Source organism: Mesorhizobium sp. M0239, assembly GCF_040321815.1.
Classification (GTDB): Bacteria; Pseudomonadota; Alphaproteobacteria; order Rhizobiales; family Rhizobiaceae; genus Mesorhizobium.
Genome location: NZ_JAMYSG010000012.1, coordinates 1 through 56,798 on the forward strand (window position 1 = coordinate 1; position 56,798 = coordinate 56,798).

The following is a 56,798-nucleotide window of genomic DNA, read 5'->3' on the forward strand; positions in this document are numbered from 1 at the left end:
AACTCTCGCTGTATTTGGACATGCAAAACCCCCGAAGGTTGTGTCCAACTTTCGGGGGTCAGTTCAAAACGGGGCTTTTTTCATTTGTTTTGGTTGCTTATTCCGCCGGTGCCTCGGCAACCTCGCGCGAGCGGCCGAGCGTGATCTTGGCCAGCGTGAAGGAAATCACCGCACACAGCGTGATCCCGGCCACCATCGGCAGCGGCGTACCGTCGAAGAACACGCCGGCGACACCCATGGCGAGTGCGCCGATGGCGAAATGCAGCGTGCCCATCAGCGCTGAAGCGGTGCCGGCAATCTCGCCATGTTCTTCCATGGCCAGCACCGAGGTGGTCGGAATGACTAGGCCGAGAAAGCCGTAGCCGACGAACAGCAGCGCCGCCATCATATCGAGCCGGTCGATGCCCGTCGCCATCACCGCGAACAGCACCACCATCGTCGTCGCATAGCCGGTCACCGCGACGCGCACCACGCGCCTCAGGCCGAAGCGCTCGGCCAGCAGCCCCGTCATCTGCGACATGCCGATGAAGGCGACCGCGTTGATCGAGAAGAACACGCTGTAGACCGAAGGCGACAGCCCGTAATGGTCGATCAGGATGAACGACGAACTCGACAGATAGACGAAGAAGCTGGCAATGCCGAAGCCGGCGATCGCCGTCAGACCGAGGAAGTTGCGATCACCCATCAGGAAGCGGTAGGCCGACAGCGCGGTGCCGAAGGAGGACCCGGCGCGATCTTCCACCGGCCGCGTCTCCTTGAGCGAAGTCGCCAGAAGGATGGTGGCCAGCAGAGCCGCGCCCGTCACCGTCCAGAACACGGCGCGCCAGCCGAAATTCTCGATGATCACGCTGCCGGTCAGCGGCGCCAGGATCGGCGACACCGAGAACACCAGCATCAGCAAGGACATCAGCTTGGCGGCCTCATTACCGGTGTGCAGGTCGCGCACGATGGCGCGCGGAACGGCCATGCCGGCGCTGGCGCCAAGCCCTTGCAGGAAACGGAAAGCGATCAGCCATTCGATGGTCGGCGCCATTGCCGAACCGATGCCGCCAACCATGAACAGCGCAAGACCGCCATAAAGCGGCAGCTTGCGGCCGATCATGTCGGAAATCGGCCCGACGACGATCTGGCCAAACCCCATCGACAGGAAGAAGATCAACAGGCTCATCTGCACCGCAGCGGTGCTGGCATGCAGATCCGCGCCGATCGACGGCAGCGCGGGCAGATACATGTCGATGGCGAACGGGCCGATGGCGGACAACAAGCCGAGCACGACCGCGATGCGGAGGAATTTGGGACTCATGATAAAGGCTCTTTCAAATCTGGTTGCCGCCGCTAGGCGACGTCTAACCTAGGACGTTCCATCCCGTGAGCTTCCGACAGCTCGAGAGCGAATTCTATCCGTCTCTCTCACGCGAAATCTCTTTATCTTGTGTCCACAAATTTAGACACTCTTGTCTAAATCGTCAATCACCTCTATATAGTTTTTTATGAAGCTGCACGTTTCTCCTGACATTTTCCCGCCACGCGGCCATGAGGCCAAGCGCCTCTCGATCGTCGATTCCGCGGCTGCCGTGTTTTGCCGCGAAGGTTTCGCCGGCGCCAACATCGATCTGATCGCGGCCGAAGCCGGCGTTTCGCGCCAGACGATCTACAACCATCATGGCGACAAGCAGAAACTGTTCGTCGCCGTGGTCCGCGACCTCACCGAACGCTGCAATGCCGGCATCTTCGCCACCATTGCCACCTTCCCCGACCAGCCCAAGGATCTCGAAGCCGATCTGATCGGCTTTGCCGTGCGCTTGAACCAGAATTGCATCTGCAACCGCGACGGAAAATTCCTGCGCAAGCTGATCCAGACCGAAGGCGAGCGCTATCCCGAACTGTTTGCCGAATGGCGCGAACAGGGACCGGGCAGAACATGGCCGGCAATCGCCGCCCGCTTGGCCCGCCTCGCCTATGGCGGCTATCTCACGATCGAGGACCCGGATGTGGCGGCACGCCAGTTCCTTGGCCTCGTCAATGCCGAACTGCAGACCACCTTCATGCTTGGCGGCTCGCCGCGCGAGGACGAGGTGCTGCAATCCGCGACCAATGGCGTGCGCACATTCCTGCGCGCCTTCGGCAAGCGCCGGTCCGCGGCATCGTCCGAAAAGCAAAGCGCGCTCGCCAGCGCCTGAGCGATCAAATCGCTGGCAATAGTCTTCGCTTCCGCGCGAGGGTGATCTATATGCGGTTTACGCCGCCCTCAAGCTTGATTACAGCTATGCGGACGATTCAACGGAACCCGACCGCCACATGGCCGACGACCACATCCGCTACGACATTCTGGCCCAGGAGGCGTTGCGCGGCGTCATGCGCAAGGTCCTGGCCGAGGTCGCGCGCACCGGCCTCCCCGGCAACCACCACTTCTTCATCACCTTCCTGACCGGCGCGCCGGGCGTACGCGTGTCTTCGCGGCTGCGCGAGCGCTATCCCGAGCAGATGACCATCGTCATTCAGTTCCAGTATTGGGACCTGAAGGTGACCGATACCGGCTTCGAGGTTGGCCTGTCCTTCTCCGATGTGCCGGAAAAGCTCGAAATCCCGTTTTCGGCCGTACGCGGCTTCTATGATCCGTCGGTCAATTTCGAACTCGAATTCGACGTCAAGACGGATGGCGCGGCAGCCGAGGAACCAGCCGCTCCAGCCTCGCCTGAGCCGTTGACCATCGTCTCCGAGAAAAAGCCGAAGGCGGAGAAGAAGGCAGCTGCCGCCGAGGCGGAGAAGAAGCCCGCAGCGGCGGACGCCAGCACCAAGGGCGCCGAAGTGGTCTCGCTCGACGCCTTCCGCAAGAAATAGGCCTGCGGTTCACGCCATGGCTGACATCGTCAATCTCCGCCAGGCTCGCAAGCAGAAGGCGCGGGACGAGAAAGTGCGCGTCGCCGAACAGAACCGGGCACTGTACGGTCGCTCCAAGGCAGAGAAGCAACGCGACCGCATAGTCGCCGACAAGGCCGAAAACTTCGTCGCTGGGCACCGCCGCGAGCCATCCGGCGCCGAAGACGACCAGTGAGCTGTCACCAGTGAGCGCGGTCGAAAAGCGCTCGGTGACCATTCGTGGTCACCGCACCAGCTACTCGCTTGAAAAGCCCTTCTATGAGGACCTCGTCGCGATCGCGGCGACCAGGGAGCTGACGCTCGCTGCGCTTGTCGCCGAAGTCGACGAGACGCGGCCCCGCGACACCAACCTGTCCTCGGCGCTGAGGCTCTATGTGCTGGAGTGGGCGAAGCACGCAGAGAGAATCTAAAGGCTTTCGACGGCGTCGTTCTTTTTCGTGTGTCTGGTGCCGAAGCCAAGCAAGGTCGAACGCTCGCGCTCCTCGGCCTGTTTCCTGGACCGCACGCGCATCAAATCCTTCCAGCCGACATAGCCGACCAGCAACGAGCCTTCGCGAGTGACGACGGGCAGATGAGAGACGTTGGCCAGCAGCAGTTTGTCGGAGAGGCCTTCGAGATATTCGTCCGGATAGGCCAGCGTCACCTTGCTGCCGGCCAGCAGTTCGCCAAGCGTGGTGGTGCGGTGCGTGCCGGCGCGTCTCCAGCGCAATATCGCCGGCGGATCGATGAGGCCCAGCACATGGCCGCGCTCATCGACCACCGGGAAACTCGGATGCCGTGTTTCCGGCGCTGTCAGGAACGCTGCCGCGCCATGCAGCGTCATCGTCGCCGGCACGCTTTCGACTTGTGACGTCATCACCTCGCGCACCCTGGTCAGGGCGAAAGGGTCGACGCGGTATTCGCGAACCAGATGATGTCCCCTTCTGGCGATCTTTTCGGTCAGGATCGATCGCTTCATCAGAAGCACGGTGACGGCGTGCGCCGCAGCGCAGGCAGCAATCAGCGGCACCAGCATATGCGTGTTGCCGGTCAGTTCGACGGCGAAGAACGTGGCGGTCAGCGGCGCACGCATCGTGCCGCCCATGGTGGCGGCCATCGCCAGCAGCGCCCAGAAACCCGGATCCGCGGCAGGCAGAACGCCGGCGAGCACAGCGCCCATGGCCCCGCCCATGATCAACAGCGGCGCCAGCACACCTCCCGACGTTCCCGAGCCGAGCGCTACCGACCAGATGATCGCCTTCACCACCAGCAGGAGGAGTGCTGCCGTCGCGACGGTGCGGCCGTCCAGCATGTCAGTGATGTTGTCATAGCCGACGCCGAGCGCGTGCGGCTCGATCAGCCCGCCGATGCCGACCACCAGTCCGCCAAGCATCGGCCACCACATCCAGTGGATCGGCAGCTTCTGAAAACCGTCCTCGCAGGCATAGACCATCTGCGTCAGCAGCCCCGACAAAAGTCCTGCACAAACGCCGATCGCCACCCAGCCGGCAAGGCCGACAAAGGACACCTCCATGCCGCCCTGAAACGGAAAGATCGGTCCGGGCAGATGCAGCATGGTGCGCTCCACCTCGGCGATAACAGCCGCGACCGCCACCGGGATGAAGCTGCGCGGAGTCCATTCGAAAAGCAGCAGTTCGACCGCAAGCATGATGGCGGCGATCGGGGTTCCGAACACCGTGGTCATGCCCGCCGCAGCACCGGCCACCAGCAGCGTCTTGCGTTCGTTGTCGCTGACCGGCAGCATCTGCGCGATCAGCGAACCGATCGCGCCGCCGGTCATGATGATCGGGCCCTCGGCGCCGAACGGTCCGCCGGAGCCGATCGAGATCGCCGACGACAGCGGCTTCAGGATCGCCACCTTGGCGTCGAGTCTGGAACGCCCGAGCAGGATGGCCTCTATGGCTTCGGGAATGCCGTGACCGCGGATCTTCTCGCTGCCGAAGCGCGCCATCAGGCCGATGATCAGCGCACCGATCACAGGGACGATGACGGAGGCATAGCCCAGCGGCGTGTCCTCGAGCTTCAGATCGGCGAGCGTGAACTGGCCAAAATAGGCGATGTTGGTGGCCAGCCGGATCAGCTTCAAAAGCGCGATGCCGGCAACCAGTCCAGCTGTCGCCACCACCACGGCAATGGCGGCGACGAACAGCACCCTGGCATCCGTGGTGAAATCGCGCAGATGCTCCGGGTTCGAGTGAGGGGTCTTCATGGCAGTTTGCTTCCTGGCGGCGCGCCGTACGTCTGAGATGCGGCACGGTCGAAGCGGCCAGCCGGGCTTGTTGGTGGATATGTATCGTAACACGATATAAATATTCAAGCCGGTTTCGCCCGAAATCCGTTTGAGCTTTCGCCGGAAAACGAACACATGTCTGATATGTCGCAGCCACAAAAATCACGCCCCGCCATCAGCCAAGCCGATTACCAGCGGCTATCGGAGTTTCGCTACCTGATCCGCCGCTTCCTCGAATTCAGCCAGGTCCAGGCGGAAGACGCCGGCCTGACCCCGCGCCAGCATCAGGCGCTGCTGGCGATCAAGGGATTCCCCGGCGGCGGCCCGGTGACGGTTGGCGATCTCGCGGAACGCCTGCGCATCCGCCACCACAGCGCCGTCGAACTGGTCAACCGCCTTTGCGAAACAGGGCTGGTCGCCAGAAATCAGGACAAGGACGACCACCGCCGCGTGCTGCTGCAACTGACCGAGCGCGCCGACGATTGCCTGGCCGAGCTGTCGGCGGCACATCTCGACGAGCTTTCACGCATCGAACCGATGCTGCGCCGGCTGCTCGATCGGGACCATGCGTAAGGCTCCAGACCTTGCACGAAAACGGCACCGAACTATTTTCCCGGCCTCCCGAATCCTTTGGCTTCGCCACAACGTCTCGGACGTAAGCGGCCCGCAAAGCGCAGGGCACGAAGAGGAAAAAACGCGATGAAACGCCACCTGATACGCTACAAGACGAAACCGGAACGGACCGATGAGAATGAACGGCTGGTCAAGGCCGTGTTCCAGGAGCTGCGGGAAAAGTCGCCGGAAGGTGTTCGCTACATGACATGGCGGTCCGACGACGGGACCTTTGTCCATCTGGTCGAGACGGAAACCGAGGCCCATGCCGACATCATCACCGGGCTGGCGGCATTCGAGGCCTTCCAGAGCGGCATCAGGGATCGCTTGATCGAGCGTCCGCAGCGCGAGGAAATGACCGTGGTGGGCCACTACCGGATGCTGGACCAGTAACGGCAAACAGAGGTGCATGAACATTCCTGGCGAGATCCGCGAGCCTTTTGACCGCCTGTTCGGCGAAATGCGTCCCAAACTGCACCGCTACTGCGCCCGCATGGCCGGCTCGGTCATCGACGGCGAGGACGTGCTGCAGGAAGCCCTGGCCAAGGCGTTCGAGGCGCTGCCGGATGCCGGCCCGATCGCCAACCCGGAGGGCTGGCTGTTTCGCATTGCCCACAATGCTGCGCTCGACTTTCTGCGCCGGCGAGCCCGCGAAAAGGCCTTTTCCGATGAGGACCCGGATATGATCGTCGACCCGGCCAATCCCACCGCCGATCGTCAGGCCGCCGCGGCCAGCCTGCACACTTTCATGCGCCTTCCCGTCACGCAGCGAAGCAGCGTCATCATGATGGACGTTCTGGGCTATTCGCTGCAGGAAATCAGCGCCACGCTCGATACCAGCATCCCCGCCATCAAGGCGGCGCTGCATCGTGGCCGCCACCGACTGCGCAATCTTGCGGACGAACCGGACGACCGTCCTGTTCCGAGACTGAGCGCCGCGCAACGTCTGCTGCTCGACGCTTACATCGACCGCTTCAACGCCCGCGACTTCGATGCGGTGCGCGACATGCTGGCCGATGAGGTGCGGCTGGAACTGGTGGCCAGGGCGCGGCTGAATGGCCGCAAGGAGGTCGCCACCTACTTCAGCAACTATTCCCGCGTGCAGGATTGGCATCTTATGCTCGGCTTCGTCGAAGACAGGCCAGCAGTCCTCGTCCGCGATCCCAATGACCCAACAGGGCGCCCCACCTATTTCATCCTGCTGGCCTGGCAGGACGGCAGGCTTGCCGCCATCCGCGATTTTCGCCACGCCCGCTACACCACCGACGGTGCCGAACTGTTCGTTCTTTGAAACGGTCTCGGGGCGGAAAGGCCTCCCCTACTGCCTACTGCAGCGACTTCAGCAGATTGTCGATCGTGAACGGATTGGACTTCGGCTTGGCCGGCGGCGGATTGTCATTGGCTTCCGGTGGCGGGGCACGCTCCACCTTGGGAGCCTGCTGCGCGGCCTTGCGCTCGGCCTCGAGCCTTGCCTTTTCCTGCGCCGCGATGCGCACCGCCTCTTCCGCCTTCTGCCGCTCCTGCTCGGCCTGCGCTTTGGCCGCCTCGTCGGCGGCCTGCTTTTCGGCAGCCGCCTTCGCATCGGCATCGGCCTTGGCCTTTGCGTCCGCCTCAGCCTTGGCCTGGGCATCCGCTTCCGCCTTTGCCTTGGCGTCCGCCTCGGCTTTCAGCCGCGCCGCTTCCTGCTGCTTGCGCAGTTCTTCGGCCGCCTTGTCGCGAGCATCCTGCAGCGCCGCGTAGTAGCGGACCTCGCGCCGAAGCCGCTGCTTTTCGAGCAGCGCGGCCTGCATCGCCTCGACGCGCTGCTGTTCCTTTTCCAGCGCGCGTTGGGTCAGGAACTGCGCCAGCGGCTCACTGTCGAATGCTCGTTTCACCGCGCCGAACGGCCCCTCGGCGGTGAAATTCACGACCGGCTCGGAGCCGACCAGCGCCTCGTCGCCCGGCCGATAGGTGATCGCACCCTTGGCCGACACCGTGACCGCGTTGAGATCCGCCGTGACGTCGGCGGACAAGGTCGCCGCCGGATTTTCCAGGCTGACCGGCGGCGCCCGCAGCGTGCCGCCGGCAACCGTGAAGGCTATGTCGGTGTCCTTGGCGGCTAGACTGCCATCAGCGGCGATGTCAGGCGCGAAGCCGGCAGTCTTGGCCGCATCGATGTCACGCCCGATCGCATCCGCCTTGACGAGGAACGCACTGAACGCATCTGGATTGACGCCAGCAACTTTCACGCCCTTCAACGCCGCAGTGCCGGAGCCTGATAAGGCGGCCACCATCCCTTCGACCGATTTGCCGCTGCTTGACAGCGCTGTCGAGAAGTCGCCGATGCCGTTGATGCCGGCATCCGGCAGCACGGTCGCCAGATCGGCGCCCGCCAGTTTCATCTGGCCAGAGAACAGGCCGGTGCCGTCATTGTTCTTCAGTTCGAACAGGCCGGTGAGCGCCCCGCCCAGCAATTTCGCCTTCAAATCCGAAACGCGGATGCCTTCCTGGTCCAGCTTGAGCGAAAAGGCGGCATCATACGCGGTGGCGAACCGACCGGCGGCGAGCGCTGCCGTCGTCAGGTCTAGGTCGGCGGTGAACGGCAGGTTGGACTTCTGGCTGAACGGTGTCGCCGGCCACACGCCACCCTTGCCTGCCCCTTCCTTGTCGGCCCCGTCTTTGTCGGCAAGAAAGGCGGAATCGCCGAACAGCGCCACCGCCATCGGATCGAGGTCGAGTTCGTCGAGCGCCAGCGCCCCGGCCAGATGCGGCACGCCGGCCTTTCCGTCGACCCCCTCCTTTACATCGATATTGACGTCGCCGGACACCGCCGCTTCGTTGATAGCGCCGTTGAGTTCGTCCAGCACCAGCAGACCGTTGCCATAATCGCCCTGCGCCGAGAGCGACGTCGACATGCCCGCCCCCATGCCCGGCAGGCCGATACCTGTCGTCATCAGCCATGGCTCGATGTCGGCGGCGTCGAGGCTGAGCTTGCCCTTGGCGGCGAAGCCTTGCGGCGTATCGGCGATCGTTCCCTCGAAACCAGCCTTGAAGTCGTTGCCGGCAAGGCTGAAATTCGTCGTCAGGCCGCCACCAAGCGTTCCCTTGGCCTGAATATCGGTGCTTGCCTCGCCCAGCATGCCGAGCGGCAGCGCCGGCAGGCCGTAGAGGGCCAGCAGCGTGGTGGCGTCAGGGTTTTTGGCATTGAAGGTAAGCGCCACCGGCGCTTCAAGAAGCTTGTCCACCGCCCCCTTCCCCGACAGCGATGCGGAAAAGGCCGAGCCGCCCGCCTTGCCTTGCCCGCTCACCGCCAGCCCCGTGGTGCCGTCGCCATTGTCGGCCGCACTCGCCACCAGGTCGATGCGCGCATCCTGGAACAGCTCGGGATAGGCAGCGGCACGGCTCGCCAGCCCTTTCAGCACGGCACTGTCGGGATAGTGCTGGGCGGCGACGTCGACCAGCGGCTTCAGGTCGACGGCAACCACCGATGCATCGAGCTTGCCGGTCGGGCTCGCCGGGAAATCCTTGACCCGGCCGGTGGCGCTGATCGAGGCGCCGGCCAGTCCGCCCACCGACAGCCGGTCGATTTCGAGCAGCCCATCGCGCAGCCTGAGCGCCGTGTCGATCGTATCGGCGGTCAACCCTCCGGCATTGACCGGCCCGGCCTTGATCTGGAAATCGAGGTCGCGGTCGGCAAAGCGATTGGCCCCCTTGTCGCTGACGAAGATCGAGGCGAAGGCCGCCAGCCCGTCGATATCGAGGTCGCCCCCTTCGAGACGCATCAGCACTGAGGGCTTGGCATCGTCGGGCTGGGTGGAATCGATGCGGCCGGAAAACCTAGCCTTGCCCAGGATCAATTCGAGATCGCTGAAGGCCTGGCGCTTCTGCGAGAGGTCGACCTTGGCCTTGAAGCCGGCGGCAGGCAGACGGCGGATCGCCTCGTCGACATCCTTCGACAGCCAGGCGGCAAAGCCGGAGGGTTGCGCCACGGCCAGCAGCAGCGAGCCGTTGAAGCCGAAATGACCCTCCAAATTGAGCACGAGCATGCCATCGGCTTCCAGCGTGGTGCGGCCGGGCAAGGTCGCGGCAAGCGATTTCACCGACCAGCCGCCATCGACCGGCTCGGCGGAAAGATGCACGTCGCGCACCGTGGTGTCGCCGGCCACCACCGCCGGCAGCTTGACCTCGACGGTGCCGGGGATAGTCGGCTTCGGCATGTCGAGCAGCGCCTGCTCAAACGCCGCGATGCGCTGGTCCAGCGTCAGGCCGGCGCCGGCCTCGGCGCCCACCGCCTCGTCGAACTGCACCTGCGCGCCATTGGCCTCGATGGCGAAACTCGGTTTCAGCCCGAGATCGACAGAAGCCTCGCCATCGGCGGTGTAGGGGTTGTCGAGCGGCCCGGTCTCGAAGCGGAATTCGTCGACGCCCAACTTCTGGTGGTCGAGCGAAAACTTGCCGTTCAGCCGAAAGCCCGGATCGGGCTTGCCGGCGGAAACCTTCACCGTCTCACCGTCGGTGCTGCGCAGCTCGGCGCTGTTCTTGTCCGCACCGGAGATTTTGAATTGGCCGGAATAGACGGCAGCGCCATTGACAATGCCAGCATTGCCGTCGGCTTCGATGACCAGCGGATAGGCGTCCGGATCGGCCTTCAGCCGCAGCCGCATCTGCCCGTTGCCTTCAGCCTTGCCGGTGGACGCGGTGACCGCGGTGCGCAACCCGTCCAGCCGCAGCGTGCCGTCCATGCGCCATGGCCCGGCCAGCGACTTGGCCGAGATGGTCGAATTGATCTCGGAAAACAAATGGCTGCGCCCGCCGGCGGCATGGCGCAGTTCGATCTGCCCTTCCGTCACCGTCAGCTTCTCGATCGAGATCTGATCGAGGTCGAAGGGCGAGGACGGCCGCATCGCCCAGTCGACCGTGCCATTGTTGGCGATGTCGATGGTCGCTTTCGGCCGCACCAGCCGCATGTCGAAGATCAGCACTTCGCCGCGCAGGAAGGGCGCCAGTTCCGCATCCATCGAAAACGTCTCGACGGTCATGGCCGGCTGGCCATTGGGGCCGCCGGCGACAGCGACGTTCGAGAAGGTCACCGAGGGGAACGGCAACAACCTTGCCGTGGCGTCGCCCTGCACGGTCACCTTGCGGCCGAGAATGGCGCTCGCCTCGCGCTCGAATTGGGCGCGGTAGCCGGTCCAGTCGACAAAATACGGCACCACCAGCGCCGCACATAGCACCAGCACGAACAGGCCACCAAAGATCACGAACAGGCGTGCGAGCATCAGCTCCGAATGGGTTGATTGAAATTCTGCCGCACTCTACCCGCATCCGCGTGTCGATAAAGAGGCAATTCATCCAGTGTTGCGCGATCCCGGATGATCTGAAACAAATCCTCGCAAAGCGGAGAATTCGGATGTCTGGGAAGAACTGGGATCGCGTGCCGATCGACGCGCAAAGCGTCGACGCTCCGCTGTCGCTTTCGGCGGTCTTTCTTGTCGTCACCGTCGCCGGCGAGCAGACCGCGCTCGCCAAGGTGGCCTCCGTGCTTGGTGGGCTCGACGATCTCGTCAAAACCGTCGGGTTCCGCGATCTTTCCGGGCGGCTTTCGTGCATTGCCGGCATCGGCCGCGATCTCTGGGATCGTCTTTCTCCAGATCGGCGGCCGCTGGAACTGAAACCGTTTGCGCCGATCAAGGGATCCGTTCATTCGGCGCCCTCGACCGCTGGCGATCTTCTCTTCCACATCCGCTCCGAACGCCCCGACATGTGCTTCGAGTTCGAGCGCATTCTGCTCGACAATCTCGGCGACGGCGTGAGCGTCGTCGACGAGGTTTCCGGCTTTCGCTATTTCGATGCGCGCGACCTGCTCGGCTTCATCGACGGCACCGCCAACCCGACCGGCCTCGATTTGCCCGCCTCTGCGCTCGTCGGCGATGAAGACGCCGACTTCGCTGGCGGCAGCTATGTCGTCGTCCAGAAATATCTGCACGACATGCAGGCCTGGGCGCGCATTCCGACGCCCGAGCAGGAAGCGATCATCGGCCGCACCAAGATCGACAACATCGAAATCGACGATGACGACGCGCCGCGCAAATCACACAAGTCGCTGGCCACCATCGAGGATGCCGATGGCAACGAGTACGACATATTGCGCGACAACATGCCGTTCGGCAGGCCCGGACAAAACGAGTTCGGGACCTACTTCATCGGCTATTCCAGATATCTTTGGGTCATCGAAAAAATGCTGCAGCGCATGTATATCGGCGACCCGCCGGGCGCCTACGACCGCCTGCTCGATTTCTCGACGCCGCAGACCGGCACAACGTTCTTCGCGCCAACCCGCCCCATGCTGCAGGCGCTTGTCGAGGGCGCGCAGGAGAAGGTTCCCGCCGCCCGGTAAAGAACGGCTGACGGCCTCTATCGGCGAAGATCAGCGTGCGTCGCGCTTCGCTTGTGCCACCTTGCCCGCCTTGCGCTGCCGGCCGAATTCCGCTGGCCGGACCAGCTTCGGCGCCCGCTTGCTAGCCACGGCGCGCATGCCCTTGTGAGCCGTCCGCGAATTGAGCGCGGGACCGTCCGCCGGCGCATTTTGCTTCATGGCCAGCACCTTGCGCGCATTCCCAACCAGCGAAACGCTGGCCGCCAGTTGCCGGCGCCGCTCGGCCTCGCCATTCAGCCGCCGCATCGCCATGGCTAGCACCGCCAGCTTTACCTGCGAACCGCCATCGGACTTTGAGGGCGAAGCACCTTTCGGCGCTCCCTTGCCCCGCATTTCGCGGCGGCGCCGATGCGCCTCGGTCTGCGCCTTGTCGCGCCGGTCCCGCAACAGCTTGACCAGACCGGCAACATCGGCGTCGGAAAGCTCCTGCACCGAAGGATGGTGCGATTTCTCCACCAGTTCCTGTTCGTCGGCGCTCAGCGCACGCGCCTCTTCCTTGCGTGAAATCGCCATGACACTTTTCCTCCGCTGGCACGCCTGTCTGTTTCAGGCCTCGCTGCTCGCCGAAGTCTCGGCCCGAAAATGGTGGCATGGTCAAGACGAGCCGCCTGCGGCCTTGCGCTGGAGGACTCGCCTAGTCCCCCGGCAAAATCTTGCCCGGGTTCATGATATCAAGCGGATCCAGGGCCTGCTTGATCGTGCGCATGATGTCGACGCCGTGGCCGAGTTCATGGCGCAGGAAGCCGATCTTTCCCTGGCCTATGCCGTGCTCGCCGGTGCAGGTGCCGTCCATGGCGATCGCCCGCATGTTGAGCCGCGAGACGAACTTTTCCGACAATGCGATCTCCTTGGGATCGTTGACATCCATCAGCACCAGCACGTGAAAATTGCCGTCGCCGGCGTGGCCGACGATCGGCGCGATCAGACCCATCTCCGCTATGTCGGCTTCGGTTTCCATGACGCATTCGGCAAAGCGCGAGATCGGCACGCAGACATCGGTCGACAGCCCCTTGGCGCCCGGCCGCAACGTCAGCGACGACCAGTAGGCGTCGTGCCTGGCCTTCCACAGTTTTGTGCGCTCCTCGGCGACGCTGGTCCACAGGAACGGCCCGCCGCCATTCTCTTCCGCGATCATGCCAAAGGTCTCGGCCTGTTCGGCAACGCCGGCATCGCTGCCGTGAAACTCGACGAACAGGCACGGGCTTTCGGGATAGTCGAGCTTCGAATAGTTCTTCATCGCCCGCATCTGCAACGCGTTGACCAGTTCGATGCGCGCCACGGGGATGCCCATCTGGATCGTCGCGATGACAGCATTGCAGGCCGCCTCGACGCTCGGAAACGGGCAGACGCCGCCGGAGATCGCCTGCGGGATGCCTTGCAGCTTCAAGGTCAGCGAGGTGATGATGCCGAGCGTGCCTTCCGAGCCGACCAGCAGCCGCGTCAGATCATAGCCGGCCGAACTCTTTTTCGCCCGCTTGCCGGTGGTCACCGTTTCGCCATCGGCCATGACGGCGGTCAGTGACAGCACGTTCTCGCGCATCGTGCCGTAGCGCACGGCATTGGTGCCGGACGCCCGCGTCGCCGCCATGCCGCCGAGCGAGGCGTTGGCGCCCGGATCAATTGGGAAGAACAGGCCGGTGTCGCGCAGGTGCCGGTTCAGATCCTCGCGCGTCACACCAGGTTCGACCGTGCAGTCGAGATCCTGCGGATTGACCGCCAGGATGCGGTTCATGCGCGAGGTGTCGACCGATATGCCGCCGCCCGGTGCGTTGGTGTGACCCTCCAGCGAGGAGCCGACGCCAAAGGCGATCACCGGCACATGATGCGCGGCACAGGCGCGCACGATGTCCTGCACCTCCGCGGTCGTCTCCGGAAACGCGACGCCGTCAGGCGCCTGCGTCGGGATGTAGGTGGTGGTGTGGGCGTGCTGGGAGCGGATGGCCTGGCCGGTCTGGAATCGCTCGCCAAGCTGCTGCTTGAGGATGCCGAGCACCGCTGCGATGCCTTCCTCGTTGCGTTCGACCGGGTTGAGGTCGCTCAGAGCCATATTTTTCTATCCCAACTTTTCTGCAGGAGGTCTAAGCCACTTGCCGCATAGATGTCCATTCGGCTAGTCAAATGGTTGCCGTGACCTCGGGTCGGAAATGAAAAATTCGGTACTGGCAGGATACATACTTTTTTTCCTGGCGCTCTTGCCTGGATGGGCGGTGCATACAGCGGCCACCCAAAGTCGCGTCGGCTGGTTTGGTGCGGTCATCTTCTTTGGCTTCATAGGGCTATTCGCTGTGTTAAGCACTCGAGCATACCCGGGCACTGATCGAAAGCCCGGTCCTTTCGCTCGGCGTTATGGCGGATATCTTTGTGTCTTTATCTTTGCCACTTTCTTGTCCGGCGAGTCGCTTGCCATCGCGCTTACCTACGGCGAGCCCGATCAAGGCTTCATAGGCGAGATAGGTTCGATATTATCTGCCCTGGGATCATATCTTTTCCCCGTTGTTGCCAAATACGCGAATTCCATTCAACCGCCTCTTTCCGATAAATCGATCTTCAGAGCTCAATCCATAATAACTTGCTTTCTTTTTGCAGGTTTCATATCTTCTATTTCGATTTTTATATACTATGTCGCTATGCCAAAAAATGAGATAACCGAAAGACTCAATGCTGGCGGGCGCAAAAGACCAAATACTTTGACCGCTTTCGCTGGTGTTATTTTCGGCATTCTTACGAGTCTGAGCGCCTATTTTGGTATCGACGAATTTCAAACAAAAACTGAACACTGCTGGCTAAATGCTGCTTGCTATACCGCAGGTGATGATTTGACACTCTTCTGGGCTGCGGTTGGAAAAATAGTGATGATGTTTTTCTTCCCGCTGGGCGGTCTTGCGATGTTGGTTGCTCGTCGCACTCTGCCAGAAAATTAACAAGCCGGTCCGAGCGTTCGACCGGGTTGAGGTCGCTCAGAGCCATGAATTCCTCGGCGAATGGACCAGTGTCCACGCTTGTTATGCGATTATGGATGCGTAGTCTTACCCGCCACGCTCGGTCCAACAAGGAAGTTTCGATGCCCATCCCCACTCCCTTCGTCTCAAAACCCATGGACATCGAGAAGGACTGGATCGACTACAACGGCCATCTCAACATGGCCTATTACAACGTGCTGTTCGACCGCTGCTCGGACGATGCCTTCGAGGCAATGGGCATTGGACCGAACTATGCCAGGGATCGTCGCCTCACCATCTACACGGCCGAAGTCCATGTCTGCTACGTGCAGGAGCTGCACCTCGAGCATAAGGTCACGGTCTCATTCCAGCTCATCGACCACGACGACAAGCGGCTGCGGGCCTATCAGGAAATCCGCCATGTCGACGGCTGGCTGGCCGCGACGTCCGAATCGCTGTCGCTGCATGTCGACATGTCCGGGCCGAAGGTGGCGCCCTTCCCCGCCGATGTGCTGGCCAGGGTCGAAGCCATGCGCGCCGCCCATTCGGCACTGCCGATGCCGGAACGGGCCGGCCGCTCGATCGGCATCAAACGCAAATAGGGCGAAGCCGATACTTCTCGTTTCCGGCTTCAAAGCCACACCGGCAATCTAAAATCGCGGAACCCTCCCATCGGCCGGCGGCGACGCTTGAAGCGGCGCCGTGGCCACGTTAACCTTACCAAGGTTTTAACGGGAACAAGCCATTTGAGCCGTTGCGCGACTCAGCGGGTCGGTCGAAAACGATCCGCATCGAGGTAGCGACACGGGCGGCGCGGCGCCGGTTCGAGGAAAGTGCATGAAAACCGACATCAAGGTCGAGGTGGACAGGCTGGCCGCCGATCCGCGCATCACCGACTATGATTTCTGGCGCTCGCTCAAGAACGTCAACAACGAGATCTTCCACATCGCCAACAACAACGAGCCGATCCCGTTCGACATGATCCGCTGGCGCGCCATCCTGAAGCAGGCGCGCATGAAGCGCGGCCACGCATAGGTCTCTCCCTGTACGTCAAGCCTGGCGCCGCAACGCCGCCAGAGCCGAGCGCGCCACCACCGGCGACGACTGGATAATCGCCGTGTTGGTAATCGCGTAGGGGATGATGCGGTCGATCACCCGCTCAAGTTCAACCACCGAGCCGACATGCGCCAGCGCGACGAAACAATCCTCTCCGGTCACCCGGTCGCATTGCACGATCTCCGGCAGTTCGCGGATGATCTCGGCCACGACGGCCAGTTGCCCCGGCACCGGCCGGATGCGCAGCCATGCCGACAGCGGCAGGCCGAGTGCCGCCGGGTTGATCCTGACCGAATAGGCCTCGATGACGCCACTTTCCTGCAGCCGCTTGATGCGCTCTGCCACGCTCGGCGCCGACAGGCCAACCGAGCGTGCCAGCTCCGCCGTGCTGGTGCGCGCGTCCTTCTCCAGCAGACGCAGGATCTTCATGTCCGCGACATCGAGGTCGGCACTTTCAGTTCGAAGGCGCTTCATAGGAAATTCCTTGCTTCCGAGGGAGATCTCGCCAGACCAGCCCATCATCACTCATATAAACCGGCAAATATGCCTGCGATACTGATCCGATGGATGATCAAACGCAAGCTCTTACAGCAGACCCTGCCCCTGCCAACTCCACCGTCGGCAGGCTGACGGAAAAATTGCCGCCGCATGTCTGGTTCGGCGTCAGCGCCGTCTTCCACTATCTCGGGCCGGCATTCGCCGTCCTGCTTTTCCCGCATGTCGGCGTGCTCGGCATGGCGTGGCTGCGCATCGCCACGGCAGCACTCATCTTCGCACCCCTGACCCGCCCATGGCGAACCTTCGCCCGCGCCGATCGCTCGACAAGGCTGCTTTTGCTGGCCTTCGGGGCCTGTCTGGCGGTGATGAACTGTTCGTTCTACCTGGCGCTCGACCGCCTGCCGATCTCGCTGGTGGCGGCGATCGAATTCGTCGGCACCATCGGCGTCGCGGCGATCGGCCTCAGGAGCCCGCGCAATCTCGCCGCCCTTGCCGTTGCCGTGACCGGCACCTTGCTGCTCATCGACGTCAAGTGGTCCGATGATCGCATCGGGTTGTTCTGGGCCTTCCTCAACGGCGCGCTGTTTGTCGGCTACATCGTGCTCGGCCACCGCGTCGCCGCTTCGGGCGCAGGCAGCGGCATTGCCGGCCTGGGTGCCGCCATGGCGATCGCTTTCGTGGTCGTGCTGCCGATCGGCTTCACCGATGCGCTGCCGGCCTTTTTCTCGCCGCCGCTGCTGCTCGCCGCCATCGGCGTCGGCATCTGCTCGTCGGTTATCCCCTACATCTGCGACCAGCTCGCCATGTCGCGGCTGCCACGCGCGAGCTTCGCGCTGATGCTGTCGCTGCTGCCCGTCACCGCGACGCTGATCGGCGTCGTCGTGCTGCGCCAGATTCCAAGCTTTACCGATTGCCTCGGCATTGCGCTTGTGGCCGCCGGCGTCGCCTTCCACAAGCCGGCGAACACGGATTAGACGGACGCCCCTATGCCAGTTTCTGCTTGAGGAAGGCGATCGTTCTGCCCCAGGCCAGGTCGGCCGCCTTCTTGTCGTAGCGCGCTGCCGACGTGTCGTTGTTGAAGGCATGGTTGGCGCCTTCATAGACATAGACCGTGTATTCGACATGCGCCGCGTCGAGTTCCTTCTTGAAGGCGTCGATGCCGGCATTGATGCGCTCGTCCAGTCCGCCATAGTGCAGCAGCAAGGCCGCCTTGATCTTGGACATATCGGCGGCCTTCGGCTGCATGCCGTAATAGGCAACGCCGGCACTGAGATCGGGCGCGTTGACGGCCAGCATATTGACCGTGCCGCCACCCCAGCAGAAGCCGATGGCGCCGACCTTGCCGTTGCCGTCCTTGTCGCTCTTGAGGAAAGCGACGGTCGCAACACCGTCGGCGATGGTCTGCGCCGGATCGAGCTTGGCGAACATGTCGCGCGCCTTGTCTTCATCGGTTGGCGTTCCGCCGAGCGGCGACAGAAAATCCGGCGCCAGCGCCACGAACCCCTCCAGCGCCACGCGTCGCGTCACATCGCGGATATGCGGGTTGAGCCCCCTGTTCTCATGCACGACGATCACCGCGCCGAGCTTGCCCGCCTTGTCCACCGGCTTGACCAGATAGCCCTTCATTTCGCCGCTGCCGCCGGGATAGCTGATGTCCTCGCCCTTCACCCGCGGATCGTTGTCGGCGACAACAGCCGCTTGCGCCGAATTTGCCGCCAGAAGCGGCGCGATCGCGGCCGCCGCCGCACCCGATCCGGCAAGCCGGGTCAACTGCTCCATGAACCGGCGGCGATCGAGCGTCAGATGCGTATATTCGTCATAGGCATCGATCATCGCCTGGGTGATGGCGGGTTTGGCGTCGGGTTTCGTCATGGAAGAGTTCCTCTGCTTCGGGCTTCAATTCCCCAGCTACATAGGGACCAAGCCGGCATGATCCAGTCGACCACTCATCGCGGCCGTCGATCGCTTCAGGGTATGCAGCCAGCCGCGGCCGGGCAGTAAAGCCGGTGCCATGCGCGGCCGTGTCATCACTTTTTGGTCATTGGCGACAAATCCTGCTGGCGCTGCCACAATCGTGAGGGAAGGTGGCTATCGACGGTATCTTGACCGCGTGCCTACACGTCAAACCCAGAAGGAAGCGATGACCATGACCATGCCTTCCCCGATCCTCGCCAGCGCGCTCGTCCTTGCGGCGGCCGTCGCTTTGGCCCTGTGCTCGATGGTTCTGAACGCAGGCAGACGATCGTTGATCAGGGTCCGCGCTGAGCGGAACCGCAACACGAAAAACCAGGGTTGAGGTGACGCTATGAACGTCCAGGACATCGTCAACACCGTTTCGCAGAAGGCCGGCCTCGACCAGGCGACGACGGAGAAAGTCGTCGGCACCATTTTCTCGGTGCTCGAACACGAGGCGGAAGGCACAAGCGCCTCGGCGTTCTTCGCCAAGATCCCCGGCGCCGACGACCTCGCCCATCAATATGACGTCATGGCCGCCGCTCCGGCCGGCGGTGGCGGTTTTCTGTCGTCGTTGCAGGGCGCGCTTGGCGGCGTTCTCGGCGAGAAGGTCGGCGCGCTGATCAACGGCATCGCCGCGCTCAAAGCATCCGGGCTCGATATGGCGCAAATCCAGAAGGCCGGCGCGACGCTGATCCAGCAGGCCGAAGCCGCCGCCGGCCCCGACCTGACCAACAAGGTGCTCGGCTCGGTGCCCAGCCTGAAGGGTCATCTGGGGATCGGCTGATCGAGAACGGGCCGATCGGAAGATTTGCCGCCCCTCATCGCCCAGTCGGGCACTTTTCCCCGTCACTATACGGGGAATAGATACCGGCACAGACGAGGGGCGGCGCGACCTCTGAAAGATCGCGTTACCCCTTCGGCAGCGCGTAGGCCATCACATAGTCCCCAGGCTTGGTGCCGACCGAACCGTGGCCGCCGGCGACGATGACCACGAACTGGCGGCCGTCGGCGACCGTATAGGTCATCGGCGTCGATTGCCCGCCGGCCGGCAGCCGCGCCTGCCACAGCTGCTTGCCCGATGTCAGGTCGTAGGCGCGCAGGTAGTCGTCGACTGCGGCCCCCAGGAAGGCGACGCCGCCAGCGGTGATCATCGGCCCGCCGATGCCGGGCACGCCGACCTTCAGCGGCAGCGGCAGCGGCGTCATGTCGTAGACGGTGCCGTTGCGGTGCTTGTAGGCGATCTTGCCGGTCCTGAGATCGGCGCCGGCGACATAGCCCCAGGGCGGCGCCTGGCAAGGAATGCCGAGCGGCGACAGGAACGGCCCCATCACCACCGCATAGGGCGCGCCCTCGTTGCGGTTCAGCCCCTGCTCGCTGCCGCGCCCTTCGTCCGGCGGCGGCACCTGATCGCGCGGGATCAACTGCGACTTGAACGCCAGATAGGTCGGCATGCCGAACAGCACCTGCCGGACCGGATCGACGGCGACGCCGCCCCAGTTGAAGGTGCCGAAGTTGCCGGGGTAGATCAGCGACCCCTGGACGGAAGGCGGCGTATAGCGACCCTCATAGCGCAGGCCCTGGAATTCGATCCGGCAGGCCAACTGGTCGAACATGGTTAGGCCCCACATGTCGGCGCCGGTCAGCGGCTTCGGCATGAAGGTGAGATCGGAGACCGGCTGCGTCGGTGATGTGTGGTCGCCTTCGATCGCGCCGCCGGGCGCCGGCACTTCGTTGACCGCAATGACCGGCTCGCCGGTGCGGCGGTCGAGCACATAGAGGTCGCCCTGCTTGGTCGGTCCGACCAGCGCCGGCACCACCGTGCCGTCGGGTTTGGTGATGTCGATCAGGCTCGGCTGTGCCGGTACGTCCATGTCCCAGAGATCGTGGTGCACGGTCTGCCGCACCCATCGCACCTGACCGGTGTTGAGGTCGAGCGCGGTGATCGACGACGAGAACTTCTCGACATTGGCACTGCGCCCGGCGCCGAGCTGGTCCGGCGTCTGGTTGCCGAGCGGCACGTAGAGCAGGCCGAGCTTCTCGTCGGCGCTCGGCGTCGACCACATGTTGGGCGAGTTGGCGGTATAGGTCTGGCCGGCCGGCAGCGGCGTCGTCTGGTCCGGATTGCCGGAATCCCAGTTCCACACCAGCGCGCCGGTGGCAGCGTCGTAGGCGCGGATGACACCGGACGGCTCCTGCGTCGAATAATTGTCGTTGACCGCGCCGCCGACAATGATCTTGCCGCCTGATATCAGCGGGGCCGAGGTCGAGTAGTAATAGCCCGACTTCGGATAGGGCATGTTGGTCAGAAGGTTCAGCGTGCCGCCCTCGGCGAAAGCCGGGCAGACCTGCCCGTTGGCGGCGTCGAGCGCGATCAGCCGCGCGTCCGAGGTCGGCAGGTAGACGCGGGTCGCACAGGGCTGCCCGGCGGCGCCGGCGGCATCGGCATAATAGGCCACGCCGCGGCAGGTCTGGTGCTGGCGGTCCTTGTCGAGCTTGACCTTGGGATCGAAGCGCCATTTCTCCTTGCCGCTCGCGGCATCGATGGCGATGGCGAAATTGTGCGGCGTGCAGATGTAGAGCGTGTCGCCGATCTTCAGCGGCGTCACCTGATAGGTGGTCTCGCCGACATCGTCCGGACCCTTCACGTCGCCGGTCTGGTAGGTCCACGCCGGCTGCAGCTTGGCGACATTGTCAGGCGTGATCTGGTCGAGCGGCGAATAGCGCTGGCCGAACTGCGTGCGGCCGTAATAGTGCCACTCGCCGGCCGGCACATCATTGCCGAGATTGGCGTTGGCGACCACCTTGTCGGTGCCGAGTTCACCGGCAATGTCCTTCGGGTCCGATGTCATCGAATAACCGGCGACGGCCAGCGAGGCCAGCACGGCAAGGATCAGCGGTGCGCGCCCGTCAGGGCCGGCAAGACCCCGCCTCGCCCACGGCGTCAGCAGCCACAAAGCGAGAAGCACGATGATGCCGCCGCGCGGTCCAAGTTCCCACCAGTCGAAGCCGGTTTCCCAGACCGCCCAGGCCAACGTGCCGAGCACGATCACCGCGTAGAGCCACAGTGCGGTGGACCGGCGCCGGTAGAGCAGCCAGGCGGCGATCAGGAAGGCAAGGCCGGCGACGACATAGTACCAGCTGCCGCCCAGCATCGCCAGGCGGATGCCGCCGCCGCCGAGTGCCAGGCCGATGAGGAAAAGAATGAGGGATGTGATGGTGACAGCCAAGATGATACTCCTTCGACTGTTGCGCTTCGCGGCGCGGCCATGGCAACCCGGCATTGCGTCGCTGCCCGAAGCACAACTTTCTCCTGACGGTCCCGCCTGTCAAGCACGGGCCTCAAGCGCAGGCGGTAATGGTCCATCGCAATTGGAATAACATCGACCGCAGTGGGAGCGCGGGGCAGCAATCGGGCACTTTAGCGGAACAAAACGTAGACAGTTCTGGTCTTTCCCCACCGAATCACTACATTCGGGGCAATGTCCGGCTTTTCCGAAGACATGCCCTTTTTCGACGAACCCAATGCGCGGCCCACGGCCCCGTCGGGCATCGCCGCGCGCGCCATGGCTGCCCGCAGCGGCCACAACAACGCGCCCGACTATCTCAAGGGGCTGAACCCCGAGCAACGGCTGGCGGTGGAAACCACCGAAGGCCCGGTTCTGGTGCTGGCCGGAGCCGGCACCGGCAAGACCCGCGTGCTCACCACGCGCATCGCTCACATCCTCGCCACCGGCAAGGCGTTCCCGTCGCAGATCCTCGCGGTGACCTTTACCAACAAGGCCGCGCGCGAGATGAAGATCCGCATCGGCGTGCTGATCGGCGAAGGCAATGTCGAGGGCATGCCATGGCTCGGCACCTTCCACTCGATTGGAGTGAAGCTGCTTCGCCGCCATGCTGAACTCGCCGGTTTGCGCTCCGATTTCACCATCCTCGACACCGACGACGTCGTGCGGCTGATCAAGCAGCTGATCCAGGCCGAAGGTCTGGACGACAAGCGCTGGCCGGCCAAGCAGTTCGCCCAGATGATCGACGGCTGGAAGAACAAGGGGCAAGGCCCGGCCGACATCGCCGAGGGCGATGCGCGCGCCTTCGCCAACGGCAAGGGCCGCGAGCTCTACAAGGCCTATCAGGAGCGGCTGAAGACGCTGAACGCATGCGATTTCGGCGACCTGCTCTGCCACCCGATCCGCATCTTCCGCGCCAATCCGGACGTGCTCAAGGAATACCATAAGCGCTTCAAATACATCCTCGTCGACGAGTACCAGGACACCAACACCGCCCAGTACATGTGGCTGCGGCTCCTGGCGCAAAGGCCGGATGCCGGGCGCAAGCCTTCGGCGACTAATCTCCAATCGGCCGAAGGCCGCAAGGACGACCGTCCGTCCGAGCCGTTGCGAGGCCCCCGCGGAGGGCCCGCGCCGGCAGGCGCGGAACAGCCCGTGAGCGTGAATATATGCTGCGTCGGCGATGACGACCAATCCATCTATGGCTGGCGCGGCGCCGAGGTCGACAACATCCTGCGCTTCGACAAGGATTTTCCCGGCGCCACCATCATCCGGCTGGAGCGCAACTACCGCTCGACCGCGCACATACTGGGGGCCGCCTCCCACCTCATAGCCCACAATGAGGGCCGCTTCGGCAAGACGCTGTTCACCGACCGCAACGAGCCGGAGGACGGCAAGGTGCATGTCCACGCCGCCTGGGATTCCGAGGAAGAAGCGCGCGCCGTCGGCGAGACCATCGAGACCTACCAGCGGCAAAAGCACAATCTCAACGACATGGCGATCCTGGTCCGCGCGTCCTTCCAGATGCGCGAATTCGAGGATCGTTTCGTCACGCTCGGTCTCAACTACCGCGTCATCGGCGGCCCGCGTTTCTACGAGCGCATGGAGATCCGCGATGCGCTGGCCTTCTTCCGCGTGGTGGCGCAAGGCGCCGACGACCTCGCCTTCGAGCGCATCGTCAATGTGCCCAAGCGCGGCCTTGGTGAAGCCACCATCCGCCAGATCCACGACACGGCCCGCGCGCTGCGCATCCCAATGCTGGAAGCCGCCGCCAAGCTCGCCGAAAGCGACGAGTTGAAGCCGAAGCCGCGCGCCGCCTTGCGCGAAGTCGCGGCCAATTTCGAACGCTGGCAGAAGGCGCTGGAAACCACGCCGCACACCGAACTCGCCGAGACCATTCTCGAAGAGAGCGGCTACACCGACATGTGGAAGAACGACCGCTCGGTTGAAGCCCCCGGCCGGCTGGAGAACCTGAAAGAGCTGATCCGCTCGATGGAGGAGTATGAATCGCTGCGCTCCTTCCTCGAGCATGTCGCACTGGTCATGGACGCTGAGCAGAACGCCGGGCTCGACGCCGTCTCGATCATGACGCTGCATTCGGCCAAGGGCCTCGAATTCGAGACCGTCTTCCTGCCCGGCTGGGAAGAAGGTCTGTTCCCGCACCAGCGAGCGCTGGACGAAGGCGGCCGCTCCGGGCTGGAGGAAGAGCGCCGGCTTGCCTATGTCGGCCTGACTCGCGCCAAGAAGAACCTGCATCTGTGGTTCGTCTCCAACCGCCGCATCCACGGCCTGTGGCAGTCGACCATCCCGTCGCGCTTTCTCGACGAACTGCCGGAAGCCCATGTCGAGGTCGCCGAAAGCGGCAACTCCTATGGCGGCTACGGCAACTCCTACGGCGGCGGTTCTTTTGCCTCCGGCCGCGGCGGCCAGGGCGCAGGACGGCAGAACCCCTATGGCGCCTCGCGCTTCGACAATGTCGGCGCCGACACCGAAAAATCCGGCGCCTTCTCCAACACCTATGCGACGCCGGGCTGGCAGCGCGCGCAGGCCAACCGCACCGAAGCCACCGACCGCAACTGGGGCTCGCGCTCCGGCCACCAGGTCGAGCGCATCGGCTATGGCGAGACCGATTCCGGCTACGGCGCCGGCCGCACCTCGGTCAAAGGCCGCACCATCGACGGCGAACTGGTCGCCAAATCCGTGGCCGACACGCCATCGCCCTTCAATGTCGGCGACCGCGTCTTCCACCAGAAATTCGGCAACGGCAACATTTCCGCGATCGAAGGCAACAAGCTGACCATCGACTTCGACAAGGCCGGCCAGAAGCGCGTGCTGGACGGGTTCGTCGCGGCGGTGTGAGCGCCCGCTTGCCCTACAAGCGACCATTCTCTGGCGGAAGCCCCACCTTCGTCATCCACGGGCGGAGCAGGAGCGTAGCGACGCGGCGCAGACCCGAGGATCCATGCCGGGACTCAAACGCGTCACCACGGTGCAGAATTCTGCTCCGCTGCATTCCTGGGCGAAGGTCGCGGCATGGATCCTCGGGTCTTCGCGACGGAGCTGCGCTCCTGCTTCGCCCGTGGATGACGAAGTGATTGATGTGTCCGCCAATCGTCAAGGCATGCGGTTCGCCAACGAAACAGCCCTCACCGATACCTTGCCTGGTTCCACTTATGCCCGAGCAGCGACAGGATGATGATCAGGCCGTTGAAGAACTGGACGTAGAAACCGCTGAGGCCCGCCGCGACGACGCCGGTCTGGATGAACGACACGGTGACGGCGCCGATGGCGCCGCCGACCACGGTGCCGATGCCGCCCCAGGTCGGCGTGCCGCCGACGAACACCGAGGCCAGCACCGGCAAGAGATAGCCATCGCCGGCGGTCGGCCACCAGGTGAAGTTGATCATCACCGAGAAGGTGCCGGCGAGCGCCGCACCGATGCCGACGAAGACGAACACTTTCACCCGCACGCGCTTGACGTCGATGCCCATTTGCTGGGCGCTGTCGGGATTGTCGCCCACCACCCTCACCTGCGCGCCGAAGCGATGCCTGTTATAGAGCATCGCCGACAGTACGACGAAGCCGATGGCCCAGAAGATCTGCACCGGAATGCCCAGGAGCTGGCTTGAGAAGATCGTGTAGGCCCAGCTGTCGCTGAGGCTGGTCAGCGCCATCGACTTGCCTTCGTTGATGATCTGGATCAGGCCGCGCAGCAGGAAATTCATGCCGAGCGTGGCGATCAGCGATGACAGTCCGCCATAGACGACCAGCGAGCCTACCAGGAAGCCGAGCAGCATGCCGGTGACGAGCGCCGCGGCGATGCCGAGAAACGGATCGTAGCCGGCCTGCACGACCAGCGCGAAGACCCATGAGGCAAAACCCATCGTCGCCGGAAACGACAGGTCGATCTCGCCGCAGGTGACGACGAACACCAGCGGCACCACCACGAACAGCGCCACCGGCAGCGTCGTCAGCACCGAGCGGTAGAGATACCAGGTGGTGAAGACGGTCGGGTTCGCGATCATGAACACCGCCATCATGACGATGAACACGGCGAGCGTGCCGAGCGCGGCACGGTTGTCGAGGATGAAGCCGCGCATCCAGTGATCGGATGGGTGTTTCCACTCTTTCTGGGCACTGGGGCGGGGAATGCCGGCGGACGGCTCGTGCAGATCGGGCTCCATGGTCTTGCTCATCGTGCTCTCTGCTCCGCGTCGCCGGCATCGTGCAGCCCGGCCAATCCGCCGGGATGCGCGACCTCTTCCATGAAGTTGATGAGATCTTCGGCCGACTTGACCTCGCTGCGGTCGGTCGTCAGTGCGACCTTGCCGCGGTCGAGCACGACGAAGCGGTCGGCGATGTCGAAGACATGATGGATGTTGTGGCCGATGAACAGGATCGAGCGGCCGCTCGCCCGCACCTGGCGCACGAAATGGAACACCTTGGCGGTTTCGGTCAGCGACAAGGCCGTCGTCGGTTCGTCGAGGACGATCAACTCCGCCTGCTTGTAGATGGCGCGGGCGATCGCCACGCCCTGGCGCTCGCCGCCGGACAGCTGGCCGACGATCGACTGCGGCGTGAACACTTTCGAGGTGAAGCCGATCTCGCGCATCAAACGGCTCGCCTCCTCGATCTCCTTGTTGACCCTGAGAAAGCCCATGAAGCCGGTCAGCTCGCGGCCCATGAAGATGTTGCGAACGATGGTCTGCTGCACGGCCAGCGCCCGGTCCTGGAACACCGTCTCGATGCCGGCCTCGCGGGAACGCGCGGCGCTCCATGCGGTGACCGGCTTGCCGCGCACGAGGATTTCGCCGCTGGTCGGCTTGACCACGCCGGACAGGATCTTGATCAGTGTCGACTTGCCGGCGCCATTGTCGCCGAGCAGGCCGACGACCTCGCCGCGGTCGACGCTGAGATTGACCCCGCCCAGTGCATAGACCTGGCCATAGGATTTGCTGATGTCGCGCAGTTCGATGAGGCGTTCTGCCATCGGATCCTCGCTTTGATTGTCTCGTGCCGGCTTCGTCGCCAGCGGTCCCGCCGCCGGGGCCTGAGATCCCGGCCGGCGGCTTGGGAGGTCAGCGCAGCGCCTGCTTGGCGAGCTCAGCGACGATCTCGTAATTTTCGGGCGTGACGAAGCCGGCGCCGGTGTCGACATTCATCGGCGCCAGCCCCAGCACCACCTGCTGGCAGAGGCTGAGGATCGGCAGGTAGCCCTGCAGGAACGGCTGCTGGTCGGCGGTCAATTGCACCCAGCCGCCCTTGAAGCCCTCGACGATCTGCGGGCTGGTGTCGAAGCCGAAGTTGAAGATCTCGCCCGCCTTGCGTCCGGCCGCCTGCATGTAGGTCGAGACATTGCCGAGCATCTGCCCGCCGGGATAGCCGACCGCCTTGACGTCGGGATTGTTGAGCAGCGCCGCGGTGATCACCGGAATGGCCAGATTGGGATCGGACGCCCATTCGCCGCTCGGCGGTGAGGACAACTGGATGACCTCGACGCCGGCTTCCTTGAGCGCTGCCACCGTGCCGCGCTCGCGCGCGCCGCGACTTTCGTTTTCGAACGGGCCGATCATGATCGCCTTGTCACCGGCCTTCAGCTTGCCCAGCTTGAACGCCTCGGCGCCGAGCGCGCGGCCCTGCTGTTCCTGCTGGGCGCCGATATAGCCGCCGCCGAATGCCGCCATCACCTTCGGCACCGGCACGTTCTGATACATCATCTTGATGCCGTCCTTGTGCGCCTGTTCGGCGAGCGGCATGATCGACGCGTCGCCCGGATGGCCCATCATGGCGATGCCGTTGGGCTTGACCGCGACGGCCTCGCGCAGTTGCTGCACCATCTTTTCGATGTCCCACTGGGAGAAGATGTAGTCGACCTTCGGCCCGAGATCGGCCTCTGCCTGCTTGGCGCCATTGTAGACGATGGTGCCGAAAGCGTCGCCCTCGGCGCCGCCGACGAAGAAGCGGATGTGGACGTCCTTGCACCATTTGGCGTCGAGCGCCTGCGCAGGCAAGGTGGAGATCGCGGCGGCAAGCACCGTGGCGGCGGCCACGACGGTCGAGCGCAGAACTGTCCTTCTCATCGTCATGCTCATGCACTTATCCTCCCTTTTTGTCCTCGCAAGCGAGGGGTTTCGACATTCGCTTCGTCAATGTGCGTTGCAGACATCCCGGCCGGCTCCTCCCGCCGGCCGATCCTCACATCGGGTTCGGCAGGTAGCTGGCCCCTCCCCGGCATTGCTTGAGATATTCCAGCGCCCGCACCTGGCCGGTGATCTCGAGGTCGCCGCGATAGACCGGGTCGTGCCAGCCTTCGATGTCGATGGCGCCCTTGTAGCCGGCCAGTCGCAATTCGCTGATCACCCGCGTCCAGTCGCTGTCGCCGAAACCGGGCGTGCGCATCTGCACGAAGGGCAGTCGGCCGAACACGCCATGCTCGCGGATCACGTCCCAACGCACCGTCGCGTCCTTGCCGTGGACGTGGAAGATGCGCGGCGCCCATTTGCGGATCTGCGGCATCGGGTCGATCAGATAGACGAGCTGGTGGCAGGGCTCCCATTCCAGTCCGAGATTGTCGTCGGGCACTTCGTTGAACATCAGCTCCCAGGCGTCCGGATTGTGGGCAATGTTCCAGTCGCCGGCGGCCCAGTTGCCGTCCATGGCGCAGTTCTCGAACGCGATGCGCACGCCCTTGTCGGCGGCACGCCTGGCCAACGGTCCCCAGACCTCCTTGAAGCGCGGCAGGCTGTCCGTCAGCTTCTTGCCGCGCAGGCGGCCGGTGAAGCCGCTGACCATCGAGGTGCCGAACAGATGCGCATTGTCGATCACCGTCTCCCAGGCCTTGAGCACGCCGCGGTCGACCTCGCCGTCTTCCAGCGGATTGCCGAACACGCCCAGCGAGGACACGATGACGTCGGCATCGCCGATCGCCTCGCGGATCTGGCCGGCGAGAAGCGGCAGGTCCTTGCCGCCAAGCGTCTGCCAGAAGAAGGGTTGGATGCTCTCGAAGCCGAGCGGCAGGATCTGTTTGACGTAAGCCGCCGGGTCGTCGAGATTGGCCCGCACCATGGTGCCGATCCGGATGTCGAGAAGCGGGTTCGGCGTCATTGTGCGTCCTCTGCGATCGCCACGCGGCGGCCGGTATCGGCGCTTTCGATGGCGCCAAAAACCATGGCCAGGCTCTTGATGTTGTCGGCGCCGCGCGTTTCCGGCTCGGTGCCGGTCTCGATGGCGTGCACGAAATCCTGGAGAATGCCGAGATGGCCGCCGACGCGATCGGACGCATCAAGCGGCGGCACCGTGATCGGCTGGGTTTTGTCGAACATTCCGTCGCGGCCCGGCATCACTGCTTCTGCCCTCAGCTCGTCATGACCGTCCCAGATGAGGCTGCCGCGCTCGGCGACGATGCGCCAGCTGCCTTCCCAGCTGGTGCGGAAGCCGGCGGCGCACCAGCTGCCGGCATAGGTGAAGACCTTGCCGCGGCCGAGATCGAAGACGGCGCTGGCCGACGATCCCTGCCGGTACCAGGAATTGGCCGGCTCCCATTCCTGGCAATGGACATTGGCCGGCTCGCCGGCGACCATGTAGCGGGCGGCGTCGAAGGTGTGGATCGCCATGTCGAGCAGCAGCACATGCGCCATCTCCTCGCGAAAGCCGCCGAAATGCGGCGCGACGAAGAAGTCGGCGTGGATGCTGGTCGGCGTACCAATGGCGCCGGAATCCAGGAATCTGCGGATGCGCCTGACATTGGCGACATAGCGGCGGTTCTGCACGACGGCGTGAATGCGCCCGGCGCGGCGCGCGGCCTCGACGATGGCGCGCGCATTTTCCGGACTGTCGGCGAGCGGCTTTTCCGTCAGCAGATGGCAATTGTGGGCAAAAGCGGAAAAAGCGACTTCGCGCCGGGCGGCTGGAACCACCACGTCGAACACCGCTTGCGGTTTGGTCTGGTCGAGCACGGCGTCGAGATTGCTGCCGATGACAGCATTGGTGAGGTCGTATTCGCGCGCCCTCGCCCGTGCCCTGTCGGCATCGAGATCCACGAGGCCGACAAGGGTGAGCCCGTGGATCTGCCTGATGGCATCGAGCCAGGCCTTGCTCATCGCTCCGCAGCCGACCAGGACGACATCGATCATCCAGCGCTCCTCCTCCGCTCGGTCCCTCCAGGCCGATCGTCACGGCATCTACGGCAGGACCGTAAACGTTTTTCCGTAAACGTTTACGAGAACACACCCGGAGGCGTAGAATGTCAATTGGCCCTTGGCGAAATTCGTCTTGCCGCCTTGGCCTGAGCGGCTACCGGTGCTAGCCAAGCAAGGGGGAGAACAGTCTCTTGGCGTCCAGCATTCACGACCTTGCCCGTCACTTGAACATATCGATCGGCACGGTGTCGCGAGCGCTGAACGGCCGCGCCGATGTAAATGCCGACACGCGCCAGCGCGTGCTCGAGGCGGCCAGGACGCTCAACTATTCGCCGAACCAGTCCGGCCGCAGCCTGAGGCAAGGCGCCACCCATTCGATCGCGTTCATGCTGCAGCCGCATCCCGGTGACCAGCAATATGGCGAGCCGTTCTTCATTCCATTCCTGATCGGGCTGCAGGCCAGGCTTGCCGAAAGCGGGCTCGACCTGACCGTGGTCATGGGGGCGCCGGGCGACTACCAGCAGGAGCGCCTGCGCCGTGTCGTCGAAACGCGCCGCGCCGACGCGGTGCTGCTGGCCTGGACGCGGCGCGAGGACGAGCGCATCGACTATCTCACGCAAGCCGGCTTTCCCTTCGCCACGCTCGGCCGCAGTCGCTCCGGGGCCAAGTCCTATCCTTCCCTCGACCTCGATTTCGAGAAGGCCGGCGCCGACGCCGTCGACCGCCTGGTGGCGCGCGGCCACCGCCGCATCGCCGCCGTCCGTCCGTCGCTCGACCTCAACTTCGGCTATTTGTTCCTGGCCGGCTACCGCAAGGCCCTGAAGCGGCACGGCATCGAGATCGACCCCGAGCTGATCGCCTCCGGCTTCATCAACGAGGCCGGCGGCTACGAGGTGACGCCTCAGGTGATGCGCTCCAAGGCCCCGCCGACCGCCATCATCTTCAACAATGATGCAATGGCGCTGGGCGGCTGCAAGGCGCTGGCCGAGATGGGCATCAGGCCGGGTCAAGACATGGCGGTGACCGTCATCGTCGACACGCCGCTCTGCCGCTATTTTTCCCCGGCGCTGACCGCCTTCCGCCCGGCGCTGGAGCCAATGGGACAACGCCTCGCCGAAATGCTGCTGGCGTCGCTTCCCGCCTTCGCCGGCCCGGAGGGGCCGCGGATCATCCGCGAGGTCTGGCCGCTGGAGCTGGTCGCACGCGACAGCGATTGATGGTGGCAGCAGGACCGCCGATGTCGTCCTCCCCTCAAACAGCACATCGGTGCCGCAGTGCACCGGCCGCAACCTTGAATGCGCGGGAGGCGCTGTAGGCTCCGGATCGCGCCACAACCAGGGCGATCAGCGAGAGCGGCCTTAAGACACCGGCGCCGCTCCGCCCTCTGCCGTGCGCCGCGCGATAAACTCATCCAGCACGCCGGCGGTGGCGGCAGCCGTTGCCGGCGGCGCGAAATCGGCAAGCACCCGCCTCCAGACACCGGTGGCGCGCTCGCTCGCCGTCTTCGAGCCGCTCTGCGTCCAGTTGCCGAAATTCGACCAGTCGGCCACCAGCGGTTCGTAGAAGGCGGTGCGGTAGCGCGCCATGGTGTGGCCGGCCGAGAAGAAGTGGCCGCCCGGCTGCACCTCGGCGATCGCCTCGAAGCCGATCGTATCGGTGTCGCCGGGCGTCGCGGCACAAAGTTCAGCCACCGTCTGCAGCGCCTCGATGTCGGTGATCAGCTTCTCGAAGGAGACACTGAGGCCGCCCTCCAGCCAGCCGGCGGCATGGATGCACATCGTCGCCCCAGCCAGCACCGAACCCCACAGCGCGAACTGCGTTTCGTGCGCGGCCTGCGCATCCGAGATGTTTGCGGCACTGCCGCCGCCGGACCGCCACGGCAGCCCGGTGAAGCGCGCCAGCTGACCGGCGCCCAGCGTCGCCTTGACATGCTCGGGCGTACCGAAGGCTGGCGCGCCGGATTTCATGTCGACATTGGAGGAGAACGAGCCATAGACGACCGGCGCACCCGGCCGCACGATCTGCGCCAGCGTCAGCCCGGCCAGCGCTTCGGCGTGCTGCAGCGTCAACGCGCCGGCCACCGTGATCGGCGCCATGGCGCCTGCCAGGCAGAACGGCGTGATGACGGAGATTTGGCCCGCGCGGGCGAAATCGATGATGCCTTGCGCCATCGGGATGTCGAGCTGGCGCGGCGAGTTGGTGTTGATGACGGTGTAGCAATATGCATTTGCCAGAAACTCGTCCTGCGACAGGCCGCGCGCCAGACGAAGCATCTCGAACCCGTCCTCGACTTGCGGCGTGCCGCGCGCGAAGACGAACGGGAGCTTGTCCGACAGCGTCAGCTGCGCGCGGTTGACGGCATAGTGCCGAAAGCGGTTGTCGACATCCTGCGGTTCGATGCAGGGCCCCAGCATATGCAGCACGTCGAAATGCTGCACCAGCCGCATGAGATCCTCGAAATCCGCCAGTGTTCCCGGCCGCCGGCCGCGCTCGAGATCGGTGACGTTCGGCGCCCCGCACCCGGCCAGGAAGGTCATCGAGCCGAGCTCCAGCATCAGATCGCGGGCGCGCGAACCGGCATGAGCGTGGATCGATCTCGGCGCCGAGGCGAGTGCCGCCGTCACCATGTCGCGCCCGATGCGCACCATGTCGGTGTCCGGATCGACCAGGGCGCCGGCGCTGGCGAAAAGCTCACGCGCCTGCGGCAGCAGCACCTTGATGCCGAGCTCTTCCAGCACCCGCAGCGCGGTGTCGTGAATCGCGGCCACCTGATCGTCCGAAAAGATCGGCTGCGGCAGGAACGGGTTCTTCAGCGAATGGTAATTCGGCCGGCGGCTGCTTTCGCTGCCGGCCTCGCCCGTGCGTCCACGCCGGCGTTCGCGCCTGCCATCCCGTGCCGCGTCATCGACCATCGGAAATCCTCCTCATTGCCGCATTGCCTTGCCCTCGGGATCGTAGGGCGAGGCCGCGATGACGCGTGCCGGCCGCTCGACGCCCACAATGTGCACCGAAAGCGCCGTCCCCTCCTCGGCAAAATCGTCGTCCACCAACGCCAGTGCGACGCTCTTGCCGATCGTGTAACCAAATCCGCCCGAGGTGACGAAACCGACGCGCCGACTGTCATGCCAGACTGGCTCGAAACCGCTGGCATCGGCATCAATAGCGTCGATCTCCAGCGTCACGATCCGTTGCGAGGCACCGGCGTCGCGCTCCTTCAACGCCGCTTCGCGACCGGTGAAGTCACCCTTGCCGAAAGCGATGAAGCGGTCGAGACCGGTCTGGCCTGGGGTATAGCCCTGCGTGAATTCCCGCGACCAGATGCCGAAGCTTTTTTCCAGTCGCAATGCGTTGAGCGCGTAATAGCCGATTTCGGCCAAGCCGAGATCCTCGCCAGCGCCCAGCAGCGTGTCGCGCAGAGTGGCATGCATGGTCACGGGGCAACTGATTTCGAAGCCGAGTTCGCCTGATATCGACAGCCGCGCAACACGTGCCTGCACCATGCCGATATCAAATGCGCCGCAGGCCATGAACGGCAGCGCTGCGCCGGAAACATCCTGATGCGTCGTTCGCTCCAGTATTTTGCGCGCGTTCGGCCCGGTCAGCAGAAAGCCGCTCATCGTGTCGGACAGGTCGGCGACGGTGACGCCTTCAGCCGCATGGCTCTCGAACCAGCGCATGTGGAATTCCCGGAGATAGTAGGAGCCCATCAGCCAATAGCTGCCGCCGCCCCAGTTGAAGACGGTGAGGTCGCCCTTCAGCCGTCCGTCAAGACCGAGCATTGGCGCCAGGCCGGCCCGTCCGGGTTTCGGCAGCTTGCAGGCGAGCAGCCGGTCGAGCCAGGCTTCCGCACCTGGCCCCGCCACCGCATAGCGCGAATAGGCCGAGATATCGACGAGACCGGCGGCGCGCCGCACCTGCAGCGCCTCGTCGCCGACGATGTCGAAGGCGTTGGAGCGCCGCAGCGTCGTGTTCTCGGCAAATCCCATCGGCGCGAAATAGGCCGGGATTTCCAGCCCCCAGGAAGCCGTCCATTCGCATCCCGCGGCCGTCATGCCGTCATAGGCGCCGGGGCGTTTCAGCGGCCGGCCGGCGGGCAGCCGTTCATTGGGAAAGGTCATGACGAAGCGGCGCGAATAGAACTGGCGCGTGGTCTGCTTGAGATATTCCCGGTTGGCGGCGAAGGCGCCGTAGCGGGCGATGTCCATGCCAAAAATGTCGGCCTGCGGTTCGCCGTAAATCATCCATTCGGCCAGCGACTTGCCGACGCCGCCGCCCTGGCTGAAACCGGCCATGACGCCGCAGGCGACCCAGTAATTCTTCAGCCCCCGCACCGGCCCGACAATCGGATTGCCGTCCGGGGTGAAGGTGAAGGCACCGTTGACCCATTTGCGGATGCCGGCAGTCGCCAGGCAAGGGAAGCGCTCATGCGCCTTGGCGAGTTCCGGGCTGATGCGATCGATGTCTTCCGGGATCAGCTCGATGCCGTAGTCCCATGGCGCACCATCCATGTTCCAGTGCTTCGGATTCTGCTCGTAAACGCCCAGCAGCACGCCCTTGCGCTCCTGCCGGAGATACGAAAAGCCATCGAGATCGACGGCGATGCCGATTTCCCTGTCCAGCGCCGCGATCTCGGGAATGTCCTCAGTGATGAAATAATGGTGCTCCATCGGCGTCACCGGCAGGTCGACGCCGGCCATGCGGCCGAGCTGCTTTGCCCACAGCCCGCCGGCATTGACGACATGCTCGGCGATGATGGTGCCCTGCTCCGTGATGACATCCCAGCGACCGTCGGCGCGCGGCTTCAACTCGACGACCCGGTTGCGCAGGATGATGTCGGCGCCGCGCTTCTTCGCAGCACCCGCATAGGCATGCGTCGTGCCGTACGGGTCGAGATGGCCTTCGTTGGAATCATGCAGCCCGCCAAGCACACCGGTGACGTCGACGATCGGGCAGATCGTCTTGATCTCATCGGGCGTTACCAACCTAGCGGTCTCGATGCCGACCGACTGGAACACCGCCCAGGCCGATTTCAGCCACTCCCAGCGCGCGGGATCGCTGGCGATGTTGACGCCGCCCTTCATGTGCAGGCCGATATCCCAGCCGGATTCGGCCTCGATCTCCCGGTAGAGATTGATGGTGTAGTCCTGCAGCGCCGCCACGTTGGGATCCGCGTTGAGCGAATGGAAGCCTGCCGCCGCGTGCCACGTCGAACCGGCCGTCAGTTCGGCGCGCTCGATCAGCGCCACATCCCTCCAGCCGAACCGCGTCAGGTGATAGAGCACCGAGGCTCCAACCACGCCACCTCCGATGACGACTGCGCGGTAGTGCGACTTCAAGGCTTCCCCTCCACGGTTAGTCCGAAGGCTGGAGCATATATTCACTGGACATAAGTGTCTAGTGCCGCGCGCGCGCATCGTTTTTCGTCGACCGCCGGCATGCACCGCGCGCTGTCACGTAAGCATCATGTTCGCGCCGTAGACCGCGTTTCGGGGAGGCCTGCGCGGCATCATCGATGTCGCGCCTCGCGGCACATCCGTCACAAAGAGGATTATCCATGAAACACCTGTACCGAACCGCGTCGCTCGGCGTCGCGCTGGCCTTGTTCACCGCCTTGACGCCGGCGCTCGCCGACAGCACCGCGACCGTCGGCGGCCTCGTCAACAAGGGGCTGGTCGGTGTCGGCCGCATCCCGGCCGCTCAGCGCGACAAGTTCGGCGAGACCTTCGGCTCGGGCTCCGGCATGGCGATCGACACATCAGGCTGGACGCACGGCGCCGATGGTTACAAGGGTTCGCTCTGGCTGCTGCCCGACCGCGGCTACAATGTCGTCGGCACCACCGACTACCGGCCGCGCCTCAACACCATCGGCATAGAATTCATGCCGACCGCATTGGGTGCCGCACCCGCTGCCGGCCAGGAGCAGACGGGCGTCAAGGCGACGCTCGCCGACACCATGCTGCTCACCGACGACAAGGGCGCTGATGCCACCGGCCTCGACCCGCTCAACGGCGTGCGCGCGGCAAGCGGCGACATGCCGATCCTGCCGCAAGCCGACAATGGCAAGCTGGCGCTCGACAACGAGGCGATCGTGCGGCTGCCCGACGGTTCGATGTTCATCTCCGACGAATACGGCCCGAACATCTATCGGTTTTCCGCCGACGGGCATCTGCTGTCGGCAACCCAGCCACCGGCCGCCCTCGTGCCGATGCGCCACGGCACGCCGAACTTCGCCTCGGACAATCCGGGACCCGGTGCCGCCGAGCCCGATCCGAAGGATCCCGAAACCGGCCGCCAGAACAACCAAGGCCTCGAAGGCATGGCAATGACGCCAGACGGCAAGTTCCTGATCGCCGTGCTGCAGTCGGCGCCCCGGCAGGACGGCGGCGATTCGCCCGCCACGCGCCAGAACACCCGCGCCCTGGTCTACGACGCATCCGACCTCGGCCATCTCAAGCTGGCGCATGAGTATGTCGTGCCGCTGCCGGTGTTCAAGGATGCCAAGGGCAAGACCAAGGTCGCCGCGCAGAGCGAGATCGTGGCACTGTCGGATCAGACCTTCCTGATGCTGGCGCGCGACAGCGGCAACGGCCAGGGGCTGAAGGGCCACACCTCGCTCTATCGCCAGGTCAACGTCGTCGACCTATCCACCGCGACCGACATCGCCGGCGGCGCCTTCGACGCCGCTGACAAGCCGGTCGCCCCCAAGGGCGTCGTCGACCCATCGGTGACACCGGCCAAGCTGACGCCATTCATCGACATCAACGACAGTGCCGAGCTCGGCCGCTTCGGCCTGCACAATGGCGCGCCCAACGACCAGGATAACCTGTCCGAGAAGTGGGAGGCGATGTCAGTGGTCAGCGTTCTGGATCCGAAGCTGCCCGACGACTACTTCCTGTTCGTCGCCAACGACAACGACTTCCTCGCCCAGGACGGTTTTCAGGTCGGCGCGCCCTACAAGGCCGAAGACGGCGCCAATGTCGACACCATGTTCCTGGTCTATCAGGTCACGCTGCCGGGTCTGGCCAAGAAGTAACCACCACTGCCCGGGCGGGCGCGCTTGGCGCGTCCGCTGGGGCTCGCGGCTGGGCATGAACGGGGCAGCGGCCTTTCAACCGTGCGGCGCGTTCGCAAGGGTGCATCTCGGTCCCGCCTGCGATATCATCGTGGACTGGATCCCAAATCACCATCTGCCGAGCTGCCCGCCATGGACGAAAAAATGCCCGCGCGCCGGCGCACCGGCGACCTGACCAGCGGCCCGATCCCGCGCACGCTTCTGCTGTTCGCCTTGCCGGTGCTCGGCTCCAACGTGCTGCAGTCGCTCAACGGATCGATCAACGCCGTCTGGGTCGGCCGTTTCCTCGGCGAATCGGCGCTGACCGCCACCTCCAACGCCAACCTCGTCCTGTTCCTGATCCTCGGCACTGTGTTTGGCATCGGCATGGCGGCCACCATTCTGGTGGCCCAGTCGGTCGGTGCCCGCGACCTGCCCGAGGCGCGCCGCATCGTCGGCACCAGCGCGACGTTCTTCTTCCTCGTCTCGGTTATCTTCGCGGTCTGCGGCTGGATCTGGGTCGACGCCATTCTCAACACGCTCGGCACACCGGCCGATGCCTTGCCGCTGGCCCGGTCCTATCTGCGCATCATCTTCGTCGCCGTGCCGATGATGAACCTTCTGTCCTTCGTCATGACCGTGCTGCGCGGTGCCGGCGATTCACGCACGCCCTTCTTCTTCATGGCTCTGGCCGTCGTCCTCGACATCGTGCTCAACCCATTGCTCATCCGCGGCATCGGGCCGTTTCCCGAGCTCGGTATCGCAGGCTCCGCCACGTCGACGCTGATCGGCCAGACGGTAAGCGTGATCGCCATCCTGATCGTGCTCTATGTGCGCAAGCATCCGCTGCGGCTGGCCGGCGCCAACCTCGCTCTGTTGCGGCCCGATCCCACCTTGCTTCGCATCGTCGTCTTCAAGGGCGTGCCGATGGGTCTGCAGATGATTGTCATCTCCGCGGCTGCATTGACAGTGATGGGCATGGTCAACTCCAACGGCTCGCAGGTCGCCGCCGCTTACGGCCATCGCCGCCCAGCTGTGGACCTATATCCAGATGCCGGCGCTCGCCATCGGCGCCGCGGTGTCCTCGATGGCGGCGCAAAATGTCGGCGCCGGGCGCTGGGACCGGATCGGCCGCATCGCCGCCTCCGGTGTAGGCTTCAACCTGGTCCTGACCGGCGCGCTGGTTGCCGTGCTGTCGGTTTTCGACCGTTCGGTGCTGAGCCTGTTCCTGAGCAGCGACAGCGCGGCGATCGACATCGCCGTCCACATCAACAATGTCGCCTCGTGGTCGTTCATTCTGTTCGGCATAACCATCGTGCTGTTTGCCACCGTAAGAGCCACGGGTGCCGTGATGCCGCCGCTGATCATCCTGGTCATTTCGGTGCTGATCGTGCGCACCGGCTTTGCCTATTTCATGCGTGGCGTGATCGGCGAGGAAGCGCTGTGGTGGAGTTTCCCGGCCGGTTCAATCAGCTCGCTTATACTGGCCTCTGCCTACTACCGTTTCGGCCGCTGGCGCACCACGCACATGATCGAGAACAGGCCGGCCGCCGGCGAGCCGCCGGACACCGGTCTTGGCGTGCCGCGCGGACGCGCGCATCTTTCGCCTGAAACACCGAACGGCTGAAGCCAACCCGGTTCCGCTGGACAGCTCCAGGGCTCAACGCCCGTGTTGTTTCAGCTCAAAAGCCAGTGCCACCAACGCAAACGCCACGATCACGCAGGCGAACGCCAGGCTGGCGGCGATGGGACTGGCATAGGTCGAAACGATGCCGATGCCGATGACGGGCAAGGCGTTGCCGACAAAGCAGCAGATGAAGAAGCTGGACACCACTTCGGCGCGACGAGCCTTCGGCGCGATCTCGTTCACCACTTGCAGCCCGCCACGGTAACCAAGCGCCGCCGCAACGCCGCAACAGGCCGTCGCAGCAACCATCAGTGCCATCGAGGCCAGTGTCTGCGCCGCCACCACCAACGAGACGCTTGGGATCATCAATGCCAGCGCAGCCAGCATCGCTTTGTTGCTCTTCATGTGCATCAGAACGACAATGCTGATCGCGGTGACGATCGCCAGTTCGAAGAACAGCGCGCCGGCGACGGCGTGGTTGGTCACATGCAGCTGCTGCGCCAGGATGCTCGGCGCCAACGCGGCGTAGAACCCGACCAGCGCCATCGCGCCGAAGCCGGTCACCGCCGGCGCGACGAAGCGCGCACGGATTTCCTCCGGGACGGAAAGTTGCGGCCGCAAGGAAAGCCGCCGCAGGCCGCCCGGCTTCGCCACCGTTTCGCGAGTGCGCCAGACCAGGATCGTTACCACCAAAAGTGCTGCCAGATAGACGATGAAGATCAGCCGCAACGGCCATGGCTCATATTCAGCCAGAAGTCCCGAAATCAGTGCGCCGAAGCCGAGGCCGAGGAAATTGGTGCTGGTGGCGATCACACTGGCGCGCGACTTGTCCGCGCCGGGAAGAAGCTCGGCAATCCACGCGGTTCCGGTCCCCGCGCCGACGCCGATGCCGAGCCCGCTCAGGATGCGGGCGACGTCGAGCGAGACGACGTTTCCGGCAAACAGGAAGACAAGCGCACTGACGATGGCGACAAGCATCGCCGCCAGGCTCGCGGGCCGGCGCCCGACGACATCGGAGACCCCGCCGAACATCACCAATGCCGCCAGATTGCCGACGACATACACGGCGTAGATCAGCGTCAGGGTGATTTGTGAAAAGCCGAATTGCTGCTTGTACACGATATAGAGCGGCGTCAGCACCGTGCTGCCGGCAAACAGCACCGCAATCATCGCGGCGACGGTGGGGATTGCAAGAGCGTCGCCACCTGCTCCTTCGTGCGTATGCGCAAAATTGCGAATGGCCATGGCCAACCTCGTCACCATTTTCGGGGATCGAGGATTTTAACGCGGTTTCATCCACGACGTTCCAGCCGACAGGGAGGCTCCTGACAGCACCGTGGACATTGCTTGAGCGAGATATCTGCCGGCTGAACAGGCTCGGATCGGGGCCAGCGGCTCCGATCCGTCATCTATCGCTCAACCGGTCGGCCTCACCTGCAGGGGAAGCCGGGCGCGATCTTGCACTTGCCGGGGCGCGGCTTGTGCGGCGGGCGATGGTGTGGAGGACGGTGCGGCCTGTGCTGCCAGTGCGGCCGATGCGGCGGGCGCACGATGATGATCGGCGGGCGAACGATTTGGGAGCGTTCGAGATAGCCGGCGCTGGCCCAGCCGCTCACGCCGCCGCCGTGGATTCTACACCAGCCCGGCTGGCAGCCGGTGACATTGACCCTGAAGCCGGCGGGCAGCGTTCCCACCCTGGCGTATCCCGCTCCCGGCCCGCTGCGGACGTTAAGGTTGGTCGAGGTGTGGGCGCTGTAGGCGAAGGCCGCGGCCGACGTCCCGAAGACCGCGGCCAGGATGGTCGCGACCACAAGCAGAAAACGAAATCTCATCAGTCCCCTCCATTCGAATCCCGGCCGTACATCTGCTTCGGCCAAGACTGCCCTGCAAAGGAGCGGCCAAGCCAAGAAAAGTCAACGGTGGGCGGCCGTAATCGTCCTGACCAGCGGGACTGATGCCGGATTTTCCTTGGACATGGTTGAGGAATTCCCCGGTTGCCATTTATTGGCTCCCCAACATCCGCTAGCGTTTACTCTCTCTTTCGACAATTCATCGCGGGCAAAGGTGGGATCCATGGGCAAAGGCAGGGTCGAGGCATTCACCGACGGCGTCGTGGCTATCATCATCACCATCATGGTGCTTGAGTTGAAAGTGCCGCATGGCGAGGATTTCTCCGCCCTGGTGCCGTTGTGGCCGATCTTCTTCTGCTACGTGCTGTCCTTCATCAATGTCGGCATCTACTGGAACAATTTGCACAACATGTTCCACGCCGTGCAGCGGGTCGACGGGCGCGTGCTGTGGGCCAACCTCAATCTGCTGTTCTGGCTGTCGCTGATGCCGGTGACCACAGCCTTCATGGGCGAGAACCACTTTGCGCCGGTGCCGGTCGCCGTCTATGGCACCGACCTCGCGCTATGCGCCATCGCCTACACCATACTCGCCGCCGCGCTGCATCGGCTTCACGGCAATTGATACCGCCTTTGCCAAGGCGCTGGGTACTGACCGTAAGGGGAAGCTCTCGCTGGCTGTCTACATCGCAGCCGTCGTGCTGACCTTCGTCAGCCAGTGGATCGGCGTCGCACTCTATGTGCTGGTCGCGATGATATGGCTCGTACCGGATACGCGCTTTGCGCGGGTGATTGAAAAGTAGCTGTCTTCACGCATTTTCAAGGCAAAGCGTTGCACGTCTTTCCCAGAGTTGCGCTACTTGCGCATCGCTTTCAGTTTTTCCGCCACCGATGCGGCAAGGTCGGCATAGCGCTCCTCCAGCCGTTCCGCGGCCTTGATGATCGAGAAATCATGGCCGAACTTTTCCAGCGCCATGCGCAGCTTCTCGACGAACTCGGCTTGTTTCTCCAAGGCGGAAAAGAGCGTCTTCACCTGCGTTTCGCTGATGTCGGGATTGGCCAGCATCTGCGGCACCTCGCGGCCCATCTGGTCGCCAATGGCGGTCTGTTCTTTCAGGATTGCAACCCAGTCCGTCAATCAGGAAATCTCCGTTTGTCCCCAGGGCTAAAGTTTGTTTTGTCCCCAGGGCAAAATCTCTTTTGCGGAGGCAAAGGGCAACATGCGCAGCCTCGACCGAACTGGTCAACCCGACAAGGCGAGCAGAGGCTTGCACCGACCGGTTCCGGCGCTAAGTTCGGCGCATCGAACAAGGAACCCATCGCCCATGATCACCGACGCCGAGATCCAGACCGCCCTGCCCGCGCTTGCCCCAGGCAATGCCGCCGTGATCACCGGCGCCGCCAGCGGCATCGGTCTGGCGGCCGCCAAGCGGCTTGCACTGATGGGCATGAAGATCGTGCTGGCCGACATTGGCGGCGCGCGGCTTGACGACGCCTCGCGCGCCGTTTCTGCGATTGCCGGCGACGATGCCGTGCTTGCCGTCGCCGCCGACGTTTCGAAGGCGGATGAGGTGGACCGCCTCGCCGAGAGGGCGTTCGGCGCCTTCGACGGCGTGTCGCTGCTGATGAACAATGCCGGCGTCGGCGACAATCCCGGAAAGCCATGGGAAAACCGCGACGCCTGGAAACGGCTGCTGGACATCAATTTCTGGGGCGTCGTGCATGGCGTGGAGGCCTTCGCGCCGCGAATGCTGGCCTCGGCCGGGCCGGGTTTGATCGTCAACACCGGCTCCAAGCAAGGCATCACCACGCCGCCCGGCAACCTTGCCTACAATGTCTCCAAGGCAGGGGTGAAAACCTTCACCGAGGGCCTGGCGCATGCGTTACGCAACGAACCCGGCGCCCATGTCGCTGCCCATCTGCTGATCCCCGGCTTCACCTTTACCGGCCTGACCGAGGGCGCGACGGAAAAACCGGCCGGCGCCTGGACCGGCGAACAGGTTGTGGATTTCATGCTGGAATCCCTGACCAGAGGCGATTTCTACATCCTGTGCCCGGACAATGAGGCGGCCCGCCCGCTGGATGAAAAGCGCATGGCCTGGGCGATCGGCGACATCATCGAAAACCGCCCAGCCCTGTCGCGCTGGCACCCGGACCACAAGGACAGTTTCGCGGCGTTCATGAAAGGCTGATTTTCAGGCCGCCTGCTTTTTCGACCCTCGCTTCCTCGCCACAACCTTCTTCGCCGCCGTGTCGGCGATCTGTTCGTCATGCCGCTTTGCCGCACGCTCGCATTTGGCGCGGATTTCCTCGACTTCGGATTCGGTCAGATGCTCGATGCCTATGAAGTGGTTGTGGCCCTTGCCGACCCGGATCAGTTCGTCGAGTTTGGCCTGGATCGCCGCGCCGTCGCGGTTCTGAGTGTTCTGGATCAGGAAGACCATCAGGAAGGTGATGATGGTCGTGCCCGTGTTGATGACGAGTTGCCAGGTGTCCGAGAAGCCGAAGAACGGACCGCTCACCGCCCAGACGATGATGATCAGGCAACAGACGGCGAATGTCGGCGGCAGGCCGGCTATGCGGGCGACCCAGTTGGCGACCTTGGTGAAATGCTTTTCCATCTATCGAATCCTCGACGCTGCGGCGCGATGAGAAACAACCAGCGACCGTTTCAGGTTCCCGAGTCAGACAAATACCCAGCTGCAATTGAGTACACGCATAGGGAGAATAGTCAGGAAAACACACCTTATGTGTTCAATGCCACAGTGATCCTGCAGGCAAGAGTGCCTGTTCCTTCCGCTTCACAGCGGTTTACCTCCAGCCCCTTCCGCTGCGCCACCCCCGCATGGCGGAAGGGGTTTCAGTCCGGCGGGCCTTGAAGCGCGTCGCCCGACTCCGTCTCAACGCTACGCACTTGAACTGGTCAGACGGCGTCGTTTTCCCAGCGGTCGAGGAACGCTTCGATCGGCATTGCCTGCATGTCGGGAACCGCTCTGGCGAGCTTTTCGACCGGCCAGTCCCACCAGGCGAGAGCTTCGATCCGCGCCGCCATATCCGGAGCGAAGCGTGGCCGGAGTGCCTTCGCCGGCACGCCGGCGACGATCGCATAGGACGGCACGTCACGCGTCACCACGGCGTTGGCGCCGATGACGGCACCGTTGCCGATGGCGACCCCAGGCATGATCACCGCGCCGTGGCCGATCCAGACATCATGGCCGATGGTCACCGCTTTCGCCCGCCGCCGCTCGCGGAAGGCGGCATCGACGCCCAGCCAGCGAAAATACTCGTTCGGCCGGTAGCTGAGCTTGTGCTGGGTCAGCCGCTCTATGGGATGCTCCAGCGCATTGATGCGGCTGTTGGCGGCGATCGAGCAGAATTTCCCGATCGTCGTGTAGATCGCTTCACAGTGGCGTTCAAAATAAGAGAAGTCGCCGACATTCACCTCGCGCAGCACCACTCGCTCGCCGATCGAGGCATAGCGACCGAGCTTGCACGCCTTCAGCTCCGCGGTCGGATGGATGCGTGGCTCGGGGTCTTTCGGGACGAGGTTTTCGGAACGGTCCATGCCGGCGGCTTTACCCCCAGGCGATTGGTCCCGCAAGCGGGGCCAATCGTCCGTCAGATCCTTTCCAGCAAGGATTCGCCGAGCGAATGGTCCCGCAAGCGGGACCATTCGTCCGTCCGGCCAGTTCCGGGAAGGAACTGGGCCGCCTGTTACGGCTTGCCTTTGCTCCACACCACGTTCTGGCCGTAGAGCGGCACGGTGGTGACCGACATTTTGGCCGAGCCGTTCTGCACCTGGCGCGAATGCGAGAGATAGATCAGCGTCTCATTGGGCTTGTCGTAGATGCGGTTCACCACCTGCTTCTTCCAGATCAGGCTGATGCCTTGCTTGAACACCTCCTCGCCGCCCTCGCTCATGTCGATGTCACCGATGGTGATCGGACCGGTCTGGCGGCAGGAGATCGAGGAATCGGACGGATCCTCGAACCAGTTGCCCTTGTGCAGGCGATCGATGATGCCGCGATCGAAATAGGAGACATGGCAGGTCACGCCTTCCACTTTCGGATCCTTGATCGCCTCGACGATGATGTCGTTGCCAAGCCAGTCGACGCCGACCTTGCCGACTTCCTCGGCGACAGCAGCACCGGCGCCAAGGACAACGCAGGCGGCCAAGGCGCCGCCGATCAGTTTCCGCCCAATCAGTCCGTGCCCAAGCAGCCGTCGCCCAACCAGTCGTCGCAAACTAGCCTCCTGCGGTTCGAGTTGCCGGTCACAGGTGGGGCGAGCAGCCCGGCTTTGCAAGCAGATAGGTCGACACCGCCGCGGTTGCGGCAACGCGGCACTTTGCCTGTGCGAGGCCGAACCGCTAAGACTGTCGCACAGGCGCGGCATTGAGCCGGCGCGGCGATTTCTGCAGACGGACTTTTGATGATGATGCGTTCTATCCTGGTCGGCATTCTCGTCCTGATGGCGGCCGGCATCGGCTGGCTGACCTTCGACTGGTACCGCGGCCACTATGGCGGCGAACCGTTCGGGGCCGCCTTCACCCTGGTCGACCAGAAAGGCACGCCGATCACCGAAGCCGCCTTCAGGGGGCAGCCCAGCGTCGTCTTCTTCGGCTTCACCCATTGCCCCGAGGTCTGCCCGACCACGCTGTTCGAACTGGCCGGCTGGCTGAAGACGCTCGGCGACGACGGCAAGAACCTGCACGCCTATTTCGTCTCGGTCGATCCCGAGCGCGACACGCCGGAAGTGATGAACGCCTATGTCAGCAATTTCTCCCACCGCATCGTCGGCATCACGGGCGCTCCGGACAAGGTCCATGCCATGGCCAAGTCGTTCGGCATCTACTGGAAGAAGGTCGACACCGGCGACGGCGACTACACGATGGACCACACCGCCTCGGTGCTGCTGCTCAACGCCAAGGGCGACTTTGCCGGCACCATCGCCTACGGCGAAAGCGCCGATACCGCCATCGCCAAGCTGAAGCGGCTGGCGGCGAAAGGCTGATTACCATTTCATGACCCAGACGCGCCTTTACTTCACCACCGGAAAGACCGAGTCCGTCAGCATTTTCGCAGCGCTTGAGGCAGCCTTCGAGGAAGAAGGGCTGCCGATCGCCGTCCTGGAGGTCGACGAGGACAAGGACATCCACGAAGTGTCGCTCTATGCCGATGGCGACGTCGATGCGGTCGAGACCCGCTTGAAGGACATCCTTGCCGGCCTTTCCCTGTCGAAGCCGATCAAGCGCGAGGCCCTGCCCGACATCGACTGGGTGGCGCATTCGCTGGAAGAGCTGAAGCCGGTGCGTGCCGGCCGTTTCTTCGTCCACGGCGCGCATGACCGCAGGAAACGCCACAGCGGCGAACTCGCCATCGAGATCGAGGCTGGCCTCGCCTTCGGCACCGGCCACCACGGCACCACCGCCGGCTGCCTGGAAATGCTTGAAAGAGTGGTTCGGCGCGAGCATCCGCGCAATGCGCTCGACCTCGGCACCGGCAGCGCGGTGCTGGCGATCGCCGTCGCCAAGCTGGCGCATATTCCTGTGCTGGCCACCGACATCGATCCGGTGGCGGTGCGGGTGGCTGCCGCCAATGCGCGGCTCAACCACGTCAAGGCACTGGTGGAAACAGCAACCGCGCCTGGCTTTCACCATCCGATCTTCGGCAAGCGCGCGCCCTTCGATCTCATCGTCGCCAACATATTGGCACGGCCGCTGATGCGGCTGGCGCCGCAAATGGCTGGTCACATCGCACTTGGCGGCTCGGTCGTGCTGTCAGGCATCCTCGAGCGCCAGCGGGACGCCGTCATCTCGGCCTATGTCGGCCAGAATTTTCGCCACGTGCGCACCTTGCACCGCGAAGGCTGGGTGACGATCCATCTGAAGCATTGAGGCATGCAGGCCGGCAACGACCGAGCTTGGACCAAGTTCCGCCGATTGTCAGCCAAGCGATGCTGTAGCAGGTTGCGCGCAGCCGGAAATCGATTCCGATTTCCGCGACCGTACGCTACGGTTGCGCTGACCGCAGGAGGCCCACAATGTTCCAGACCTTCGATTCCGCCGGCGACCCGGCCGTCGGCAAACCGCGTGTGGCGTTGCTGCGCCAATGGCTTGAAGCCAACGAGCTGGACGGCTTCATCGTGCCGCGTGCCGACGAGCATCAGGGCGAATATGTCGCCGACCGCTCGGCGCGGCTGAAATGGCTGACTGGCTTCAGCGGCTCGGCCGGTGTCGCCATCGTCCTGCGCGACCGCGCCTTCGTCTTTGTCGACGGGCGCTACACGCTGCAGGTGCGCAGCGAGGTCGATCTCGACGTCTTTTCGATCGAAAGCCTGGTCGACAATCCCCCGGCCGTCTGGCTGAAAGACAATCTTGGCAAGGGCGCACGGCTCGGCTTTGATCCATGGCTGCACACGATCAGCGAGGTCAAGGCGCTGCAGGCTTCGGCCGACAGATCGGGCGCTGTGCTGGTGCCGCTCGACAAGAACCCGATCGACATTATCTGGAAGGATCAGCCCGAGGCGCCGGTGGCTCCCGTCGAGCTTCACCCGATCGGCTTTGCCGGCGAGCTTGCCAAGGACAAGCTGGCGCGGCTGGCGGCGGCGATCGCCAAGGATGGTGCCACCCATGCGGTGCTGACCGACCCCTCCTCCATCGCCTGGGCCTTCAACATCCGTGGCGGCGACGTGCCGCACACGCCGCTGGCGCTCGGCTTCGCCATCCTCGCCGCCGATGGGTCGCACCAGCTTTTCATGGATAAGCGCAAGTTCTCGCGCCAGGTCGCGGCCTACCTCACCCAGCTCGCCGAGCCGCATGAGCCCGGCGAATTCGAAGCGGCGATTGCGGCACTTGCCAAGAGTGGCGCGAAAATCGCGCTCGATCCGGTGCTGGCGGCCGACAGGCTGCGCATGCTGGTCGAGGCCAATGGCGGCGTCGTCGTTGCAGCAGCAGACCCCGCCCGCATCCCGCGCGCCACCAAGAACCAGGCCGAGATCAACGGCTCGCGCGCCGCGCATCGGCGTGACGGTGCGGCCGTGGCGAAGCTTCTGTGCTGGCTGGAGCGGCAAAAACCCGGATCGCTCGATGAGATATCGGTGGTCACCCGGCTGGAGGAACAGCGCCGGCAGACCGGCGAGGAAACGCAGATGCCGCTGCGCGATGTCTCCTTCGACACCATTTCGGGCGCCGGCCCGAACGGCGCCATCATGCATTATCGCGTATCGCGCGCCACCAGCCGCAAGCTGCAGGCCGGTGAACTGTTCCTGCTCGATTCCGGCGCACAGTATCAGGACGGCACCACCGACATCACCCGCACCGTGCCGATCGGCCAGCCGACACAGGAGATGCGCGAACGCTTCACCCTGGTGCTGAAAGGCATGATCGGCATTTCCACCTTGCGCTTTCCCGCCGGCACGCGCGGCTCCGAGATCGATGCCGTCGCGCGCATGGCGCTGTGGAAGCACGGTTGCGACTTCGCCCACGGCACCGGCCATGGCGTCGGCTCGTATCTGGCCGTGCATGAAGGGCCGCAGCGTATCGCCCGCACCGGCACCGAAAAGCTGCTCGAAGGCATGATGCTGTCCAACGAGCCGGGATACTACAAGGAAGGCGCCTACGGCATCCGCATCGAGAACCTGATCCTGGTGACGTCGGCGCAAGAGATCGAGGGCGGCGATATCGCCATGCACGGCTTCGAGACGCTGACGCTGGCGCCGATCGACACAAGACTGGTGCAGTCGGACCTCCTGACGCGCGACGAGTTGCACTGGCTGGACACGTACCATGCGCGCGTGCTGACCGAGATCGGCCCGATGCTCGACGGCGAAACGCTGGCCTGGCTGGAGAAGGCGACGGCGCCATTGCCGCACGACGCGAAGATCTGATTTTCTGAGGCGCCGAGGGCGTGTCGAGATTCAGGTCAGGACGAGCCGAAAACGATGGGTTCCGAGAACCGGAGCGGAGCGTACTTTTGGGTACGTGAGCACCGGAAGCGCAGGAAGCCGCCGTTTGCAGGCCGTCATCACCTGAATATCGATACGCCCTACCCGACGAACTGCCGCGCCACGATCAACATCGCCGCACCCGCCAGAAACATCGCCATCAACCCACCGCGCAGCGAGACGACCGCGGTGACCACCAGAGCCGCCCATTCCGCCGGCCCGGCATTCAACAGTTCCGGCGCCACCAGCGTCGTCAGCACCGCCGCCGGCACGGCGTTGAGACCGGCCTCGACGCGCGGATGGATGGTTTCGAAGCGGGAGATGACCAGATGCCCGCCGATTCGCGTCAGATAGGTCGCGATTGCGCCGGCGATGATGATCCAGAAGGTCGTGCTCATGGCCGTGCCTTTACGCCGCTGTGATGGGGAGGCAGGATGACCGCCAGCAGCACACCGGCAACAGCGCCAATCGAGACATGCCAAGGCGAGCCCACCGTCTTGTAGGCGATGATCGAGGCGGCGGCGCTGGCGACGACCACCGGCAGCCACAGCGGCCGCTTGCGAAAGCCCAGCACGAGACCGAGGAAATAGATCGGCAGCAGGAAATCGATGCCGAGCGCATGCGTGTCGGGGATCAGCTTGCCGAACAGCGCGCCAAGCGCGCTTTCGACGATCCAGAACAGATAGACCGGCAAGCCAAGCCCCAGATACCAGGCAAAGCCGACTGTCTGGCCCGATTGCGCCCGCGCTTCGGCTACCGCGAATTGCGGATCGGTGAGGATGAAATAACCAAGTGCCTGCTGGGTGACAGGCCAGTGCGCGATGCGCCGGCCGATGCCTGCGGAATAGAGCACGTGGCGGAAATTGACGGCGAAGATCGACAGCACGATCAGCCACGGCGCCACATGCTGGCCGAACAGCTGGATGCCGACCATCTGGCTGGCGCCGCCATAGACCAGCGCGCTCATCAGGAAGGCTTCCAGGACCGAGAAACCATTGTCGACGGCGAGCGCACCGAACAGCACCGCAAACGGCGCCGACGCCACCACGACAGGCATCGACAGCCGCACGCCCTGCCAGAAATCGCTTCTTTCGCTGCTCTCCGAAATTGCGTCCGTCGCCATCAACCACTCCTGATACATGTCGCCCAAAAGTGCGTAGCAGGGATAACGACATGCACAACAACAAGGGAAGCGCGGTATGTAGGTGGCGCGCCTCGCCGTGTCACACGAATTCGCTTGAGCCAAACGATCAGCGGAAATGATCGCTGGATCGGCTGAGTTAGACGCTTATTCCTTCGGGATCTTGCCCTCAATCGCCCTGCCCCAGTCGAGCAGCGGCTTGGCGCGCAAGGTGAAATCGACGAGTTCATCGACCAGATCAGCCGTATGGATTCCGGCCGGATCGATGACATGCTGGACATAGAAATGCCGGTGGCGGATGGCGGCGACCAGATCGGGATCGCTGATTTCCTCGAAGCCGCGTGGCGTACGCTTCATACGGCCTTCGGTCTCGAGTTCAAGCCGGTTCTTCTTCAGCGCCGCCACCAGGGCGCGAAACTTGTCCGGCTTCGTCGCGACGGCTTTGCGCATCGCCAGCAGCAGCGCAGGCTCCGGCTGCCACCAGGCAATGTCGGCAAAGCAGCGCTCAAGCCCGATATGCACGTAGAACACGCCCTGCTCCATCTTGGTGCCGTCGGGCGACAGGATGGCCGACAAATGCCTGTTGTAGGGCCGCTTATCCCTAGCGAAACGCACGTCGCGATTGATCCGGAACAGCGACTTCTTGCGGTCGCCGCGCAGGCCGAGACCTGCCTCCGCGAAGCGCGCGGTCAGCGTCTCGACGAGATCACCGAATGGATCGCGCAAATCCTTTTCGAAGAGGTCGCGATTCTCCAGGAACCACTCGCGGCTCTGGTGGAAATCCAGCGCCTTGAGGAACGGAATGGCTTTGGGGCCGAAGCCGCTGAACGGTCCGGTCATGCCTTGCCGATCCGCACCAGCCAGGCATCCTCGTCGATCACCTCGACGCCGAGTTCGCTGGCGAGCTTCAGCTTGGAGCCGGCACTTGGCCCGGCCACGACAAGATCGGTCTTCGCCGAAACCGAGCCCGCGACCTTGGCGCCGAGGCGCTCCGCCATCGCCTTGGCTTCGGAGCGTGTCATCTTCTCCAGCGAGCCCGTGAACACGACCGTCTTGCCGGCGACCTCGCTGTCGGCCGAGACGTTGACGATATACGGCTTCGGCTTGACTTGGCGGAGCAACGCGTCAAGCACGTCGTCATTGCGCTCATTGCCGAAGAAGTCGCGCAAAGCATCGATCACGGTATCGCCGATGCCGTTGACCGAGGGGAAAACCGTATGTGGATTCTCCGCTGCCGCTGTCTCCTTGCCGACGCGGATCAGCTCCTCGATGGTCGAGAAGGTGCGGGCAAGCACGGCGGCCGTCGTTTCACCGATATGGCGGATGCCGAGCGCGAAGATGAAGCGGTCCAGCTCCGGCTCGCGGCGCGAATCGATGGCGGCGAACAGCTTGTCGAGGCCCTCATAGTTGCGATCCTCGACGCTGCGCACATTCTTGCGTGTCTTGCCCGATGCGGCCTCGCGCTGCCTTGCCTGCTCCTCACGGCGCTCGGCCAGCGCCCTGGTGACAGCCGGACGGCGGTCCCTGAGCGTGAAGATATCGGCGGCGGTCTTGATCAATCCCGCATTGAAGAACGTGTCTATGTTTTCCGCGCCGAGCCCTTCGATGTCCAGGGCGCCGCGTGACACGAAGTGGCGCAATCCCTCCACCGCCTGCGCCGGGCAGATCAGTTCGCCGGTGCAGCGCCGGCGGGAATCTTCCTTGCCGGTCTTTTCGTTGATCTCGCGCGTCGCCGGCGAGCCGCAGATCGGGCAAGTGTGAGGGAACTCGTAAGGCACCGCATCAGCAGGCCGCTTGTCGATGACGACGCTGACGATCTGCGGAATGACATCGCCTGCCCGCTGGATCACGACCGTATCGCCGATGCGCACATCGATGCCATCTCGGATCGGCTCGCCGGTACTGTCCAGGCCCTTGATGTAGTCCTCATTGTGTAGCGTGACGTTCTCGACCACGACGCCGCCGACAGTGACCGGCGCCAGCCGCGCAACCGGCGCCAGCGTACCGGTACGACCGACCTGGATGTCGATCTTCTGCACGGTCGTCATCGCCTGTTCGGCCGGGAATTTGTGCGCGACCGCCCAGCGCGGTTCGCCGGTGACGAAGCCCCATCGGCGTTGCAATTCCAGCTGGTCGACCTTGTAGACGACACCGTCGATATCGTAGCCGAGCGCCGAGCGCTGCTCCTCGATCCGATGATAATGCGCGATCAACTCCTCGGCCGATTTCGCCCGCACCATCAGCGGACTGATCTTGAACCCCCACTCGGCGAATTTCTGTACCGAATCATATTGGGTCGGAGCGGGATCCGCCGAGGTGTAGCCCCAGGCATAGGCGAAGAATTTGAGGTTGCGGCTGGCGGTGACGGACGGATCCTTCTGGCGCAGCGACCCGGCCGCCGTATTGCGCGGATTGACATAGTCCTGGCCGCCGGCCGCTGCCGAGCGTTGCTTCAGCGCCTCGAATTCCGCATAGGTCATATAAACCTCGCCGCGGATCTCGATGGTTTCGGGCCAGCCCGAGCCTTTCAACTTCGCAGGGATGTCGGCGATAGTCTTCAAATTGGCGGTGATGTCTTCGCCGACGGCGCCGTTGCCACGCGTCGCGCCCTGCACGAACACACCGTTCTCGTAGCGCAGCGAAGCCGACAGCCCGTCGATCTTCGGTTCGGCGGTGAAGGCGATGTCGAGCTCCTTGTCGCGATCGAAGAACCGCCGCCCGCGTTCGATGAAATCCGTGACGTCATCGTCGGTATAGGCCTTGGCAAGGCTGAGCATCGGCACGGCGTGGCGCACCTTGGTAAAGCCTTCCGCGGGTGCTGCACCAACCCTCAGCGATGGCGAGTCCTCGCGAACCAGCGCTGGAAAGCGCTCCTCGATGGCAAGGTTGCGCCGTGCCAGCGCATCATATTCTGCATCGGTGATAACTGGCGCGTCTTCGGTATGGTAGCGCCGATCGTGCTCGGCGATCTCTTCCGCGAGGCGCTTCAGCTCGGCTTCGGCCTCGCTTTCGGTCAGGGCATCGACTGGTTTTTCGGACATGGTTTTGCACCTGGCTGCTGTTGGCCCGGGACAATAGATCAGGATTCGGATGGAAGGGAGCTGAATTCTGACAAAACCACGCCGAAACAGCAGGATGGAGCCATATGCTGACTCTGTTCGTGCGTCGAATTTCACCAGTTAGAGGCACCCCCGATCGGGAAGCAGCGCCATCAGGAAACGGCGGTATTCTCACGCAGCAGCCGCTCCGCGGCGGCGCGCGCCTCGTCGGTGATGGTGGCGCCGGCCAGCATGCGTGCGATCTCTTCCTGCCGCGCCGGCCGATCCATTTCGGCAATGCCTGTGGCGACACGGTCGGTGGTGCCGGATTTGGAGATCAGGAAATGCGTCGCCGCGCGCGCCGCCACCTGTGGTGCGTGCGTCACCGACAGCACCTGCACGCGCTTCGACAGCCGCGCCAGCCGCTGGCCGATAGCGTCGGCGACAGCGCCGCCCACACCGGTGTCGATTTCGTCGAACACCAGCGTCGGTGCCGAGCCGCGGTCAGCCAGCGCCACCTTCAGCGCCAGAAGGAAGCGCGAAAGCTCCCCGCCGGAGGCCACTTTCATCATCGGCCCGGGCCGCGTGCCTGGATTGGTCCGCACCCAGAATTCGATCTGATCGATCCCCTCTTCCATGCGGCTTTCGACCTCGCTCTTCATTTCCACGATAAAGGCGGCGCGTTCGAGCTTCAGAGCCGGCAATTCCGCCATCACCGCCTTGGTCAGGCCGACCGCCGCCGTATGACGAAGCGAGGACAGCTGCGCGGCGGCAATGTCATAGGTCTCGCGCGCGGCAGTGGCCTGCTTTTCCAACCCGTGCAGGCGCTCCTCGCCGGCATCGAGATCGGCGAGATCGGCCGACATCGTGTCGCGCAGCTGCGCCAAATCGTCGACGGCGACGCTGTGCTTGCGCGAGGCCGCACGCAGCGAAAACAGCCGCTCCTCCGCCTTCTCCAACCGCTGCGGATCATATTCGGTGGCGCGCAGTGCAGCCTCGACCCCCGATTGCGCCGCGTCGAGCGAAAGCATCGCCTCATCGAGCGATTTGACGACATCGTCGAGCAGGCCGGGCGCCTCCGTCACTTTGCGCTGCAGCCGCCGCAGCAGGCTGGCAAGTTGCGGCAAGGGCGAGGACGGGCCGGACAGCACATCCTGCGCATCATGGATTTCGGAAGCGATCTTCTCCGCTCGCATCATCGACGCCCGCAGTTCGGCGAGATCGGTCTCCTCGCCCGGCTGCGGATCGAGCTTCGTCAGTTCCGCCACAGCCGCGCGCAAATAATCAGCCTCGCGCGCCGCCGCCGCCACCTTGGCGCGGTGTCGCGACAGCTCCTGCTCGCAGGCGCGCCAGTGCCGCCATGCCTCGCCGGTCGAGCGGACGGCGCCGAGATGGCCACCGAAAGCGTCGAGCACCTCGCGGTGCGCTCCGGGATCGACCAGCGCGCGCTCGTCATGCTGGCCGTGGATCTCGACCAGCGCGCGCCCGACATCGCGCATCAGGGTGACGCTTGAAGGCTGATCGTTGACGAAGACGCGGGTGCGGCCGTCCGCCGTCTGCAGGCGGCGCAGGATGATGTCGCCGTCATCCTCGATCGCATTGTCGGCAAGCAGCGTACGCGCCGGATGGTTACGCGGCACGTCGAAGACGGCGATGACCTGCCCCTGCGCCGCGCCATGGCGCACCAGCGAAGCATCGCCGCGCGCTCCGAGCGCCAGCGACAAGGCATCGAGCAGGATGGATTTTCCGGCACCGGTTTCGCCGGTCAGCACCGAAAGACCCGGCTGGAAGTCGATATCCAGCTTCTCGATCAGGACGATATCGCGGATCGACAGTCTGGAAAGCATCAGAACCCAAATCTAGAACGGCACGCGACGGTTTGGAGTCGCAGCGCCGCACTATCTTTTTGTTTGAGCACCGGATCAATCCGAAAAAGCGCACGCTTCGATCCGAGTGCTCCAGGCAGGTTCCGCAAAAGTGTCGTGCGGTTTTGCGGCTAGAACCCGCGACAAGCAACAAAACCAGGCAGACGGCGCGTTGGTGAAGCCTGCAACGTCTGCTTGGGATCAGGCGCCAGTGATCATCTTTCCGGCCTTGGATATCCACGACCCGGCATTTTCGCGCGGTGCAAGCCCATTGCTCTGCAAGAGCTTGTATGAATCCTTGTACCATGAACTGTCAGGGTAATTGGTGCCGAGCACGGCGGCGGCGGTCTGCGCCTCCGAGGTCAGACCCATCGCGTAATAGCTTTCGGTCAGGCGGGCGAGCGCCTCCTCGACATGGCGGGTGTTGGAATAGTTCTCGACCACGGTGCGGAAGCGCTTGACGGCGGCGATGTATTCACGCCGCTCGAGATAGTAGCGGCCGATCTGCATTTCCTTACCGGCCAGCTGATCGTTGGCGAAGCGGATCTTTTCCTTGGCGTCGTCGACATATTCCGATGTCGGCCAGCGCGTGACCAGATCCTGCATCGTCTGGACGGTCTGACGCGCTTCCTTCTGGTCCTGCGTCACGTCCTTGATCTGACGGTAGTAGCTCAAGCCGATGATGTACTGCGCATAGGCGGCGTCATCGGTCGACGGGTAAAGCGTGAGATAGCGCTTGGCCGAGCCGATCGCCTCATCGTAATTGCCCTGGCGATAGTCGGCGAAAGCGCCCATCACCATCGATTTGCGGGCCCATTCTGAATAGGGATGCTGGCGGTCGACGGCGTCGAACTTCTTGCTCGCCTCCTGCAGGCGCCCGGCATTGAGATTGGCAAGGCCCTGATTGTAGAGAACATCGGCCGGCTCGGTCTGGTCGACATAGGTCGACAGGTCGATATCTTTCTCCGACGACATGCAGGCCGACAGAAAGAGCGATGGAACAACTACTGAAAGCGCCAGGAAAACAGCCCTCTGCGGTGCTTTCAATTGACCAACTCGCTTGAAGAACATGATTGGATCTCGCCCTTTCGGCGCCATTTCAATGCCAGTTGCATGCCATTGTTTCAAAACTGGTCCCCACTTTTGAACGACATGCATTAATCGACGGCAGCAGCCATAAACCATAACCGCCTTGCCCGACAACGCTATCTCCGGCCAATCGCACATTTTTGTGGCGGCCGGACGCAGCTTGGACGTCAATGCAATTTCACTGGCGAGTGGTGCATTCCTGCCACATGCGCTATCGCCCATGGAACCCGAAAAACCCGGGAAATCAGATCATCCAGGGCGCGTAGAGTGGCGCATTGACGGCGTTCATCTCGGCGCTGCGGCCACGCTCGCGGCGTGTCGTCTCGACGATTTCGAATGCCGTGCGGTCCGAGAGCAGACGGCGCAGGGCCGCGGCATTCATCCTGTGGCCGCCGCGATAGGAGCGGAAGCAGCCGATGAAGCGGGCGCCGGCCAGCGCCAGGTCGCCCATGGCGTCCAGCGTTTTATGGCGCACGAATTCGTTGGGATAGCGCAGGCCGCCCATATTGATGACGCGGTTGTCGTCGCCGATGACCAGCGAGTTCTCCAGCGAGGAGCCGAGCGCATAGCCTGCAGCCCACAGCCGCTCGACATCCTTCATGAAGCCGAAGGTGCGGGCGCGCGCGATGTCGCGACGGAAAATATCGGCATTGAGGTCGGAGGCAAACAGCTGACGGCCGATCGCCGGACTTTCGAAGTCGATCTCGATCTCGAAACGGGTCCCGTCATAGGGGCGAAACTCCGCCCACGAGGCGCCGTTCTCGATGCGGACCGGCTTGATGACCCTGATATAGCGGCGCTTGACCGAAAGCGTCTCGATGCCCGCCTGATCGATGGCTTCGACGAACGCCATGGCGCTGCCATCGAAGATAGGAACCTCGGAACCATCGATCTCGACAGCGACATTATCGATGCCGAGCCCAAACAGCGCCGCCATGATGTGCTCGACCGTGGCGATATGCTCGCCGGCGGGATCACCAAGCATGGTGCACAGGTCGGTAGCGCCGACTTCCGAAACCAGGGCACGAAACTCGCGGCCCTGCTCCGCACCGTTGAAAAGCTGGAAAACGATGCCGGTGTCAGCATCCGCGGGCACGAAGCTGATGGACACTTCCTTGCCGCTGTGGACGCCGGTGCCGGTAAGCGACGCGCGCGTCTTCAATGTCGTCTGATAGTCGTGCAAGACAA

The 56,798-nt window shown here is 63.9% G+C and carries 51 protein-coding genes (1 of these 51 running past the window's edge); 22 read left to right on the forward strand and 29 right to left on the reverse strand.

What is annotated here, in order from left to right; translation table 11 throughout:
• Positions 1 to 97 precede the first annotated feature (97 nt).
• Positions 98 to 1,303, reverse strand: coding sequence for a multidrug effflux MFS transporter (locus NKI99_RS14285; protein WP_352611229.1), 1,206 nt, complete (start codon positions 1,301 to 1,303; stop codon positions 98 to 100).
• Between the two features lie 187 nt (positions 1,304 to 1,490).
• On the opposite strand from NKI99_RS14285, the gene NKI99_RS14290 reads away from it, so the two are divergent.
• The 4 genes from NKI99_RS14290 to NKI99_RS14305 all read left to right on the forward strand — a co-directional run bounded on the left by NKI99_RS14290 (position 1,491) and on the right by NKI99_RS14305 (position 3,290).
• Positions 1,491 to 2,180 carry a TetR/AcrR family transcriptional regulator gene (locus NKI99_RS14290; RefSeq protein WP_128306088.1) on the forward strand — a complete coding sequence of 230 codons (690 nt, stop codon included), beginning with the start codon at positions 1,491 to 1,493 and terminating at the stop codon, positions 2,178 to 2,180.
• 118 nt (positions 2,181 to 2,298) lie between these two features.
• Positions 2,299 to 2,841, forward strand: coding sequence for an SspB family protein (locus tag NKI99_RS14295; protein WP_128306087.1), 543 nt, complete (start codon positions 2,299 to 2,301; stop codon positions 2,839 to 2,841).
• 16 nt (positions 2,842 to 2,857) lie between these two features.
• A complete protein-coding gene (locus NKI99_RS14300; protein WP_127260259.1) occupies positions 2,858 to 3,055 on the forward strand; it encodes a DUF4169 family protein in 198 nt (65 codons plus the stop codon).
• 10 nt (positions 3,056 to 3,065) lie between these two features.
• Positions 3,066 to 3,290, forward strand: a complete 225-nt coding sequence (locus NKI99_RS14305) for a ribbon-helix-helix domain-containing protein (protein ID WP_128306086.1) — start codon at positions 3,066 to 3,068, stop codon at positions 3,288 to 3,290.
• Here NKI99_RS14305 and NKI99_RS14310 read toward each other — a convergent pair.
• Entirely contained in the window at positions 3,287 to 5,089 is a 1,803-nt protein-coding gene (locus tag NKI99_RS14310; protein WP_023813095.1) for a chloride channel protein, read from the reverse strand. The genes NKI99_RS14305 and NKI99_RS14310 overlap by 4 nt on opposite strands.
• A 156-nt stretch (positions 5,090 to 5,245) precedes the next feature.
• On the opposite strand from NKI99_RS14310, the gene NKI99_RS14315 reads away from it, so the two are divergent.
• The 3 genes from NKI99_RS14315 (at position 5,246) to NKI99_RS14325 (ending at position 7,013) form a co-directional block, all read left to right on the forward strand.
• A complete protein-coding gene (locus NKI99_RS14315) occupies positions 5,246 to 5,683 on the forward strand; it encodes a MarR family winged helix-turn-helix transcriptional regulator (RefSeq protein ID WP_352611230.1) in 438 nt (145 codons plus the stop codon).
• Between the two features lie 126 nt (positions 5,684 to 5,809).
• Positions 5,810 to 6,115 (forward strand): hypothetical protein, encoded by a 306-nt coding sequence (locus tag NKI99_RS14320; RefSeq protein ID WP_128303532.1) that lies wholly within the window; start codon positions 5,810 to 5,812, stop codon positions 6,113 to 6,115.
• Positions 6,116 to 6,131: 16 nt separating this feature from the next.
• Positions 6,132 to 7,013, forward strand: a complete 882-nt coding sequence (locus NKI99_RS14325; protein ID WP_128303531.1) for an RNA polymerase sigma factor — start codon at positions 6,132 to 6,134, stop codon at positions 7,011 to 7,013.
• 34 nt (positions 7,014 to 7,047) lie between these two features.
• On the opposite strand, the gene NKI99_RS14330 is transcribed toward NKI99_RS14325, so the two are convergent.
• Positions 7,048 to 10,980: an AsmA family protein gene (locus NKI99_RS14330; RefSeq protein WP_352611231.1), complete on the reverse strand. Its 3,933-nt coding sequence runs from the start codon at positions 10,978 to 10,980 to the stop codon at positions 7,048 to 7,050.
• Between the two features lie 131 nt (positions 10,981 to 11,111).
• Here NKI99_RS14330 and NKI99_RS14335 point away from each other — a divergent pair, with 131 nt between their 5' ends.
• Positions 11,112 to 12,098, forward strand: a complete 987-nt coding sequence (locus tag NKI99_RS14335) for a Dyp-type peroxidase (RefSeq protein WP_352611233.1) — start codon at positions 11,112 to 11,114, stop codon at positions 12,096 to 12,098.
• Between the two features lie 30 nt (positions 12,099 to 12,128).
• On the opposite strand, the gene NKI99_RS14340 is transcribed toward NKI99_RS14335, so the two are convergent.
• On the reverse strand, positions 12,129 to 12,650 hold the full coding sequence (locus NKI99_RS14340; protein WP_128303528.1) for a hypothetical protein: 522 nt from the start codon (positions 12,648 to 12,650) through the stop codon (positions 12,129 to 12,131).
• Positions 12,651 to 12,771: 121 nt separating this feature from the next.
• Positions 12,772 to 14,184 carry an FAD-binding oxidoreductase gene (locus tag NKI99_RS14345; RefSeq protein WP_128303527.1) on the reverse strand — a complete coding sequence of 471 codons (1,413 nt, stop codon included), beginning with the start codon at positions 14,182 to 14,184 and terminating at the stop codon, positions 12,772 to 12,774.
• A 97-nt stretch (positions 14,185 to 14,281) separates the two neighbouring features.
• Between NKI99_RS14345 and NKI99_RS14350 the strand changes: the two genes are divergently transcribed.
• The 3 genes from NKI99_RS14350 (at position 14,282) to NKI99_RS14360 (ending at position 16,111) form a co-directional block, all read left to right on the forward strand.
• A complete protein-coding gene (locus NKI99_RS14350) occupies positions 14,282 to 15,058 on the forward strand; it encodes a hypothetical protein (RefSeq protein ID WP_128303526.1) in 777 nt (258 codons plus the stop codon).
• A gap of 140 nt (positions 15,059 to 15,198) precedes the next feature.
• Complete coding sequence (locus NKI99_RS14355) at positions 15,199 to 15,678, forward strand: thioesterase family protein (RefSeq protein ID WP_352611235.1); 480 nt, start codon at positions 15,199 to 15,201, stop codon at positions 15,676 to 15,678.
• Positions 15,679 to 15,913: 235 nt separating this feature from the next.
• Positions 15,914 to 16,111 carry a hypothetical protein gene (locus NKI99_RS14360; RefSeq protein ID WP_013531006.1) on the forward strand — a complete coding sequence of 66 codons (198 nt, stop codon included), beginning with the start codon at positions 15,914 to 15,916 and terminating at the stop codon, positions 16,109 to 16,111.
• Between the two features lie 15 nt (positions 16,112 to 16,126).
• On the opposite strand, the gene NKI99_RS14365 is transcribed toward NKI99_RS14360, so the two are convergent.
• Positions 16,127 to 16,606: an Lrp/AsnC family transcriptional regulator gene (locus tag NKI99_RS14365; RefSeq protein WP_352611236.1), complete on the reverse strand. Its 480-nt coding sequence runs from the start codon at positions 16,604 to 16,606 to the stop codon at positions 16,127 to 16,129.
• A gap of 89 nt (positions 16,607 to 16,695) precedes the next feature.
• On the opposite strand from NKI99_RS14365, the gene NKI99_RS14370 reads away from it, so the two are divergent.
• Positions 16,696 to 17,604, forward strand: coding sequence for an EamA family transporter (locus NKI99_RS14370; protein ID WP_352611237.1), 909 nt, complete (start codon positions 16,696 to 16,698; stop codon positions 17,602 to 17,604).
• Positions 17,605 to 17,614: 10 nt separating this feature from the next.
• Here NKI99_RS14370 and NKI99_RS14375 read toward each other — a convergent pair whose 3' ends face one another.
• Entirely contained in the window at positions 17,615 to 18,502 is an 888-nt protein-coding gene (locus tag NKI99_RS14375; protein ID WP_128303523.1) for a dienelactone hydrolase family protein, read from the reverse strand.
• Between the two features lie 433 nt (positions 18,503 to 18,935).
• On the opposite strand from NKI99_RS14375, the gene NKI99_RS14380 reads away from it, so the two are divergent.
• Entirely contained in the window at positions 18,936 to 19,370 is a 435-nt protein-coding gene (locus tag NKI99_RS14380; RefSeq protein ID WP_352611238.1) for a hypothetical protein, read from the forward strand.
• A 124-nt stretch (positions 19,371 to 19,494) separates the two neighbouring features.
• On the opposite strand, the gene NKI99_RS14385 is transcribed toward NKI99_RS14380, so the two are convergent.
• Entirely contained in the window at positions 19,495 to 21,813 is a 2,319-nt protein-coding gene (locus NKI99_RS14385; RefSeq protein ID WP_352611240.1) for a glucose/quinate/shikimate family membrane-bound PQQ-dependent dehydrogenase, read from the reverse strand.
• 252 nt (positions 21,814 to 22,065) lie between these two features.
• Between NKI99_RS14385 and NKI99_RS14390 the strand changes: the two genes are divergently transcribed.
• Positions 22,066 to 24,729, forward strand: a complete 2,664-nt coding sequence (locus NKI99_RS14390) for an ATP-dependent helicase (protein WP_352611242.1) — start codon at positions 22,066 to 22,068, stop codon at positions 24,727 to 24,729.
• 287 nt (positions 24,730 to 25,016) lie between these two features.
• On the opposite strand, the gene NKI99_RS14395 is transcribed toward NKI99_RS14390, so the two are convergent.
• From NKI99_RS14395 to NKI99_RS14415, 5 genes are all read right to left on the reverse strand, one after another.
• Positions 25,017 to 26,066 carry an ABC transporter permease gene (locus tag NKI99_RS14395; protein WP_127293063.1) on the reverse strand — a complete coding sequence of 350 codons (1,050 nt, stop codon included), beginning with the start codon at positions 26,064 to 26,066 and terminating at the stop codon, positions 25,017 to 25,019.
• On the reverse strand, positions 26,063 to 26,860 hold the full coding sequence (locus tag NKI99_RS14400; RefSeq protein ID WP_352611244.1) for an ATP-binding cassette domain-containing protein: 798 nt from the start codon (positions 26,858 to 26,860) through the stop codon (positions 26,063 to 26,065). Before NKI99_RS14400 ends, NKI99_RS14395 begins: the two co-directional genes overlap by 4 nt.
• A gap of 88 nt (positions 26,861 to 26,948) precedes the next feature.
• Positions 26,949 to 27,962, reverse strand: coding sequence for a substrate-binding domain-containing protein (locus NKI99_RS14405; protein ID WP_352611246.1), 1,014 nt, complete (start codon positions 27,960 to 27,962; stop codon positions 26,949 to 26,951).
• 103 nt (positions 27,963 to 28,065) lie between these two features.
• Entirely contained in the window at positions 28,066 to 28,974 is a 909-nt protein-coding gene (locus tag NKI99_RS14410; RefSeq protein ID WP_352611248.1) for a sugar phosphate isomerase/epimerase family protein, read from the reverse strand.
• Positions 28,971 to 30,002: a Gfo/Idh/MocA family protein gene (locus tag NKI99_RS14415; RefSeq protein ID WP_352611250.1), complete on the reverse strand. Its 1,032-nt coding sequence runs from the start codon at positions 30,000 to 30,002 to the stop codon at positions 28,971 to 28,973. The genes NKI99_RS14410 and NKI99_RS14415 overlap by 4 nt, the downstream gene beginning before the upstream one ends.
• A gap of 197 nt (positions 30,003 to 30,199) precedes the next feature.
• Here NKI99_RS14415 and NKI99_RS14420 point away from each other — a divergent pair, with 197 nt between their 5' ends.
• Positions 30,200 to 31,225, forward strand: a complete 1,026-nt coding sequence (locus tag NKI99_RS14420) for a LacI family DNA-binding transcriptional regulator (protein ID WP_128303515.1) — start codon at positions 30,200 to 30,202, stop codon at positions 31,223 to 31,225.
• 141 nt (positions 31,226 to 31,366) lie between these two features.
• Here the strand turns inward: NKI99_RS14420 and NKI99_RS14425 are convergent, their stop codons facing one another.
• Both NKI99_RS14425 and NKI99_RS14430 read right to left on the reverse strand, forming a co-directional pair.
• Positions 31,367 to 32,920, reverse strand: coding sequence for a trimethylamine methyltransferase family protein (locus NKI99_RS14425; protein WP_352611252.1), 1,554 nt, complete (start codon positions 32,918 to 32,920; stop codon positions 31,367 to 31,369).
• A 12-nt stretch (positions 32,921 to 32,932) separates the two neighbouring features.
• Positions 32,933 to 35,344 carry a GcvT family protein gene (locus tag NKI99_RS14430; protein WP_352611253.1) on the reverse strand — a complete coding sequence of 804 codons (2,412 nt, stop codon included), beginning with the start codon at positions 35,342 to 35,344 and terminating at the stop codon, positions 32,933 to 32,935.
• A 218-nt stretch (positions 35,345 to 35,562) separates the two neighbouring features.
• Here NKI99_RS14430 and NKI99_RS14435 point away from each other — a divergent pair, with 218 nt between their 5' ends.
• Positions 35,563 to 37,041, forward strand: a complete 1,479-nt coding sequence (locus NKI99_RS14435) for an esterase-like activity of phytase family protein (protein WP_128303512.1) — start codon at positions 35,563 to 35,565, stop codon at positions 37,039 to 37,041.
• Positions 37,042 to 37,719: 678 nt separating this feature from the next.
• Here NKI99_RS14435 and NKI99_RS14445 read toward each other — a convergent pair.
• Positions 37,720 to 38,082, reverse strand: a complete 363-nt coding sequence (locus NKI99_RS14445; protein WP_352611254.1) for a hypothetical protein — start codon at positions 38,080 to 38,082, stop codon at positions 37,720 to 37,722.
• Between the two features lie 28 nt (positions 38,083 to 38,110).
• Here NKI99_RS14445 and NKI99_RS14450 point away from each other — a divergent pair, with 28 nt between their 5' ends.
• Complete coding sequence (locus tag NKI99_RS14450) at positions 38,111 to 38,686, forward strand: MATE family efflux transporter (RefSeq protein WP_352611256.1); 576 nt, start codon at positions 38,111 to 38,113, stop codon at positions 38,684 to 38,686.
• Positions 38,687 to 38,719: 33 nt separating this feature from the next.
• Here the strand turns inward: NKI99_RS14450 and NKI99_RS14455 are convergent, their stop codons facing one another.
• Both NKI99_RS14455 and NKI99_RS14460 read right to left on the reverse strand, forming a co-directional pair.
• Entirely contained in the window at positions 38,720 to 39,931 is a 1,212-nt protein-coding gene (locus tag NKI99_RS14455) for an MFS transporter (protein WP_352611258.1), read from the reverse strand.
• Positions 39,932 to 40,116: 185 nt separating this feature from the next.
• Positions 40,117 to 40,518 carry an SH3 domain-containing protein gene (locus tag NKI99_RS14460; protein ID WP_023813119.1) on the reverse strand — a complete coding sequence of 134 codons (402 nt, stop codon included), beginning with the start codon at positions 40,516 to 40,518 and terminating at the stop codon, positions 40,117 to 40,119.
• 241 nt (positions 40,519 to 40,759) lie between these two features.
• Here NKI99_RS14460 and NKI99_RS14465 point away from each other — a divergent pair, with 241 nt between their 5' ends.
• Positions 40,760 to 41,158, forward strand: coding sequence for a TMEM175 family protein (locus tag NKI99_RS14465; protein WP_352611260.1), 399 nt, complete (start codon positions 40,760 to 40,762; stop codon positions 41,156 to 41,158).
• A gap of 231 nt (positions 41,159 to 41,389) precedes the next feature.
• Here NKI99_RS14465 and NKI99_RS14470 read toward each other — a convergent pair whose 3' ends face one another.
• Positions 41,390 to 41,671, reverse strand: a complete 282-nt coding sequence (locus tag NKI99_RS14470; RefSeq protein WP_023813121.1) for a hypothetical protein — start codon at positions 41,669 to 41,671, stop codon at positions 41,390 to 41,392.
• A 187-nt stretch (positions 41,672 to 41,858) separates the two neighbouring features.
• Here NKI99_RS14470 and NKI99_RS14475 point away from each other — a divergent pair, with 187 nt between their 5' ends.
• Positions 41,859 to 42,725, forward strand: a complete 867-nt coding sequence (locus tag NKI99_RS14475) for an SDR family NAD(P)-dependent oxidoreductase (protein WP_352442249.1) — start codon at positions 41,859 to 41,861, stop codon at positions 42,723 to 42,725.
• A gap of 3 nt (positions 42,726 to 42,728) precedes the next feature.
• Here the strand turns inward: NKI99_RS14475 and NKI99_RS14480 are convergent, their stop codons facing one another.
• The 3 genes from NKI99_RS14480 to NKI99_RS14490 form a co-directional block, all read right to left on the reverse strand.
• Positions 42,729 to 43,154, reverse strand: coding sequence for a low affinity iron permease family protein (locus NKI99_RS14480; RefSeq protein WP_352611262.1), 426 nt, complete (start codon positions 43,152 to 43,154; stop codon positions 42,729 to 42,731).
• A gap of 302 nt (positions 43,155 to 43,456) precedes the next feature.
• The gene (locus NKI99_RS14485; RefSeq protein ID WP_023813124.1) at positions 43,457 to 44,098 is read right to left on the reverse strand and encodes a transferase hexapeptide repeat family protein; all 642 of its coding nucleotides are present in this window, start codon (positions 44,096 to 44,098) and stop codon (positions 43,457 to 43,459) included.
• A gap of 149 nt (positions 44,099 to 44,247) precedes the next feature.
• Positions 44,248 to 44,739, reverse strand: a complete 492-nt coding sequence (locus tag NKI99_RS14490; RefSeq protein ID WP_023813125.1) for a CreA family protein — start codon at positions 44,737 to 44,739, stop codon at positions 44,248 to 44,250.
• Positions 44,740 to 44,967: 228 nt separating this feature from the next.
• Between NKI99_RS14490 and NKI99_RS14495 the strand changes: the two genes are divergently transcribed.
• From NKI99_RS14495 to NKI99_RS14505, 3 genes are all read left to right on the forward strand, one after another.
• Positions 44,968 to 45,546 (forward strand): SCO family protein, encoded by a 579-nt coding sequence (locus tag NKI99_RS14495; protein WP_352611340.1) that lies wholly within the window; start codon positions 44,968 to 44,970, stop codon positions 45,544 to 45,546.
• A gap of 10 nt (positions 45,547 to 45,556) precedes the next feature.
• Positions 45,557 to 46,429 (forward strand): 50S ribosomal protein L11 methyltransferase, encoded by an 873-nt coding sequence (locus NKI99_RS14500; protein ID WP_352611264.1) that lies wholly within the window; start codon positions 45,557 to 45,559, stop codon positions 46,427 to 46,429.
• Between the two features lie 146 nt (positions 46,430 to 46,575).
• Positions 46,576 to 48,420, forward strand: coding sequence for an aminopeptidase P family protein (locus tag NKI99_RS14505; protein WP_352611265.1), 1,845 nt, complete (start codon positions 46,576 to 46,578; stop codon positions 48,418 to 48,420).
• A 158-nt stretch (positions 48,421 to 48,578) separates the two neighbouring features.
• Here NKI99_RS14505 and NKI99_RS14510 read toward each other — a convergent pair whose 3' ends face one another.
• The 7 genes from NKI99_RS14510 to lpxC all read right to left on the reverse strand — a co-directional run.
• The gene (locus tag NKI99_RS14510; protein ID WP_352442244.1) at positions 48,579 to 48,875 is read right to left on the reverse strand and encodes an AzlD family protein; all 297 of its coding nucleotides are present in this window, start codon (positions 48,873 to 48,875) and stop codon (positions 48,579 to 48,581) included.
• Complete coding sequence (locus tag NKI99_RS14515) at positions 48,872 to 49,600, reverse strand: AzlC family ABC transporter permease (protein ID WP_128303502.1); 729 nt, start codon at positions 49,598 to 49,600, stop codon at positions 48,872 to 48,874. Before NKI99_RS14515 ends, NKI99_RS14510 begins: the two co-directional genes overlap by 4 nt.
• 165 nt (positions 49,601 to 49,765) lie before the next feature.
• A complete protein-coding gene (locus NKI99_RS14520; protein WP_352442243.1) occupies positions 49,766 to 50,458 on the reverse strand; it encodes a DUF2461 domain-containing protein in 693 nt (230 codons plus the stop codon).
• The gene (gene ligA / locus NKI99_RS14525; RefSeq protein ID WP_352611267.1) at positions 50,455 to 52,659 is read right to left on the reverse strand and encodes an NAD-dependent DNA ligase LigA; all 2,205 of its coding nucleotides are present in this window, start codon (positions 52,657 to 52,659) and stop codon (positions 50,455 to 50,457) included. Before ligA ends, NKI99_RS14520 begins: the two co-directional genes overlap by 4 nt.
• Before the next feature lie 170 nt (positions 52,660 to 52,829).
• Positions 52,830 to 54,503 (reverse strand): DNA repair protein RecN, encoded by a 1,674-nt coding sequence (recN, locus tag NKI99_RS14530; RefSeq protein ID WP_352611269.1) that lies wholly within the window; start codon positions 54,501 to 54,503, stop codon positions 52,830 to 52,832.
• A 219-nt stretch (positions 54,504 to 54,722) separates the two neighbouring features.
• Positions 54,723 to 55,592 (reverse strand): outer membrane protein assembly factor BamD, encoded by an 870-nt coding sequence (locus NKI99_RS14535; RefSeq protein WP_023813133.1) that lies wholly within the window; start codon positions 55,590 to 55,592, stop codon positions 54,723 to 54,725.
• A gap of 262 nt (positions 55,593 to 55,854) precedes the next feature.
• Positions 55,855 to 56,798, reverse strand: the 3' portion of a protein-coding gene (lpxC, locus tag NKI99_RS14540; RefSeq protein ID WP_023813134.1) for a UDP-3-O-acyl-N-acetylglucosamine deacetylase. It continues 7 nt past the right edge of the window; the window shows 944 of its 951 coding nt (coding positions 8–951); the start codon falls outside the window, past its right edge; the stop codon is at positions 55,855 to 55,857.

Coding starts and splice junctions, on each gene's coding strand:
- NKI99_RS14335 (WP_352611233.1), top strand. CDS start 11,112: ATGTCTGGGAAGAACTGGGATCGCGTGCCGATCGACGCGCAAAGCGTC.
- NKI99_RS14460 (WP_023813119.1), bottom strand. CDS start 40,518: ATGAGATTTCGTTTTCTGCTTGTGGTCGCGACCATCCTGGCCGCGGTC.
- NKI99_RS14405 (WP_352611246.1), bottom strand. CDS start 27,962: ATGAGCATGACGATGAGAAGGACAGTTCTGCGCTCGACCGTCGTGGCC.
- NKI99_RS14360 (WP_013531006.1), top strand. CDS start 15,914: ATGAAAACCGACATCAAGGTCGAGGTGGACAGGCTGGCCGCCGATCCG.
- NKI99_RS14480 (WP_352611262.1), bottom strand. CDS start 43,154: ATGGAAAAGCATTTCACCAAGGTCGCCAACTGGGTCGCCCGCATAGCC.
- NKI99_RS14340 (WP_128303528.1), bottom strand. CDS start 12,650: ATGGCGATTTCACGCAAGGAAGAGGCGCGTGCGCTGAGCGCCGACGAA.
- NKI99_RS14400 (WP_352611244.1), bottom strand. CDS start 26,860: ATGGCAGAACGCCTCATCGAACTGCGCGACATCAGCAAATCCTATGGC.
- NKI99_RS14290 (WP_128306088.1), top strand. CDS start 1,491: ATGAAGCTGCACGTTTCTCCTGACATTTTCCCGCCACGCGGCCATGAG.
- NKI99_RS14475 (WP_352442249.1), top strand. CDS start 41,859: ATGATCACCGACGCCGAGATCCAGACCGCCCTGCCCGCGCTTGCCCCA.
- NKI99_RS14285 (WP_352611229.1), bottom strand. CDS start 1,303: ATGAGTCCCAAATTCCTCCGCATCGCGGTCGTGCTCGGCTTGTTGTCC.
- NKI99_RS14325 (WP_128303531.1), top strand. CDS start 6,132: ATGAACATTCCTGGCGAGATCCGCGAGCCTTTTGACCGCCTGTTCGGC.
- NKI99_RS14415 (WP_352611250.1), bottom strand. CDS start 30,002: ATGATCGATGTCGTCCTGGTCGGCTGCGGAGCGATGAGCAAGGCCTGG.
- NKI99_RS14515 (WP_128303502.1), bottom strand. CDS start 49,600: ATGGCGACGGACGCAATTTCGGAGAGCAGCGAAAGAAGCGATTTCTGG.
- NKI99_RS14320 (WP_128303532.1), top strand. CDS start 5,810: ATGAAACGCCACCTGATACGCTACAAGACGAAACCGGAACGGACCGAT.
- NKI99_RS14445 (WP_352611254.1), bottom strand. CDS start 38,082: ATGGCCGTAAGCGGCGGCGACCTGCGAGCCGTTGGAGTTGACCATGCC.
- NKI99_RS14455 (WP_352611258.1), bottom strand. CDS start 39,931: ATGGCCATTCGCAATTTTGCGCATACGCACGAAGGAGCAGGTGGCGAC.
- NKI99_RS14390 (WP_352611242.1), top strand. CDS start 22,066: ATGTCCGGCTTTTCCGAAGACATGCCCTTTTTCGACGAACCCAATGCG.
- recN (WP_352611269.1), bottom strand. CDS start 54,503: ATGCTTTCCAGACTGTCGATCCGCGATATCGTCCTGATCGAGAAGCTG.
- NKI99_RS14435 (WP_128303512.1), top strand. CDS start 35,563: ATGAAACACCTGTACCGAACCGCGTCGCTCGGCGTCGCGCTGGCCTTG.
- NKI99_RS14495 (WP_352611340.1), top strand. CDS start 44,968: ATGATGCGTTCTATCCTGGTCGGCATTCTCGTCCTGATGGCGGCCGGC.
- NKI99_RS14330 (WP_352611231.1), bottom strand. CDS start 10,980: ATGCTCGCACGCCTGTTCGTGATCTTTGGTGGCCTGTTCGTGCTGGTG.
- NKI99_RS14535 (WP_023813133.1), bottom strand. CDS start 55,592: ATGTTCTTCAAGCGAGTTGGTCAATTGAAAGCACCGCAGAGGGCTGTT.
- NKI99_RS14375 (WP_128303523.1), bottom strand. CDS start 18,502: ATGACGAAACCCGACGCCAAACCCGCCATCACCCAGGCGATGATCGAT.
- NKI99_RS14365 (WP_352611236.1), bottom strand. CDS start 16,606: ATGAAGCGCCTTCGAACTGAAAGTGCCGACCTCGATGTCGCGGACATG.
- NKI99_RS14355 (WP_352611235.1), top strand. CDS start 15,199: ATGCCCATCCCCACTCCCTTCGTCTCAAAACCCATGGACATCGAGAAG.
- ligA (WP_352611267.1), bottom strand. CDS start 52,659: ATGTCCGAAAAACCAGTCGATGCCCTGACCGAAAGCGAGGCCGAAGCC.
- NKI99_RS14500 (WP_352611264.1), top strand. CDS start 45,557: ATGACCCAGACGCGCCTTTACTTCACCACCGGAAAGACCGAGTCCGTC.
- NKI99_RS14380 (WP_352611238.1), top strand. CDS start 18,936: ATGAACGTCCAGGACATCGTCAACACCGTTTCGCAGAAGGCCGGCCTC.
- NKI99_RS14350 (WP_128303526.1), top strand. CDS start 14,282: ATGAAAAATTCGGTACTGGCAGGATACATACTTTTTTTCCTGGCGCTC.
- NKI99_RS14295 (WP_128306087.1), top strand. CDS start 2,299: ATGGCCGACGACCACATCCGCTACGACATTCTGGCCCAGGAGGCGTTG.
- NKI99_RS14510 (WP_352442244.1), bottom strand. CDS start 48,875: ATGAGCACGACCTTCTGGATCATCATCGCCGGCGCAATCGCGACCTAT.
- NKI99_RS14505 (WP_352611265.1), top strand. CDS start 46,576: ATGTTCCAGACCTTCGATTCCGCCGGCGACCCGGCCGTCGGCAAACCG.
- NKI99_RS14395 (WP_127293063.1), bottom strand. CDS start 26,066: ATGAGCAAGACCATGGAGCCCGATCTGCACGAGCCGTCCGCCGGCATT.
- NKI99_RS14520 (WP_352442243.1), bottom strand. CDS start 50,458: ATGACCGGACCGTTCAGCGGCTTCGGCCCCAAAGCCATTCCGTTCCTC.
- NKI99_RS14485 (WP_023813124.1), bottom strand. CDS start 44,098: ATGGACCGTTCCGAAAACCTCGTCCCGAAAGACCCCGAGCCACGCATC.
- NKI99_RS14345 (WP_128303527.1), bottom strand. CDS start 14,184: ATGGCTCTGAGCGACCTCAACCCGGTCGAACGCAACGAGGAAGGCATC.
- NKI99_RS14465 (WP_352611260.1), top strand. CDS start 40,760: ATGGGCAAAGGCAGGGTCGAGGCATTCACCGACGGCGTCGTGGCTATC.
- NKI99_RS14300 (WP_127260259.1), top strand. CDS start 2,858: ATGGCTGACATCGTCAATCTCCGCCAGGCTCGCAAGCAGAAGGCGCGG.
- NKI99_RS14425 (WP_352611252.1), bottom strand. CDS start 32,920: ATGGTCGATGACGCGGCACGGGATGGCAGGCGCGAACGCCGGCGTGGA.
- NKI99_RS14370 (WP_352611237.1), top strand. CDS start 16,696: ATGGATGATCAAACGCAAGCTCTTACAGCAGACCCTGCCCCTGCCAAC.
- NKI99_RS14450 (WP_352611256.1), top strand. CDS start 38,111: ATGCCGGCGCTCGCCATCGGCGCCGCGGTGTCCTCGATGGCGGCGCAA.
- NKI99_RS14410 (WP_352611248.1), bottom strand. CDS start 28,974: ATGACGCCGAACCCGCTTCTCGACATCCGGATCGGCACCATGGTGCGG.
- NKI99_RS14315 (WP_352611230.1), top strand. CDS start 5,246: ATGTCTGATATGTCGCAGCCACAAAAATCACGCCCCGCCATCAGCCAA.
- NKI99_RS14310 (WP_023813095.1), bottom strand. CDS start 5,089: ATGAAGACCCCTCACTCGAACCCGGAGCATCTGCGCGATTTCACCACG.